The sequence below is a fragment of the Terrabacter sp. Ter38 genome, assembly GCF_024519435.1.
Lineage (GTDB): Bacteria > Actinomycetota > Actinomycetes > Actinomycetales > Dermatophilaceae > Terrabacter.
On sequence record NZ_JALJRZ010000001.1, the window covers coordinates 57,672 to 115,342 of the forward strand.

Consider the following 57,671-nt stretch of genomic DNA (forward strand, 5'->3'; position numbering starts at 1 on the left):
CCGGACAGCGACACCAAGTCCGAGCGCATCGTCAGCAGGCACAGGTCGGCGGCGTACAGCAACGGCTCCGGAAACCCCGTCAGGCCCAGCCGGCCGGCGTCCACGATGACGTCCTGACCCGTCCGCTCCAACGACTTGAGGGCGGCCGCGAGAGGTTCCCACAGCGACACCAGGCTGGGCGCCTGAGTGTGCGACCGGGTCCCCGGCAGGAGCGCGGCTGAGGTTCCCTCAATCCGCACCGTCGCCTCAGGGATCGCCTGCTCCAGCTGGCCATGCCGGTGAGCCAGCGCGAGGTCGATCAGTGAGGATGCCGGGGCGGTCTGGCCGCGCAGATAGCCAGCGAGGATCGAAGACCCGCCCGTCGGATCGGCTTCGACTAGCAGCGCCGGCCGCGGCCACGTCAGCGCGAGGCCCACCGCCGATGCAGTCACTCCGGGTGACCCGGAGGCCGAGGTGAGCACGATCAGGGCCATCAGGTCACCGCTCCCGGCTGTCCAGCACGAGCACGACCCTGCCCGTCGCGGCGCGGGCGGCGAGCTCGCCGGCCTCGTCCTTCGGGACTAGGACGGACACGACCGTCCTATCCTGCTCAGCGCCCGGGTGTAGGCCCAGCACGGTGGCGGTGACCTCGACCGGCGGGCCGTCGGTGACCTCACCCTGCGCTCCCGGGGTGGACACGATGCGCACGTTGTCGCCAGCCTGCAGCGACTCGCCAGGCATGAGCGAGGGCGGCAACGCGACACCAACGACAGACTGGCCTGCCGGCGGGATGACCGAACTCGTCACCGATTCTGACGTCACGAGGCTCCCAGCGGCCATGTCCATCGCGGCGCGTTGACCCACCAGATCCGGCAGGCTGTCCCCGGCGACGGTCCGCAAGCCCGGGTCGACACCCACCTGGACGGTCATCAGGTCCGCCTGGTCGATCGTCTCGCCGCGGGCGATGGTCGCGCGGACGGCGACGACCTGATGGGTGTTGCTTGTCGAGGTCCACGCCCACACCCCGAGCAGCGCACCGAGACAGACGGCGGCCACCGACGCGACCACCAGGATCGGGCGACGCCGTAGTTTCGGAGCCGGTGTCACCTGGCTGGGGCTGGGCGGGGCGAGTCTGGCGCGGCCGTTCTGCCGGCCGGCGTCGGTGCTGTCCGTGTGCCCTGTCGTCACGCTCATCCGCGTTCCCCTACCGACCTGTTAACGGTTGATGACTTGGCTCTCGCCCATGGTGATGCTCGTCGTCCGGGACAGGTCCAGCGGGATGACGCCGCTCTCCCCGACGCCGGCCCAGGTCACGCTCCAGTAGCTCGTCGCCGTGACGGCGTACGAGCCCTGGCGGGTGTACGTGTGTCCGCAGTCCGGGCTGGACTGTCTCCCATAGGAGTCCGCGTACGGGGTGCCCTTGCTGAAGCACACGACCTGGGTCCCGTCACCCATGTCCCATACGACCTTCTTGACCTTGGCCGTCGCACGGACCGTGAAGCCGCCAGCTGACGCAGTACGGGTGATCGGTCCCCACGTGTTCTCTGCGGCGCCCTCAACCCACATCCACGTCGGTAGCCCGATGATCCCGATACTTCCTGGCCGCGGCTCGGGGACGACCCCGATGGTCACCGCCTCGAGCTGCATTGCATTCATGGCCTGCCGTGCCAGGACCTTCGGATCGGGTGGTGGGGGTGCGGCCGGCGGTGGTCCGCCAGCCCAGAAGAGCAGCACCCGATCACCGTTGACGTCACTGCCGGGAACCAGGCATTGGTAGATCGCCCCGTCGTCGTGGCCACCCCAGATCGGATTCGTCTTCGCGGGCGGAGAGGTAAGCGGACCCATGAAGAGACAGGTGACGCCGTTGACGTGCACCACGTTTGACCGCTTCCCACCCGAGGCCTCGCCGCCACCTCCGGGGACACTCCCACTTCTGGAGGGGCCACGTCGGGGATCTCCGCCGGCGGATCCGCCAATGCCCGCCCAGATGACGCACAACCCCAGCTTGTTGAACTTCGTACATGTGGGCGCGTCGGCATTGGCCGGATTTGCCGCGGTCACCGCACTGACGGCCAGCACTGCGACGGACAATGCCAGCCTCGTGGCTAGCACTTCTCCGCCTTGGGTTGCTCGTAATCCACCCGCCACCCGTCAGGGCTCGGGTACTGCCGGTTGGCGACGCCCACCAGACTCAGTCCCGTTGGCTTCCTGCTGGCCGGCACGATGGAGTTGCCTTCGCTGTCGACGACGTTTACGCCACTGACGTCGTAACAGACCAGGAATGTCACGATCGGAACGGCCGGAGGCGTGGACTTGAGATCCATGGTCAAGTCGGTCTTGACATGCTTCACCGACTTGAGCTTGGTCAGGCCAGTCACGCGTGCCCGCTGAGCCTTGGCCGCGTTCAGCGCGTTCACGTTGTCGACCAAGGCTGTTCCACTCGAGGACCCCTCGAAGAATGAGGGGTTGGTCTTGGTCGGCTCGTAGAGACCGCGCGCGGCGTCCCTGTAGTACCTCGCCACCATCCCCCGAGCCTCCTCTTGCGCAAGCTGTTCGGGACTCGTCGTCGTTGACGTCGGTGAGCTCGAGGTCGAATCCGAGACGCTCGACGCCGAGGACGATGAAGGCGTAGACCGTGTGGGCGCACTCGTGCACGCCGAGAGCGCGGCCACGCCGATGGCGGCCGCTACGGCTGCCACTGATCGTCTGCTTGCTCGAGTCATGTCTTCTCCCCGGTCTACAGAGATAAAGCCCCTAGACCTGCCCCCAGCGATCAGCCACGGGAAAGTCAGTGGTTTCACGTTATGGCGGGACGCCATCCGCGAGGAGGCTTCTTAGCCGGCTGTGGATAACCACCCCGTCGCCGTCACACTGCTTGTGGATTTTCCCGAGTTGCGCTGCCTGCCCATCCATGGCACCACACCGACCGTCATCGCGCAGGTTGAGAATCGGAGGATCGCGAACGACCGAGAGCGCCTCGCAGTGCGCGAGGCCGACCGCCCCACGGGCCGAGGCGACCGGCGGGTCCCGTCGATGGGTCCTCCCGGCGACAGAGTCTGCCTGATCGCCCGAACGTCCAGCTCAGGCTTTGGAGGCTGGGAGGTCACCATGAACCAGAAGCACCGGCGCGAGTTTGAGTCCCTCGCCGAAGCTGCCGAGCGGACAGGTCTGAGCACGAAGACCCTGCGACGACGCATCGCCAGCGGCGTGCTCGCCGCGTACCGCAGCGGCCCCCGCGTGCTTCGCGTCGATCCAGATGACGTCGACCGCATGATGGTCCGTCTACCCACTGTGTCGTCAGGTTCCGACACCCTGCGCGCGGCTCACTCTCCCCGCTGAAGCGTCCGCGCTCGGGACCATCCCTGAAAGCCGGACGACTGATTCGCTGACCCGCCCAGTGCTGGCGGCCCCGAGTCCTGGCTTTGCATCCGGTCTAATTTGTCTCTGTCGGTCCGGCTGTTCGGGCCATCCATGGACTGGCCCTCGTTCAGGAGCGAATGTTCGGTGCGCCTCGACCTCGGCGCGGCACGCCCGCGGAGTCGAGGGCACGACGGACGGCACCTGTTGACTGCACTCCGTAGCGCGTGTGGTTGAGGGCGTTTGGCCTCTGGAAGTGGGATGGTGCGACGGTGACTCTGGTGCGTGACGTCGCCGGTCTGGTCGTTCCTTCGACGATGCGGGTCGTGTCGGAGCCGACGCTGTGCTGGGTGATCCGTGACGACGGTGGCGGGGTCGTGGAGCCGGTCCGCGAGTTCATGGCGGAGTTGACCGCCAATGGCACGTCTCCGGCTACCAGGCGCTCCTACTGTCACGATCTGCTTCGGTGGCTGCGGTTTTGTGCGGCCATAGGCACGACGTGGGACCAGGCGGGCACTCAGGATGTGCGTGACTTCGTTCGGTGGTTGCGGGCGGCGCCGAATCCGCAGCGGGGCCGGGCAGGGTCCGGGTCGCGTCCTCCTGCGGGGAGCGTCAACGCGGTCACGGGCAAGTCGTACCTGCGCGCGGGGTACGCGCCGCGGACGATCAACCATGCGCTGTCGGTTCTCTCGGCCTTCTACGCCTTCATGTATGAGTCGGGTCGGGGCCCGTGGAGCCCGGTCCCGGCCGCTCGGCCGCCGCGGGAGCAGGTTCCTGCTCGCCGTGCCCGATATCGGCAGAAGGTGCCGGCATTCCAGCCCAGGGCCGTGTCCGAGGAGGGCTTGCTGGATCTGTTCGCTGGGCTGCGCAACGACCGCGATCGGGCGCTGGTGGCGGTCGCGTTGTCCTCGGGGGTCCGCGCCGGCGAGCTGCTGTCGATGACAGCGAAGGGGATCGATGCCGGGCAGGGAGTGGTGGCGATCGAGCCGAAGGGCGGCCTGGGGTCACGCATCTGGGTGCCGGCAGCGCCGGAGTCGTTCGTGTGGATCGCCCGGTACCTGGCCGAGCGGCCCAGCGCCGACGTGGACGGTCCGTTGTGGCTGACCCTGCGTCCACCACACCGGCCAATGGACTACTTCGCGTTGCGGCAGGTCCTCGAGCGGGTCAACGGGCGGTTGGGCACGAACTACACCTGGCACGACTTCCGGCACACGTTCTCGCACCGCATCCTGGCCGATGACCGGATGACGTTGACCGACGCTCAGGCGCTCATGCGCCACCGCAATCTCGACACGTTGAACGCCTACGCCGCTGCTCGGCTCGACGAGCTGGTGGCCGCGCTGCACCGGCACCTCGCGACTCCAGCGCCCTGCCCGCCGTCCTCGAGCATCCGCTACGACGCCGGCGACCTGGCGGTGCTGTTTCCCGGGCTGAGCTCGTGACCCCGGCCAGCCGGGCACGACCGCTTACCGAGGTCGCGAAGGCAATCGCCACCGGCCGGCTACCGACCGCGGCCCGGACCGAGCTCGCACCGGTCCTCGAAGCACTCACCCGGGACATGCTGCCGGTGACAGCCAAGCTCAATCCCGACGTCCGCGCACGGCGCGTGGTCAGCCGGCTGCTGGACTGGCTCGAGGCGCAGCCGGGCGCCACCTGGCAGGACCGCTGGGACAGCTGGATCCGCCAGGGCGAGCAGGACTGGCGGCCCCACCCCGGATCGTCCGGGCAGGGCGTCAAGTGGGAAACCGCGTACGGCATCAACGCCTTGATCATCGTCGGCGCGGTCAGCCCCTCCTACGACTGGATGCTGTCCCAGCGCCGCGTCCGGCTTTGGAAGGACTGGGCCGCCTATCACGACGCGGAGGTGTTCCAGCGGGTCGCCGAGGCCGTCGATGCCCGCGGCGGCTACCGCGACACCACCCGGGTCATCACCCTGCTGTCGATGATGTCGATCAGGCTGCGCAAGCCAGTGGCCGCATTGGCAGCGCAGGACTTCCGCGACCTGCGCGCCGTCCACCACGCCCGGGGCGTGAAGCACCACGGCCTGCCCGGCGCGTGGACTGCCTGCAAGCAGGCCGGCCTGCTCAGCGACGAGCCGTCCAGCTACGCCGAGCTCGTCCACGTCCAGAAGATGACTCCCGAGCAGCTCGTGGACCGGCACGGGGTGGACGACCCCGCGATCCGCGAGGTGTTCATCGCGTACCTGACCGAGGTGTCGGTCTCCTGCGACTACAAGACGCTCTACCAGCTCGAACAGCTGCTCGTGAAGAACTTCTGGGGCGACATCCAAGCCCACCACCCCGGCCACGCCACGCTCCGCCTCACCCCGGAGCAGGCCGCCGCGTGGCGGGGCCGGATCAAGACACTGCCCAACGGCCATCCCCGCAAGGACTGGGCCCAGGTGATGGACCGGGTCCGCACCTTCTACAACGACATCGCCGCCTGGGCGCTGGACGACCCGGGAATCTGGGCGCCTTGGGTTGCCCCGAACCCGATCCCCCGTTCGCTGATGAAGGGCGCGCGGATGAAGAACACCCGCCGCCAGCAGAGCAACTTCAAACGACGCACCCGCACCCTAGCGCCGTGGGTGCCGCAGCTGGTCGCCTCCGTCACCGCGGACAAGGACCACCTCGGTCAGCTGCTGGCTGCTGCCTCGTCGGTCGCTCCAGGCAGCGACTTCACCTTCCAGGGACAGCCCTGGCACCGGCGCGACCACCAACGCAACGAGCACGGTGACCAGAGGTACGCGCTGATGACCACCCTCGTGCTCGACCCCGCCGGCGGCGTGCTGAACCTGACCCACCTCGAGCACAAGGCTTACTGGACGTGGGCCGCCCTTGAGGTGCTGCGCCACACCGGGCTGCGGATCGAGGAGATGCTCGAACTGACCCACCTATCCCTGCGCCCGCTGCGCAAGCAGAACGGCGAGCTCGTCCCGCTGCTGCAGGTCGCCCCGTCCAAGACCGACGAGGAACGAATCCTGCCAATGAGCCCGGCCCTGACGAAAGTCATCAGCGACATCATCACCCGCCACCAGGGCCGCCACGGCACCATCCCGCTTCTGCGCCGCCTGGACCGGGCCGAACGAGAGTTCAGCGCGCCGCTGCCGTTCCTGTTCCAGCACCACTTCCGCTCCGGCGCCTGCTACGTCTTCAGCGACGGCACGATCCGCAAATACCTCGCCCAAGCCGCCTCCAAAGCGGGTCTGCGGGATTCGGACGGCACCCTGCTGCGCCCCACCCCGCACGACTTCCGCCGGCTCTACCTGACCGAGCTGGTCGCGAACAAACTGCCCGTGCACATCGCCGCCCAGCTCGCCGGACACCGCAGCCTCAACACCACCCAGGGCTACGTCGCCATCTACCCCCAGGACGTGTTCGACCACTACGAGCAGTTCCTCGACCGACGGCGCGCCACCCGCCCCAGCGAGGAGTACCGGCAACCCACCGCCGAGGAGCTGCAGGTCTTCGCCGACCACTTCGGACGCCGCCGCGTCGAGCTCGGCGACTGCGTCCGGCCCTACGGCTCCGGCTGCACCCACGAGCACGCCTGCATCCGCTGCCACTTCCTCACCCTCGACCCAGCCAGTGGCCCGCGACTGCAGGTCATCGAGCAGGACCTGCAGCAACGCATCAAGACCGCCCAGGAGCACACGTGGCTCGCCGACGTCGAACAGCTCCGAATCACCCTGCGCCAGCTTGAGCACAAGCGCTCGACCCTCCAAACGTTCGACACCACCGACGACGCCCTGAGTCTGGCCGCCCACGCCACCTGGGAAGTGCCTTCGCCCGACACCACGCCTCCGCCACTTCAACCGGGCGAGGCCAGGACCCCAGCAAGCTGACGCGGCGACCTGAATGAGCGCCTGCAGCCCGGCACAAGGCGCCGTAGCGCCCAAGCCGGTAATCGAATCAAGATTCGCGACACTTACTAGTGTGCGAAGGAACGACGAAGCGGGTGACGTGCAGCTGTTCTCTCGGCTGTACCGGCAGCACTATGCGGCGATCCACGGCTTCGCGTACCGGCGCCTGCACGATCGTGGTGCGGCCGCCGACGTGGCTGCCGAGGTGTTCTTGGTGGCGTGGCGTCGTCTCGACCAGATCCCTGCCGCGCAGCTCGGGTGGCTGTTCGGGGTGGCCCACCGGGTGGTGCTAGCGACCAACCGTGCGGCACTCCCGCTGACGGCCTCCCTCGAGGACGCGGAGCCAAGGGTCGAGGCCGGCGACCTGACGGACCGATACGAACACTTCGAGGAGCTACGCCACGTCGCGGCCGCGGTCGACCGGCTGTCTCTGCCGGACCGGCAGGTCTTGTTGTTGGTGGCCTGGGACGAGCTCACGGGCGCCGAGCTGGCCGCCGCGCTTGGCTGCAGTCGTGGCGCCGCCGCGGTCCGTCTGCATCGAGCCAGGACACGGCTCAAGCGCGAACTTGAGTCGCCTGCCCCAACGAGGGAGTGGGCGAGCGTAACGAGGTTGAAGGGACTAGAAGAATGACGAACGACCTTGACCTGCTAAAGCAGCTGGCGCCGAGGGACGCAACGGTTCTCGACGCCGCCCGACGCGAGGAGGACCTCGAGAAAATCTTGGCGACGCCGCGAACAGGCGCCTCAACAGCGGGCAGCGGAGGAGGGATCCCGCGACGCGCGGTCATCGGGGGCCTCGCCGCCGCCGGCGCGGCATCGATCCTGGTCGTCGGCTCCCCGCTGCTGCCGGGAGGCAAGCCTGCGGCCGCCTTTGCGGCGACCCCGCCGGTCCTCGACGGATGCCTCGCCGAGGGAGGCCCTGCCACGCAGGCCCTGACGTCCGCCGCGGCGAGTGCCGTCAGGTCAACGCTCACGGGTTCGCTCGGCAGCCGCTACTCCACTTGGTCGCTGTTCACCCGGGTCGTGAACGACCAGCCCGTCCGGTCGGCGGTGGTCCCCCAGGACGTGAACTTCTCCCTGGTGGAGGACGGGTCCGGTCAACGCACCGTGCGGATCGGTACCCCCGAAGTCCCCGTCGGCTCCGAGGTCAGCGACTTCGACCTGCCGACGCCCGGCACGGTCATCCGCGACGAGAAGTACGGGCCGGGACAGACCCCCCGTGTCTATGCCGGCGCCCTCAGCGCCGAGGCGTCGACGCTGTGGGACCAGCTGAGCCAGGCCCACCCGATCTCTGAGCTGGGCACCGGTGAGCTGTTTGTGGCCATCACCGACCTCTACAAGGAACAGGTGCCTGATCCCGCCGTCCGTGCCCAGCTGCTGCGGCTGCTCGCCTCCCGCACGGACATCCTCGACCTGGGCACGCTGCGCGACCGCACAGGACGTGCCGGTCTGGCCGTCGGCGTGTCTAGCTCTCAGCCAGGCGGTCTGCCGGCACGGTTCGTCATGGTCTTCGACCCCGCCAGCGGGGCCCTGCTCAGCTACGAGCAGATCTTGACGTCGAGCCCTGGAAAGCTCGACGTCAAGATCCCTTCGGTAATCGACTACGCGCTATTTCGGTGAGCGGTTGGTCAACACCCGTCGCCGTGTTTCGCCCACGAACTCATGCGGTCGTTGTTGGTCGCCCCAACCCACGAGGACTGTGACGCACCGAGCCCGGTGGACCACAGGAACGTGCTCAGGTTCGATCCGTCGTAGGTGTACTCGTAGGCGTTCGGGTTGTTGTTGACCCACGAGGACGTCTGGTTGTCGAAGCCGAAGTCGCTGGCCTTGCCGACACAGGTGTTCTGGAACTGCAGACGGCGACCGCCCCAGTTGACGTCGGTGTAGAAGCAGTACGAGTGAGCCGTGAAGCCGTCAGGGCAGTCCTGCAATCCTGCGGCGATTGCAGGGCTCTCGGCGGCGGCGGTCCGAGCCAGCGAGGTGTTGCGTACGTTCGACCCGATCCCTGCCGGCGCCTTGCGCTGACCCGGGTTCGGAAAGACGACGATGACGTCGCCGTTGTTGTAGGCGACCGCGTTGTCGCTGATCTGCACACCGCCCTTGGTCTTGGCCAGCTGCAGGTCGATCTGATGTTGAAGGGCGCCGGCGCCGCCCGAGGCCGGACCCGCGGTGGCCGCGCTGGGCGACACAGTGAGGACCAGGACGGAGGCGAGGACGACCGCGAAGAGAGGGCCGAGCCGCGTCATTGAGAACTTGCCCATACTTGCTCCCTAGCTAGAAGAGAGTCATGCTTCGGCCATTTGAGTGTGATCCTAAACACGGACGAAAATGGGCGTTTTGCGCGATTCGGGCTCAGCGTGTTCACGGAGATCCCACAGGCCGGCGCTGAGGCCGACCCCTCACGAGGCGGTAGCGCGGGACCCGTTGTCTGGAGCGCAAGCGATGCACTCCGTCCGAGGGTCCGGCAGCGATGGGCCGCCTGAGTAGCAGATGTTGACAGATGCAGAGAACCGTCTGAGACCTTCCCGTGAGCTCTGCCAGCTCGTGTATCGACCGGCCCGCTGCATACTGCTCGGCGCAGAACGCGAGCAATCGTGCGCGCTGCTGAGCTGTCTGCTTGATCGTGGCGGTGCCGACGAACTCCGCTAGAACTGAGAGGGTCGGGCGCCCGGGGTAGGACATGGCGCAACCCTACGGATTGCCGTCGAGCTGGTCGCGCCGAGGACAGCCCTCTGTAGGCGCCACTCACTCTGCCCCTCCGCAGCCGTCCCCCCTCCCAAAGCGCGCCCCGAGGATCGGCTCGCGCGCTGAGGCCGAAGAGTCGCAAGGACAGCCCGTCCGCCATGGCGGCGGTCCACGGGCGCCGGTGGAGGACCCGCGACGCGCGAACAGTCGCTGAAGCGCGGACATCCTTGGCTTCCCGGTGGTCCACGTGTGGTCCACGAGGCCGGAATGCGAACGGCCCCTGACTCGCGTTTCCGCTGGTCAGGGGCCGATTTCCGATGGTGGGCGATACTGGGTTTGAACCAGTGACCTCTTCCGTGTCAAGGAAGCGCGCTACCGCTGCGCCAATCGCCCTAAGGTGTTGCTGGTACTGCGTGGTGTCTCACCGAGGTGGAGACGGGATTTGAACCCGTGTACGCGGCTTTGCAGGCCGCTGCCTCGCCTCTCGGCCACTCCACCGTGGAAGGCAAGTGGATCTTTGCCTCCGAGCGGACGACCGGGCTCGAACCGGCGACCTCAACCTTGGCAAGGTTGCGCTCTACCAACTGAGCTACGTCCGCGGGAACACCAGCGGTGTAACTTCCCCGCTCGGTGCTTGCTAGACATTAGCCGATCGATCCACGAGATACAAAACCGGCTGTCGTCGGCACGACACCGGCACCTCAGCCCCACCTCGGGGCCTGATCAGAACCCCGATCAGAACCCCGATCGGAGGTCCCCTCGGAGGCACCGGTCGACGTGTCCTCGACGTCCCTCGCCCCCTCCCCCACGCCGCGCTGGATGGCCGCCTTGATGGGTCCGTGGTCGCTGCTCACGTACTGCTGGTCACGCCCTCGGCGCGCGTGCGACCCGACGTCGTCGGCCGGTACGTCGACGCCGTCGAACGTCGCGGGCGGGTCGGCATCCGCCGTCGGTCCATCGTCACCCGCCTCCGGGTCCGGGCGCGAGATCAGCCCGCCCGCGCCCTCCATCGCCCAGTTGACCAGCCGGACGTCGGCACCCTCGTGGAGGTCGACGGGCCACAGGACGCGGACCGCAGCATTGAGGCCCGCGCCGATGAGGATGGCCACGGCCAGCGCATACAGCCAGATGAGCAGCACGATGGGCGTGCTCAGCGGCCCGTAGATCGACGAGCCACCCATCGACGCCTCGACCGAGATGCGGACGACGTACGAGGCACCGACCCAGATCGCCATGGCGAGAAGTGCGCCCGGCACGTTGCGCCGCCATCGGCTTCGGCGAGGCGTCGAGACGTGGTACATCGACGCGAGCAGCAGCACGCTGAAGGTGATGAGCGTCGGCCAGTAGAGCGCCTTGGTCACGGACGCCGCAGCATCCGGCAACCAGGAGGCGAGCAGCCCCGGCCCGAGCAGCATGAGGGGCAGCAGGAGGATCGCAGCGAGGATGCTGAGCGTGTAGAGCAGCAAGCTGAAGGCCCGCATGTGCACGATGCCGCGAGCGTCCTTCTGCCCGTACATGATCGAGACGGTGTCGATGAAGACGTTGAGGGCTCGCGACCCCGACCACAGCGACAGGATGAAGCCGACCGAGATGATGTCGACGCGTCCGCCCTTGAGCACGTCGTTGACGGTGGGCAGGAGCAGCTCGTTGATGCTCGACTCGGACAGGAAGCGGGAGGCGTAGACCTCGATGGCCGACACGACGCTGTCGATGGTGTCGGCACCGATCCAGCCGCCGACGAAGCCGAGGCCACCGAAGAGCCCGAGGACGAGTGGCGGCAGGCTGAGCAGCATGAAGAAGGCGCCCTCCGCCGCGAGCCCGGTGACGCGGTAGCGCAGGCACACCCGGGTCGTCTCCAGGGTCAGGCGCGCGAGCGGGACGCCCCATGGCACTCGCTCCAGCACTGCCCGCATCCTCGTCCGCACGCTCATCGTCTCCGAGGCTAACGGCGGAGCCACCACGCGTCGCACGCGTGACCGGCGCGACACGCGCTCGCCGGCTCGCGCCGGCCGGTCGGCGCCTAGTGTCGGCGGGGTGAGCACACACGAGGTGACCAACCAGGCGCCCCCCTTCGTCGGCGGCGACTTCCTCTCCGACGACGCCGCACTGCGCGAGGCGGTGGAGCGCTGGGCCGGCCCCGCGGCCGTCTCGGACCTCGCCACGCTCGGGACCCTCGCCGGCACGTCCGAGGCACAGGAGCACGGGCGGCTCGCCGACACCAACCCGCCGGTCCTGCGGACGCACGACGCGCGCGGCAACCGCATCGACGAGGTCGACTTCCACCCGTCGTGGCACTGGCTCATGACCCAGTCCGTCGGGGCCGGACTCACCGCCGAACCGTGGACCTCGCCCGCCGGTTCCGGCGCCCACGTGCGTCGCGCGGCCGGTTTCGTCCTCTGGTCACGCGTCGAGGCGGGACACGGCTGCCCCGTCTCGATGACGTATGCCGCCGGGTCGGCCCTGCGGCACGACCCCACCCTGGGTGCCCGCTGGCTCCCGTCCCTCGCGAGCCGTGACTACGACTTCGGCATCCGGCCCGTCTCGCAGAAGGCCGGGGCGATCTCGGGCATGGGCATGACGGAGAAGCAGGGCGGCTCGGACGTGCGCGCCAACACGACCCGAGCGGTCGCCACCCCGGGTGGGGCGCTGCCGGGCGAGACCTACCGGCTCACGGGCCACAAGTGGTTCTGCTCGGCCCCGATGAGCGACGTCTTCCTCGTGCTCGCCCAGGCGCCGGGCGGCCTCACCTGTTTCGTCGTGCCGCGTGCTCTCGACGACGGCACGCGCAACCCCTTCGCCCTCCAACGCCTCAAGGACAAGCTCGGCAACCACTCCAACGCCTCGAGCGAGGTCGAGCTCGAGGGCACGTGGGGCAGCCGTTTGGGCGACGAGGGCCGCGGCGTGCGCACCATCATCGACATGGTCGGCGCCACCCGCCTCGACTGCATCCTCGGCTCGACGGCGACGATGCGCGATGCGGTGGCCCGGGCCGTGCACCACGCCCGGCACCGGCGAGCCTTCGGCGCGCTGCTCGTCGACCAACCCCTGATGCGCAACGTGCTGGCCGACCTCGTCCTCGAAGCCGAGGCTGCGACCGTCCTCGGCCTCCGCCTCGCCCACACCGTCGACACCGGTGAGACCGAGCTCGCCCGCCTGGGCGTGGCGCTCGGCAAGTTCTGGGTGTGCAAGCGCACGGCGCCCATGGTGGCCGAGGCGCTCGAGTGCCTCGGCGGCAACGGGTACGTCGAGGAGAACGGCCTCGCGCGCCTGTACCGTGAGGCGCCCCTCAACTCGATCTGGGAGGGCTCCGGCAACGTCAACGCCCTCGACGTCATGCGTGCCGTGACACGTGAACCGACGACGCTCGAGGCCCTGACGAAGGAGCTGCACGAGGTCCGCGGGCAGAGCACCGAGCTCGACGCGCACGTGGATTCGGCTCTCGCGCAGGCTCGCTCACTCGATCCCACGTCGGCAGAGGCGTCGTTCGGTGCACGCGCCGTCGTCGAGCGCCTCGCCCTCGGCCTGCAGGCGAGCCTGCTCGTCCGACACTCCCCCGGCCCCGTCGCCGATGCCTTCGTCGCCAGCCGGATCGCGGGTCGACGCGGGCACACGTTCGGCTCGCTCGACGTCGACCTCGCCGGAGCGGCGTCGGCCGTCATCGAACGAACCGGCTGACGACGCCGCGCGCTCACGCGAAACCCGCTGGGCGGCATACGTCCTCGGCCGGGCGCTCGTCGGTCGCTCGTAGGGAGCAGCGGGCGTCAGCTCGCCGACAGGCGCTTCTTCTCCGCCTCGACGTCGAAGTCCGCCTGCGGCCACTGGAGGTTCATCCCGCGCAGGGCCTCGAGGATCAGCTGCTGCACCGCGAGGCGCGCGTACCACTTGCGGTCCGACGGCACGACGTGCCAGGGCGCCCCGACCGTCGAGGTCTTGTCGAGGACGGCTTGGTACGCCTCCATGTAGTCGCCCCAGCGGCTGCGCTCGTCGACGTCACCCGGGTTGTACTTGTAGTACTTGTCCGGTCGGTCGAGACGCTCCATGAGGCGCGCCTTCTGCTCCTCCTTGGAGAGGTGCGTCATCACCTTGATGACGGTCGTGCCCGCGGCAATCACCTTGCGCTCGAACGCGTTGATCTGCGCGTAGCGCTTGGACCACACGGCCTCGGGCACGATGTCGTGGACCCGCACGACGAGGACGTCCTCGTAGTGTGACCGGTCGAAGACCCCGAGCTGGCCGGCGCCGGGCAGCGCCTTCTCGATGCGCCAGAGGAAGTCGTGAGCGAGCTCCTCCTTCGTCGGCGCCTTGAAGCCGGTCGCCTTGACGCCCTGGGGGTTGACGGAGATGACGTGGCGCATGATGCCGCCCTTGCCCGAGGTGTCCATGCCCTGCACGACGAGCAGGAGTGACCGCTTCGAGCCCGTCGTGGACTCCGCGAAGAGCCGCTCGAGCAGGTCGGACAGCTCGGCCTCGCAGGCCTTGAGCGCCGCCTTGCCCTCGAGCTTCTTCCCGGTGAAGCCGGGAGTCCCCGACGTGTCGACGTCGGCGAGGACGAAGCCCTTGCCGACACGCAGCGCGTTGGCGACGTCCTGGATCTCCTCGACGGCCGCCTCCTCGTGCGCCGCGATGACCTCGTCCTCGGCGGCCTGGGCCTCGAGCTTGGCCGCCTTCTTGCTCGAGACCTTGCCGCCCCCCTTGCCCGACGACTTCACGGATTTCTTGCTCTTGCCCTTCGCGCCCTTGCCCATGCCGTCATCCTGCCCGACCGGAGACCGGCGCGACGGGATGTGAGGTCACCGATCCGCGCGACGTCACCGACCGTCGCCGATACTGACCCCATGCGCCTGCTCGTGCCCGGTCACTCCGGACGTCCCGCCCTCTCCGATCTTGATGCGGCGGGGCTCTTCGGCGCCTATGCCGCACCGCAGGACCGCTGGGTGCGCTGCAACATGGTGACGAGCCTCGACGGGGCTGCGACGGGCGCGGACGGACGTTCGGGCTCGATCAACAACGACGCCGACCACGTCGTCTTCGAGGTGCTCCGTGCCCTGAGCCACGTCGTCGTGGTCGGGGCCGGGACGATCCGCGCCGAAGGCTATCCGCCACTGTCCGTGGACGACTCACTGGTCGAGCTGCGCCGTCAACAGCGGCTACCCGACGCGCTGCCCCTCGTCGCCGTGAGCAACCGCGGGCACGTGCCCCCGACGCTGAACGGCTGTCGGGACGGGCGGGCGCTCATGGCCGTTCCGGCTTCGGCGCCCGGGCTCGACTCGGCGCGCCGTGATCTCGGCGAGGACAACGTCCTCGTCTGTGGAGACGAGGCGGTCGACGTCGCCATCCTCGTGGAGGCGTTGCACCGCCGGGGCTGGGACCACGTGCTCACCGAGGGCGGGCCGAGCCTCCTAGCCTCCTTCCTCGCGGCCGGCCGCCTCGACGAGCTGTGCTTCACCATCGCCCCGCACGTCGTCGGCGGCGAGCACCCGCGGCCGGTCGGCCCAGAGGGCATTCCGGCTCAGCTCGACCTCGAGGTGCTCGTCGAGCAGGACGCGACGCTGATGGGCCGCTGGTACGTCCGACGCTGACGACGGGGACGACGGGGGCTCAGCGACGCTCGTCGAACCCATGGACGAAGTCGCGCAGCACGCGCTCCCAGCGGTCCGGGTCGTAGTTCCACTCCCGGCAGTGCCGAGCCCTGTCCCACCGCTCGAGGCGCACGAGGTCGGGGCGGCGACCCGCGAGGGCCACCGCGGGACCGATCGGCACGAAGTCGTCGCCGCCCGAGGCGATGATGAGCATCGGGGACCGGAGCTCGCCCGCGCGAGCGACCCAGTCGGTGCGGGCCACGTCGATCGGCTCGTGGACCCCGACGAGGCGCCGCGTGCGGCGTGAGCCCATGAGGTCGGTCGCGACCCGCACGAGCGGGCCCGGCACCCGGTGCAGCCGGCCGTGGTGCCGCAGCACGACGCCCCAGTCGATGACCGGAGAGTCGAGCGCCACGCCGACGACGTAGTCGGACAGCGGTGACCGGTCGAGCGCCTGGAGCACGATGGCGCCGCCCATGGACCACCCGAGAAGGAGGATGCGTCGGGCACCGTGCGACACGGCATACCCCATGGCCGCCTCGACATCGCGCCACTCGGACAGGCCGAGGTTGTAGCGCCCGTCAGGGCCTCGCGGCGCGTCGCGGTCGTTGCGGTACGCGGTGACGAGGCTCGTCCACCCGGCCTCCCGCAGCACCGGCACGGCCCGGAGCGTCTCCTCCTTGCGTGCGCCGCGTCCGTGCACGAGCACGGCCCAGTCGGACCCGCTCGTACCGTCCACCCGGCGCACCACCCAGCCCGGCAGCGGACCGACGTCGGACAGGATGGCGACGTCCTCGTCGGGCACGCCCAGGCTCACCGACGGCCGGTCCCAGAAGTAGTACTGGTTCCAGCGGGCGGGCCCGGTGTCGATCGCGCCCCGGTCGACGGCGACGAGTCGGCGCGTCACCGACGCCGGGTCCGCGTCGACGATCTCGCCGACCCGCGCGTGCCCCGCTCCCCCGTCGAGCCAGACGCCGTAGCGGCCGGGCACGACCGTCTCGGGCGTGACGGAGAAGGTGACGGTCTCGGCGTCGTGGCGCAGGATCTCCACGTCGTCCGGCTGCAGCTCGTCGGGCGTGATGACCCGGCGGGCGAAGTAGGCCGCGGCGGCGACCGAGCCTCCGACGGCGCCCAGCACCGAACCCGTGCCGGCGGCGGCCGCCACGAGCACCGGACGCGAGACGAGACGGCGCACCTGCACGGGCCCATCGTCGCAAACGACTCGCGCACGTCGTGGGAGGGCGTGCCGTCGCACGGACGGCATGCGGACGGTATTCGGACCAGACGTATCAAACCGGACGTTCGGGGCACCGTCCTTCGGGAGCCTCGGGGACCACGGGCGGCGAGCCGCACACCCCCGATCGTTCCCCGGTCCGCCCGTCGGGCCGGTCGCGGTCGAGCGGTGCCGTTCGGGGTCACGGTCACCACCTGTCCGCCTCGGGGTGCGAGGACCAGCTCCGCGCGCCGCCTCTCACCGTCTCGTCCCACGAAAGGGGACATCCGTGTTCAGCACCATGCGCCGCGGCGCACTCAGCATCGCGGCGGCCGGGGCGCTCGTCGCCACGCCGGCCCTCGCGATGGGGGCCGGCGTCAGCCCGGCCACCTACGACGCGTCCGTCGACCCGGGCGACACCGTCCATGTCACCAAGACCGTCAGCACGCCGGAGATCCCGCCGAAGCCCGACATCGTCCTCGTCGTCGACGAGACCGGCAGCATGGGCCCGGCGATCGCCAACGTGAAGTCCGAGATGGGCTCGATCGTCTCCACGGTCCAGGGAGCCCAGCCGCAGGCCCAGTTCGCCATCGCGTCGTACAAGGACGTGGGCGACGGGGCGCAGTTCTTCCAGGTCGAGACCGGCCTGACGGGCAGCCAGGCCACGGCCCAGACCGCGATCGACAGCCTTTCGGCGTCCGGCGGCGGCGACACGCCCGAGGGCCAGCTCAACGCCCTCTGGCAGGTCGGTTCCGGCGGCAACGCCATCGCGTTCCGTCCCGACTCCTCACGCATCGTCGTCTGGTTCGGCGACGCGAGCGGGCACGACCCCAGCGGCGGGCACAGCGAGGCCGACGCCACGGCGTCCCTCACGGGCGTCGGCGCCCAGGTCATCGCCATCAACGTCGCGTCCGGAGGGGCCGACGGCCTCAACGCCACCGGTCAGGCGCAGCGCATCGCGGCTGCCACCTCGGGGACGTTCTTCCCGAGCGTGACGCCTGGCAATGTCGCGAGCTCGATCCTGGCCGGGCTGGGCAACCTGCCGGCCGAGGTCACGGCGAACGTCTCGTGCGCCACCGGCCTGTCGATCGCGTTCGCGCCGTCGTTGCCCCGGACCGTCACGAGCGGCAGCGACGTCGTCCTCGACGAGGCGATCACCGTCGCCTCTGACGCACCCCAGGGCTCGACACTGACGTGCACGACGACCTTCCTCGTCAACGGCGCCGAGGCCGGGCCGGAGTTCGTCCAGACCGTCACGATCAAGGTCAACGACGTCACCCCGCCGACCGTGTCGTGCGGCCCGGGCGTCAACCCCGCTGGCCACACGCCCGGTGGGTGGCGCAACGCCGGCTTCTTCCAGATGGTCGCTGCAGACAACCTCCCCGGTGTCTCCGTCACGATCTCCGACACCGGGACGGGCACGACCTTCGGGCCGTACACCCCCGGCACGTACGTCAAGCTGACCCAGGCACCGGGCACCTCGGCCTCCACCGTCGCCCCGTTCCAGGGAGCCGTCGACTGGCACTTCACCTTCAAGGGTGACGCGACGCTGACGGCTACGGATGCGGCCGGCAACACGGCGAGCGCGTCGTGCAGCGTCCCACCCAAGCAGAAGTGACGTCGCTCCGACGATGAGGACCCTGCCCGGCCCGGACCACCCCCGGCCGAGCAGCACGAGGGCCCCGGCCATCCACCGGGGCCCTCGTGGCACGCGCTCGCCCGGCCCGTAAGACCTCGTAAGGACCACGTGGTCGCCGGGCGGGCACAAACCCGGGTGACGTGGCGTTGGTCTGGACATGAGCCACCACAACACCTCCGACAAGCCGTATGCCGTCCAGCGCACCGACGAGGAGTGGCGCGCAGCCCTGACGCCCGCGGAGTACAAGGTCCTGCGACAGGCCGGTACCGAGCCGGCCTTCCGCGGTGAGTACACCGACACGAAGACGCAGGGCGTCTACTCGTGCCGAGCCTGCGGCAGCGAGCTCTTCCGCAGCGACACGAAGTTCGAGTCGCACTGCGGCTGGCCGTCCTTCTACTCCCCGCTCGCCGGCGACACGGTCGAGTACATCGAGGACCGTGCCTTCGGCATGAAGCGCGTCGAGGTCCGGTGCGCCAACTGCGGCTCGCACCTCGGGCACGTCTTCGAGGGCGAGGGTTACGACACCCCGACCGACCAGCGCTACTGCATCAACTCCATCTCGCTGCGCCTCCAGCCGGACGAGGGACCGTCGCAGTCCTGAGCGCCTAGATTCGTCCCATGGTCGACGACGGCGACATCCGCATCGGCAGCGCCGAACGCGACGAGGCGCTGGCGGCGCTCGCCGAGCACCACGCCGCGGGACGGCTCGACGCGAACGAGTACGAGGACCGTCGGGGCCGGGCCACCGACGCCGTCGTGCGCCGGGACCTGACCTCGCTCTTCGTCGACCTGCCCGAGCCGCGTCCGCGGCTCACGCCCGCGCGCCGTGGTGGCGTGTCCCGTCCGCCGGCCCACTACCAGGGGCCTCGCGGCACGGTGGCGCGCATCCTCCTCAGCCTCGCCCCCTTCATCGCGCTCGCCGCCTTCCTGCGCACCGAGTCGTGGCTGGTGTTCCTGCTCATCCCGGTCATCGCAGCGATCGCCAAGGCGATCGACGACTGAGCCCCCGTCTGCACGTGCAGGCGGGGGCTCGGTGGTGGGTGCGGGCGTCGCGCAGGTCAGCGCAGGTTGGCGACGAGCTGGGCCGGCTCGACCTTGGGCCCGGTGAAGAACGGGATCTCCTCGCGCACGTGCATCCGGGCGCGCGACGCGCGCAGCTCGCGCATGAGGTCGACGATGCGGTGCAGCTCGTCGGCCTCGAAGGCGAGCAGCCACTCGTAGTCGCCGAGGGCGAACGAGGCGATGGTGTTGGCCCGCACGTCCGGGAAGTCGCGTGCCATCTGACCGTGCTCGCGCAGCAGGTCGCGACGCTCGGCGTCCTCCAGGAGGTACCACTCGTAGGAGCGGACGAACGGGTAGACGCAGACGTACTTGCGGGCGACCTCGTCGGCCATGAAGGCGGGGACGTGGCTCTTGTTGAACTCGGCGGGGCGGTGCAGCGCGGCGTTGCTCCACACCGGCTCGAGGTGCGAGCCGAGCTCGGTCCGCAGCAGGCGGTGGTAGGCCGACTGGAGCTGCTCGATCGTCTCGGCGTGCCACCACACCATGAAGTCGGCGTCGCCACGCAGCCCCGCGACGTCGTAGAGGCCCCGGACGACGACCCCCTCGCCGGCGACCTCGTCGAGGAAGGCCTCGAGGTCCGCCGTGACCGCGTCGCGGTCGTCGCCGACCGGAGTGACGGTGCTGAACACCGACCACATGCAGTAGCGGATGGTGTCGTTGATCTCCCGCATCTCGGCCGGGGTCAGGCGCTCGCTCATGGCCCCATCATCCCAAGCGGCTCGGACCCCGACGTCAGCGGGTCAGGACCGACCGGATCGACCGTGCGGCCGCGCGGCCGGACGCGATGCAGGCGGGGATGCCGACGCCGTCGTATGCCGCCCCGCACAGCGCGAGGCCTGGAGGCAGCCCGCGCGTGGGCGCGAGGCGCGACCGGTGCCCGACGGCGTACTGCGGCAGCCCCCCACCCCAGCGCTGCACGTGAGCGTCGGCGGGGTCGGGCACGCCGGGGCCGAGCACCGTCCGGAGGTCGGCGAGCGCCACGGCCACGAGCTCGTCGTCGGAGCGTTGGAGCGCAGCCTCCTCGCGGTGGCGGCCGACGGACGCGCGCAGGAACGTGCGCTCGGGCTGTGCGGCCGCGAGCCAGGGCCATTTGACCGAGCTGAAGGTCGACGCCTTGATCGTCAGCGGCTCCGTGGGCGGGACGAGGAAGCCGCTGCCCTCGAGGACAGCCGGTGCGCCACCCTCGAGGGCGAACGTCACGATGGCCATGGACGCGTACTCGACGGTCGCGAGCGCCGCTGCGGCCTCGGGCGCGACCTCACGCAGCAGACGCGAGGCGGGAGCTGCGGGCGCGGCGAGCACGACCACGTCGAAGCGCTCCTCGAGGACGTCGGTCGTCGGACCGGTCGAGACGACCCACCCGTCGCCGTCGCGGCGCAGCCCACGGGCCACCGCACCACGTCGTACGCGGACACCCGCGGCGACGAGCTCGCGCTCGAGCACCTCGGGCAGCGTCCCGAGGCCGCCGACGAGAGAGGCGAAGACGGGGCGACCGGCCACCGGTCCGGTCGCCGCCGCCTCCGCCGCGGCACGGGCCACGTCGAGCAGCGGGCGACCCTCGTGGGCGGCGGCGGCGAGGACCGGGACGGCCTGCTCGGCGGAGATCTCGCGGGCGTGCCCGGCGTAGACGCCCGCCAGGAGGGGCTCGACGAGGCGGTCCGTCACGGCGCGGCCCAGGCGGGCGTCCACGAGGTCGCCCACCGAGACGTCACCGGCGACGTGGCCGCCGACCTGCTCGTGCGCCAGTCGCTCGACCTCGTCGTCGGTGAGCAGTCCACGCACCGACTCCGGGTCGGCGGGCACGCCCATCACCGTGCCGCGTGGCATCGGCCAGCGCCGACCCCTCGAGACGATCGACGCGCCCGCGGGTCCGGGATGCGTCATGAGGTCTGCGACGCCGAGCTCCTCGATGAGGGCGAGGGCCTCGGGGCGACGCGCCAGCACCGACTCGGCGCCGACGTCGATGCGCGCCCCGCCGACGTCCTCGAGCCGCAGCTTCCCACCCAGCCGGTCGGTGCCCTCGAGGACCGTGACGGAGACGTCCGCGCCCGGGCGACTGAGCTCCCAGGCCGCCGCCAGTCCGCTGATCCCACCGCCGATGACCGCGACCGTCCTACCCATGGCGCCACTCTCCCATCCCGGCTCCGGCGGTGTGGCTTGGGCCCGACCGATCAAGGGGCTGGGCGCACGAGCGCGCGTGCGCTGCAGGCCGCCCGGACAGGTGATGCGCAACGATCGGGGGCGCCTGCGTGTCTCTGGTGACAAGGGACGTCGCCACGCACACCGTGCGCACCACAGCACCACCACCGGGTACGGCACGGGAGGCGACCCGTCGAAAGGCTCGCCATGACCGCCACGCCACACCTGCCGCGTCTCGCTCAGCTCCCACCTGCCCGGCGACGGCTCCTCGCCACGGTCCTGGTGGCCGTTGCCGTGCTCGCGTTGTCGATTCCTCTGGGCCTCAAGGCTCTTCACGGCGCCTCGCCCTCCTCGTCCTCCACGTCCTCCTCCTCCACTGCGTCAGGCGGAGAGGCGAGTCGCGGTGCCGTGACGGGCAACGGCGTGGCCGGACCGGACCTCGCGCCGCAGCCCGACGCCTCATCCGGAGCCAAGGCGCCCGCCACCGACACGGGCGCGCTCGGCACCGGCGTCGCCGGGTCGATAGCGGTCATCGAGCCGAAGATCGCGCGCTCCGCCTGGCTCGGGATCAAGGTCACCGACCTCACGGGATCGGCGGCTCGGGCCCGCGTCATCGCCACGGACGCCGGGGGCCAGGTGACCTCCGAGAACGTCGTGACCTCGGTCGACCCGACGGGTGGTCCGACCGGACCGGGTGGAATCGACCCCCGCCTCGAGTCGGGCTCGTCCCCGCCGACCGTCGGCGTCGACGAGGCGCGGATGGTGCTCAGTGTCCCGGCCAAGACCCTCGACGACGTGCTGACGCAGCTGTCGAAGATCGGATCGGTGTCCTACCGCTCGTCGCAGTCCCAGGACGTCACCGACACGTACGTCGACACCAAGGCGCGCCTCGCACCGATGCAGGACGGGATCGACCGCGTGCGCGCCCTGCTCACCAAGACGACGGACCTCCAGCAGGTCATCACCCTCGAGAGCGAGCTGAGCCGTCGTCAGGCCGACCTCGACTCGCTGACCCAACGGCTGGCCCAGCTCGACGCGATGACGACGACGAGCGACGTCACCGTGACCCTGTGGACCGACGCGACGGCGCCCGTGCAGACCGAGAGCGGGCTCGGCGGTGGGCTGCGCACCGCGTGGGAGAGCTTCCTCGGCTCGCTCACCGTCATCCTCACCGGGCTCGCCGCGCTGCTGCCCTGGCTCGTCCTGCTCGTGCCGCTGTCGTTGCTCGGCCTGCGGCTGTGGCGTCGGCGCACCGCGGGCACGCCGTCCGCCGCCTCCACGGCAACCGGTGGCCCCGCCACCGCCGCCGGTCCGGCCCCGCAGCCCGCGGGAGCACCGGTCTCGGCGTCGGCCTCCACGACGGACGACTGACGCACGGCGCGGGGACGCGTGAAGGGCCGTCGGCGGCTCGGTCAGCGACCGAGCCGCCGACGGACCATGTCGCCGACCTGCCGCACCTCGCGCACGTGCATGGCGTGGGCGATGCCGAGGTAGACGACGAAGAAGACGAGACCGACGAGGCCGATCTCCAGCGCGCTGGCGAACATCCGCTTGACGGCCGAGGTCGACCCCTCGACCACGGACCCGGTGATGGGGTCGAGCACCTGGGTGACACCCCAGGCGACGACGCCGGCGACCGTGGCGGCGAGGCCGACGCGCGAGGCCGTGACGAGCCCCGACCCGAGGCCGAGGCTCCCGATGCGCCGGCGCAGCAGGAAGAGGCCGACCATGGAGCTGACGACATTGCCCACGGTCTGCCCCATCGCCATGACACCGATGGCCCAGACCGGGTTGACGAAGAGCGTCACGACGCCGGCCAGCGCGCTGATCCCGGTCAGGAGCACCTGCATGATGACGGTGGGCTTGCCGTCCTCGAGCGCGAAGAACATCCGGTAGCAGAGCAGGTCGAGCCCGAAGGGCACGAGCCCGAGGATCATGATGATGAGGACGCTGGCGGAGACCTCGACCGAGCGAGGGTCGATGCCGGGGTTGAGCAGGGCCACGATGGGGTTTGCGAGCACGATGACCGCCACCATGATCGGCACGTTGGCCACGAGCGGCATCGTCAGGCCGGTGCGGAAGTCCCGGCGCAGGCTCGCCTTGTCGTCGGAGGCTGCAGCCGCCGAGAACCGCGGGAAGAGGGCCGTGATGATCGAGACGGTGATGAACGCGTGCGGCAGCATGAAGAGCGTGAACGCGATGGCGTATGCCGCCGGGCCGCGGGCCGCGTCCTCGAGACCGAGCGCCTTGGCGGAGGCGGTCGCGTTGTTGAGCACACCCTGGCTGATGAAGAAGCCGACCTGTGACACCGCCAGGCCCCCGAAGGCCCAGAGGGCGAGCCTGCTGACGCCGCCGAGGCCCACGCCGCGCAGTCCCCAGCGCGGGCGGTAGCGGAACCCCGTGCGGCGCAGTGCGGGCACGAGGGACAGCGCCTGGACCACGACGGACAGCGTCGCCGACCCCGCGAAGAGCCAGATCATCGGGCCCGTCCACTCGGACGGGTCCCGCGGTCGGTCGCGCCCGGGTGCCCCGAGGGGTGCGTCCTTGGGGAAGACCACGAGGAAGAGCACGAGCCCGGTGACGGCCACGACGTTGGCGATGAAGGGCGCCCACGCGAAGGCAGCGAACTGCCCACGTGCGTTGAGGATCTGACCGAGCAGGGCGAAGAGCCCGTAGAAGAAGATCTGCGGCAGGCAGATGAGCGAGAACGCGACCGCGAGGTCCTTGAAGTCCGGAGACGAGTTGCGGGCCAGCAGCCAGACGAACCCCCCGGCGGCGGCCATGACGACGACCGTGATGACCGCCATCGCCGCGAGCGCCACCGTGATGACGCGGTCGGTGAACTCCTGGCCGCCGTCCTCGAGCTTCATCGCCCGCGCGAGCGACGGGATGAGCACCGCGTTGAGGATGCCGCCGGCCGCGAGGACGTAGAGCACGTTGGGCAGCGTGTTGGCCAGGGAGAAGGCGTCACCGGCCAGCTGGGCACCGATGATCGCCGTGATGAGGCCGTTGCGCACGACCCCGAGCACGCGCGATGCCACCGAGCCACCGAGCATGGTGAGGCTGGAGCGAGCGACTGACGGTGCCGCCGTCGTCATCGGCGGCTCGAGCACTCGTGGACGAGCGCGGTGACCCGGGTCAGCACGTCGGGGTCCACGGTGGGCAGGACGCCGTGGCCGAGGTTGAAGATGTGGCCCGGCGTGTGGCGTCCCTCCTCGACGATCTCCCGGACGCGACGCTCGAGCGCCTCCCACGGCGCGAAGAGCAGGGCGGGGTCGAGGTTGCCCTGGACGGCATACGTCGGCCCGAGGCGCGACGTGGCGTCGGTGAGCGACACGCGGTAGTCGACCCCGACCACCTCGGCGCCGGCCTCTCCCATGAGGCCGAGCAGCTCGCCCGTGCCGACGCCGAAGTGGATGCGGGGCACGTCGAGGTCCGCGACGGCTGCGAGCGCGACCGACGAGTGCGGCATGGCGCGCGCGGCGTAGTCGGCCTTCGACAGGGCGCCGGCCCACGAGTCGAAGAGCTGGACGGCGCTCGCGCCGGCCTGCGCCTGCACGCGGAGGAACTCTCCCGAGATCTGGGCGAGCCTGGCGCACAGGGCGTCCCACAGCCCGGGGTCGCCGTGCATGAGCGCCTTGGTCTTCTCGTGGTTCTTGGAGGGCCCACCCTCGACGAGGTAGGACGCGAGGGTGAAGGGCGCTCCGGCGAAACCGATGAGCGGGACGTCACCGAGCTCACGGACGAGCTGGACCACGGCCTCGGTGATGAAGGGCACGTGCTCGGGCGTCAGCGGGACGAGCTGGTCGAGGTCGGCCGCGGTGCGGATCGGGTGGGCCACGACAGGCCCCACACCGGGGACGATGTCGAGGTCGACCCCGATCGCCTTGAGCGGCACGACGATGTCGCTGAAGAAGATGGCCGCGTCGACGCCGTGCCGGCGGACGGGCTGGAGCGTGATCTCGGTGACGAGCTCGGGGCGCATGCACGACTCGAGCATCGGGATGCCCTCGCGGACGGCGCGGTACTCCGGCAGCGAACGACCGGCCTGACGCATGAACCACACCGGCGTCCGGGTCACCGACTCGCGGCGCGCAGCGCGGACGAGATCGCTCTGGCGGGTGGCGGGCGGGGCTGTGGTCGGCACCGGTCAATCCTGCCACGGCGGGCGTGCGCCCCCGCGCCACGCGCGTCCGGCGCGCCCTGAGGACAGATCGCCCGACTCCGGCATACCCTCATCTGGTGCACACGCGAACGTTGCCGGGCAACCACGGCGCGGTCTTCGCCAGGACGCTCAGCGCCCTGCGAGACGTCCGTCTGCGCTCCGAGGTGCGGTTGACCGAGGTGCCGGCGCCGACGCGCATCGCCCCGTACGCCGCAGCCCTGACCGCCGACGTCATCGACGTCGCCGACCCCGACGACGACCTCGCGACCGGACGCTTCGTCCTCCTGCACGACCCGGCTGCTCCCGACACGTGGGACGGCCAGTGGCGCATCGTGACCTTCGCGCGGGCCGAGCTCGAGGCCGAGCTCGCCGGCGATCCCATGCTCGGGGCGGTCGGGTGGTCGTGGCTGACCGACTCGCTGGCCAACCGCAACCTCGGGTGGACTGCCGAGGCCGGCACGGTGACCCGTGTGGTCAGCGAGAGCTTCGCGGGTCTCGCCGACCGCGAGGCGAGCGTCGAGATGGAGATCCGCGCCTCGTGGACGCCGGTCGGCGGCGACGCCACGGACCACCTGCGCGCCTGGGCCGACATGCTCTGCACCATCGCCGGCATCCCGCCCCTTCCCGACGGCGTCGTCCCCCTCCCGGGGCAGCGCCGGTGACGGCGGAGCCGAACGAGCCCGCCGTCGACCTCGACCACGACCAGGCCGCCGACGTCCCCTCCGCCGTCGTTCCCGAGCTCGTCCCTCTGACCCACCCACGCGACGGGGTGCCCGACGTCGTCGTCGACGAGCGCGCACTCATGCGTGCCGCCGAGGCCATCGCGAGTGGGACCGGCCCGGTCGGCATCGACGCCGAGCGGGCGTCGGGCTACCGCTACGGACAGCGCGCCTACCTGGTCCAGATCCGGCGGGAGGGGTCCGGGTCCTGGCTCATCGACCCCGTCGCCTGCCCCGACCTCTCCCCCGTCGGCGAGGCCATCGGTGACGCCGAGTGGATCCTGCACGCGGCCACCCAGGACCTCCCGTGCCTCGCCGAGGTCGGGCTGCATCCGCAGACGCTCTTCGACACCGAGCTCGGCGGTCGGCTGGCCGGCCTGCCCCGGGTCGGGCTCGGCGCCATGGTCGAGCACTACCTCGGACTCCAGCTCGCCAAGGAGCACTCGGCCGTCGACTGGTCGGTGCGCCCCCTCCCCGAGCCGTGGCTGCGGTATGCCGCCCTCGACGTCGAGGTGCTCGTCGACCTCCGCGACGCGGTGGCAGCCGAGCTGGCGTCGCAGGGCAAGGCGGCCTGGGCCGCCGAGGAGTTCGATCACCTCCTCGACTTCACCGGCCCCGAGCCGCGCGTCGACCCGTGGCGGCGCACGTCGGGCATGCACAAGGTGCGCGGGCGTCGTGGCCTGGCCATCGTGCGCGAGCTCTGGCTCTGGCGGGACGCCGTTGCCCAGCAGCGCGACACCTCCCCCGGACGGGTCCTGCCCGATGCCGCGATCAGCGAGATCGCGATCGCCAACCAGCGGGCGACGAAGCCGCCCCGCACCGTGGGCTCCGCGGAGCCCCGCCTGGCGCGCTCGGTACGCCGCCACCAGGAGGCGATCATCGAGGTCGTCGCCCGCGCTCTCGCGCTGCCCGACGACGACCTCCCGGTCCTGGCCCTCCCGCCGAGTGGGCCGCCGCCGCCCAAGGCGTGGGCCGACCGCGACCCCGTCGCCGCGGCCCGCCTGGCCCGTGCCCGGGAGCTGCTCGGGGCGATCTCCGAGGAGCTCGCCGTGCCGGTCGAGAACCTCCTGACCCCCGACCTGCTGCGCCGCTTCCTGTGGGAGGGTCCGGCCGCGCCGTCGACCGCCGAGGTCGCCGAGGCGCTCACGACGATGGGGGCACGTCGCTGGCAGACGACGATCACCGCCCCGCTCATCTCCCTCGCCTGCACCGAGAACCCACCCGCCTGACGCGTACGCCGTCGCTCGCGGGAGCGTCGTGAGGATGGTCACCCGAAGGGCCGTTGGCCGGGAAGTTACCGAGAAGTAGTATCGAGGAGGTCGCGCGCTGTCGCGGCCCGACGCCGGCGTCCGAGCCGGCCCGTCGACCCCTGATCCATCGCGATCACCCTCGATCCACTGGGAGGCACCGTGCCCCGCGCACTCAATGAGGTCGTCTTCGTCGACGGCGTCCGGACGCCGTTCGGCAAGGCCGGCGACCAGGGCATGTACGCCCAGACCCGCGCCGACGACCTCGTCATCCGGTGCATCCGCGAGCTGCTGCACCGCAACCCCACCCTGCCCAAGGACAAGGTCGAGGAGGTCGCCATCGCCGCGACCACCCAGATCGGCGACCAGGGCCTCACCCTCGGCCGCACGGCGGCGCTGCTCTCGGGCCTGCCGAACACGACGCCCGGCTACTCCGTCGACCGGATGTGCGCCGGCGCCATGACGGCCGTCACGAACACCGCGAGCTCGATCGCCTTCGGGGCCTACGACATCGCCATCGCCGGCGGCGTCGAGCACATGGGCCGCCACCCCATGGGCGAGGGCGTCGACCCCAACCCACGCATCGTGTCCGAGAAGATCGTCGACCCCGACGCCCTCGTCATGGGCAAGACCGCGGAGAACCTCCACGACCGCTTCCCGCAGCTGACGAAGCAGCGCTCCGACGCCTTCGCCGTGGGCAGCCAGGACAAGCTCGCCCGGGCGTACGCCGACGGCAAGATCCAGCGCGACCTCGTCACCGTCGCGACGCGCCACGCCGAGCAGGGCTGGGGCCTGGCCACCGCCGACGAGCCACCCCGTCCCGGCACGACCGTCGAGGACCTCGGCCAGCTCAAGACGCCGTTCCGTGCGCACGGCAACGTCACGGCGGGCAACGCGGCCGGGCTCAACGACGGTGCCACCGCCTGCCTGCTCGCCTCCGAGGCGGCCGCCACCGAGCTCGGGCTGCCGGTCCGGATGCGCCTCGTGTCCTTCTCGTTCGTCGGCGTCGAGCCCGAGGTCATGGGCGTCGGTCCGGTCCCGGCCACGGAGAAGGCCCTCGCCAAGGCGGGCCTCACCATCGGCGACATCGGCCTCTTCGAGCTCAATGAGGCGTTCGCCGTCCAGGTGCTGGCCTTCCTCGACCACTTCGGCATCGCCGACGACGACCCGCGCGTCAACGAGTACGGCGGCGCCATCGCCACGGGTCACCCGCTGGCCAGCTCGGGTGTGCGCCTCATGACCCAGCTCGCCCGCCAGTTCGAGGAGCACCCCGAGGTCCGGTACGGCCTGACCGCGATGTGCATCGGCATCGGCATGGGCGGCGCGGTCATCTGGGAGAACCCACATCACGAGGACTACGAGTCCTCGACGACGAACACGACGAGCACGACGAGCACGACCGACGAGGAGATCGCCCAGTGAGCGCCACCACCACCGAGCAGCACACGGCCGCAACCGATTTCGCCTCTGAGGTCGTCACCCGCACTCCCGTGCGCGATGTCGCCCTCCCGGGTGGCGTCGGGACCCTGGCGCTCGTCACCCTCGACAACGGCTTGGACCACACCAAGCCCAACACCTTCGGCCCGCAGTCGATCGCCGGGCTCGCGGCCATGGTCGAGCGCCTGCGCGAGCGCGCCGCCGCCGGTGAGATCGTCGCGGTCGCCGTCACCGGCAAGCCGTTCATCTTCGCCGTCGGCGCCGACCTCACCGGCGTGCCGTTCATCGGGTCGCGCGACCAGGCGCTCGAGATCGCCCGGGCCGGCCACGCGGCATACGCCGCCTTCTCCGACCTGCCGGTCCCGACGTTCGCCTTCGTCAACGGCGCGGCCATGGGCGGTGGTGTCGAGCTGGCGCTGTCGGCGACGTACCGGACGATGAGCGCCGGAGTGCCCGCGGTCGCGCTGCCCGAGGTCTTCCTCGGTCTCGTCCCCGGGTGGGGCGGCTGCTGGATGCTGCCCAACCTCATCGGTGTCGAGAAGGCCATCACCGTCGTCATCGACAACCCGCTGAGTCAGAACCGCATGCTCAAGGGGGTCGACGCGTACCGGCTCGGCATGGCTGACGTCCTCTTCGAGCCGGCCGACTTCCTCGAGGAGTCGATCGCCTGGGCCGCCCGGGTCCTCTCCGGTGACGTCACCGTCGAGCGCCCCGAGGTCGACCGCGACGAGACGTCGTGGAACGCCGCCATCGCCAAGGCCAGGGGGCTCGCCGACGTCAAGACCGGCCGACAGGCCAAGAGCCCGTATGCCGCCCTCGACCTTCTCGCCGCCGCTCGCACCGCGACCCGCGCGGAGGGCTTCGCCGCCGAGGACGAGGTGCTCGCCGACCTGCTCATGAGCGACGAGCTCCGCGCGGGGCTCTACGCCTTCGACCTCGTGCAGAAGCGGGCCAAGCGTCCTGCAGGGGCTCCCGACCAAGCGCTCGCCCGGAAGGTCACGAAGGTGGGCATCGTCGGCGCCGGCCTCATGGCGAGCCAGCTCGCGCTGCTGTTCATCCAGCGCCTCCAGGTGCCGGTCGTGCTCACCGACATCGACGACGAGCGCGTCGCCAAGGGCGTCGGCTACGTCCACGCCGAGCTGGACAGGCTCGCGGGCAAGGGACGCCTCAATGCCGACAGGCTGAACCGCTACAAGGCCCTCGTGACCGGGTCGACGACCAAGGACGGCTTCGCTGACGCCGACTTCGTCATCGAGGCGGTCTTCGAGGAGATGTCGGTCAAGCAGCAGGTCTTCGCCGAGGTCGAGGCCGTCGTGTCGGCAGAGTGCGTGCTCGCGACGAACACCTCGAGCCTGTCGATCGCCGAGATGGCCGGGGCGCTCTCGCACCCGGAGCGCGTCGTCGGCTTCCACTTCTTCAACCCCGTGGCCGTCATGCCGCTGCTCGAGATCATCCCGGGCGAGCGCACCGACGATTCCACTCTCGCAACGGCGTTCGCCGTCGGGAAGGCACTGAAGAAGACGTGCGTCCGCGCCGCTGACCGACCGTCGTTCATCGTCAACCGACTCCTCGGCCGCTTCATGGGCGAGGCCGCGAAGATCCTCGACGACGGCACGCCGATCGAGGTCGTCGACCGCGCCTTCGCCGGTCTCGCGCCCATGCCTCCCTTCGTCCTCATCGGGCTCGTCGGGCCGGCCATCGCGCTGCACAACGGCGAGACGCTCGTGACGGCGTTCCCGGACCGCTTCTACGCCTCTCCGACGCTCCAGCGGATCGTCGCCGCCGGCAAGCGCGGCTTCTACGACCTCAGCTCGGGCCGTCCGGTGCTCGACCCCGAGGTCGCGGAGCTCATCGAGAAGCCGGCCGACCCGGTGGTGCTCGACCTCGCCCAGGTGAGGGAGCGCGTCCTGACCGTGCTCGCCGACGAGGCGCGACGGATGCTCGACGAGGGCGTCGCACAGGCGCCCATGGACATCGACCTCGCGATGATCACCGGCGCCGGCTTCCAGTTCTGGAACGGCGGCATCACCCCACTCCTCGACCGGACCGGCGTCGCCGAGGCGGTCACGGGTGCGCGCTTCCTGCCCGTCGGCGTCGCCAACGCCGACGGATGACCGCCTCCCGAGGATGCACGTGGCTCAGGGAAGCAGGTGGGCCACCAGGCCCCGCTCGATGAAGGCGCTGTACTGGCTCGGCGTCCACCCGGCATCACGCACGAGCCGGTCGTAGAACGTGGTGTAGAGCAGGAGCACGTCGCGCGCACGCTCCCGGGTGACGTCGTCGCGCAGGTAGCCCCCGTCGACGAGGTAGCCAGCGTTGTGGTCCATCCGGGCCACGCGTTCGCGCTCGATCTCCGCGTGCACCTCGGCGATCTCCGCGTCGACCCCAGCCGCAGTCTCGATGAGGCGGTGGATGGGGTCGGCGACGGAGCCCACCTCGGCAGCGAGCCGGGACCAGTTGCGGATGATCGCGGCGCCATCAGAGGCACGGCGCGACCCCACATCGCTGCGCCGCTCGGCATGGGCGGGTTCGGAACCCGTCAGCGAGCGCTCCCAGACGCCCTTGAGCAGACCTGCCTTCGAGCCGAACCACTTGTACACGCTCTCCGCGGACACCCCGGCCTCGGCGGCGACGCCGGCCACGGTCGTCGCGGCATACCCCTCGGCCAGGAAGCGGTTCCGCGCCACGACGAGCACCCTGGCGCGACGCTCGGCCGCGCGGGCCCGGCGGCCCGACGCGTCGTAATGCCGGCGCGGGCCGCGACCATTGACGGACGGACTCATCCGGAGCATCCTTTCAATCAGATACACATCACTGTATCGAAATGATTTGAGGTGAGCCATGGTCCAGCCACGCACTCCCGCGGACGTCCTCGACGAGCTCGTCGCGTCCACGAACTCGCACGACCTCGACGCCCTCGTCGACTGTTTCGCGGACGACTACGAGCTGACCGACCCAGGGCACCCCGCTCGGTCCTTCACCGGCGCGAGACAGGTGCGCAAGAACTGGACGACGATGTTCGCGGCCGTGCCGGACATCCACATCGACGTGCAGCAGCACGTCGTCACCACCGATGGCTTCTGGCTCGAGGCCGCGCAGGTGGGCACCCGGCGGGACGGGGTGAAGCTGACCGGCCAGATGGTCTTCATCGCCTCCGTCTCCGGCGGCCGCATCGCCAGCGCGCACATCTACGTGTCCCCGGTCGAGACGGGTGGCCCGGACATCGACACGGTGTTCGGGGCGATGGCCGGCACGCTGACAGCGCGCAGCGGTGGGACCCGTGCCGGAGCCGACTCGTGATCACCATCGTGGGCGGCACCGGGCGCCTCGGCCGGATCGTCACGGCACGCCTCGTCGGAGCGGGCGAACGCGTCCGGGTCGTCGGCAGGTCTGCTCCGACGACACCGGTGCCGGGCGCCGAGTTCGTGGCCGCGGACGTGCGTGAGCCATCGACGCTGCCGGTGGCCGTGGACGGCTCGACCGTCGTGGTCTCGGCGATGCACGGGATGGACCCCCGCGCCGGCGAGTCACCGGCCGAGGTGGACCGCGACGGCAACCGCGCCCTGATCGCGGCCGCCCGGTCGTCCGGCGCCGCCATCGTCCTCCTGTCGGTCGTCGGAGTCGGCGCTGACCACCCGATCGAGTTGTTCCGCATGAAGGCCGCCGCCGAAGCCGCGCTCCGCGAAGGTCTCGCGCAGGGGGCGCCGGACTGGACGATCGTGCGGGCTTCCGCGTTCGCGGAGCTGTGGCTCGACCTCTTCAGGGCCACGAGCGGCCGCTCTGGGGTTCCCACGGTCATGGGTCCGGGTCGCAACCCAGTCAACTTCGTGTCGGTCGAGGACGTCGCGGTGGCTGTCGCCCGCGCGGCCGTGGACCCGTCACTGCGGGGCCGCATCATCGAGGTCGGGGGCGAGGACCTCAGCCCGACCGCGCTTGCGGCGTTGGCCACGGGCCCGGGCGCGCAACCGCGCCACATCCCCACCGGCGTCGTCTGGGCCATCGGCACCCTGCTTCGGCCGGTCCGCCCTGCCTTGGCCAGGGTCGCGCGCCAGACTCTCGTCATGGAACGCGTCTCCCAGTCCTACGACGCAAAGCCGGGCCACGACCGGTATCCGTGGCTCCCCCGGACTCCCCTCGTCGAGACCGCCTCGTCGCGCGTGGCCGATTTGCCGTAACTCATATATGAGTTAGCCTCGTCGTCGTGCCTCAGACCTACCTGACCCGGATCGGCGGACTCATCCGCGACGCGCGACGCCACAAGGGGATGACCCAGTCGGACCTCGCGGAGCTCCTCGGGAGCTCCCAGGGCGCCGTGACGCGCATCGAGCAGGGTAAGCAGAACCTCAGCCTCGACATGCTCGCCAAGATCGGTGACGCGCTCGACTCCGAGTTCGTCTCGCTCGGCCACTCCGGCCCCCAGCACCTGCGCATCGTCGGCGGCCAGAAGCTCACCGGCTCCATCGACGTCAAGACCTCGAAGAACGCCGCGGTGGCGCTGCTGTGCGCCGCCCTGCTCAACCGGGGTCGCACCACGCTGCGCAACCTGGCCCGCATCGAGGAGGTCAACCGCATCCTCGAGGTGCTCGCCTCGATCGGCGTGCGCACGCGGTGGCTGCCCGACAGCAGCGACCTCGAGATCATCCCGCCGGCCGTGCTCAACCTCGACGACATCGACGTCGCGGCCGCCCGTCGGACCCGCACCGTCATCATGTTCCTCGGGCCGCTGCTCCACGAGCACGAGGCCTTCCAGCTGCCGTATGCCGGTGGCTGCGACCTCGGCACGCGCACCGTCGAGCCCCACATGGCGGCGCTGCGGTCGTTCGGGCTCGAGGTCACCGCGACCCACGGCTTCTACGAGGCGAGGTCCGACCGCTCCGTCGCGCCTGACCGGGCCATCGTGCTCACCGAGCGTGGGGACACCGTCACCGAGAACGTCCTCATGGCCGCGGCCCGCCACGCCGGCACCACCATCATCCGCAACGCAAGCCCCAACTACATGGTCCAGGACCTGTGCTTCTTCCTCGAGAAGCTGGGGGTCCGCATCGACGGGATCGGCACGACGACCCTGACGGTCCACGGCGTCGCCGAGATCGACGTCGACGTCGAGTACTCCCCCAGCGAGGACCCCATCGAGGCCATGAGCCTCATCGCCGCCGCCGTCGTCACCGACAGCGCCATCACGATCCGACGCGTGCCGATCGAGTTCATCGAGATCGAGCTGGCGACGCTCGACGGCATGGGGATGAAGTACGACCTGACGCCGGAGTACACGTCGGCCAACGGCAAGACCCGCCTCGTCGACCTCACGACGATCCCCGGTCCGCTCCACGCCCCGATCGACAAGATCCACCCGATGCCGTTCCCGGGCCTCAACATCGACAACCTGCCGTTCTTCGCCCTCATCGGCGCCGTCGCCGAGGGCAGCACGATGATCCACGACTGGGTCTACGAGAACCGCGCGATCTACCTCACCGAGCTGACGAAGGTCGGGGCCAAGGTGCAGCTGCTCGACCCGCACCGCGTCATCGTCGAAGGACCGACCCGCTGGCGTGCGGCCGAGGTCGTGTGTCCGCCGGCGCTGCGTCCCGGGGTCGTCGTGCTGCTGGCCATGCTTGCCGCACCCGGCACGTCGGTGCTGCGCAACGTGTACGTCATCAACCGCGGCTACGAAGACCTCGCCGAGCGCCTCAACGCCCTGGGCGCGACGATCGAGGTCTTCCGCGACATCTGACCGCCCCCGGTCGCCGGCGTTGGCGTGCCCCAATGGTGCTGCGTCCGGTGGTGTCATCCCACCACCGGACGCAGCACCACACGCGGCACCACACGCAGCACGACCAGGCAGACGGTCTGCACATGGGATCGCGAGTTTTGTGTTCGGCGACCACACAGGTGGCCCAGACCCGCGTCCCTAGTCTTCCCGCATGGCCGACGCCCGCAACGACGCACGCGACGACGCCCCGGACCGCCAGCCGCGCGGCTCCCTGGCGGTCAACGACCCCATCGACCTGACCGGGCGCACGGCCCTCGTCACCGGCGCTGCGAGCGGCATCGGGGCCAGCGTCGCGCTGGCACTCGCGTCCGCCGGCGCCAAGGTGCACGCCGTCGACCGGGACGAGGAGGGCCTCGCAGCCCTGGCCGAGGGTTCGGGCGTCGCGACGATCACGGCCGACCTCAGCGACCTCGATGCCCTGGCCGACCTGCCCACCGAGGTCGACATCCTCGTCAACAACGCAGGCATCCAGCACGTGAGCCCCATCGAGGACTTTCCCCTCGAGCGCTTCGACTTCATCATCGACCTCATGCTCACCTCGCCCTTCCGGCTGATCCGGCAGAGCCTCCCGCACATGTACGACCGCGGGTGGGGCCGCGTCGTCAACATCTCGAGCGTCCACGGCCTCCGTGCGAGCGCTTTCAAGTCGGCCTACGTCACGGCCAAGCACGGGCTCGAGGGACTCTCGAAGGTCGTTGCTCTCGAGGGGGCCCCGCACGGCGTCACGTCGACGTGCATCAACCCCGCCTACGTGCGGACGCCGCTGGTGGAGAAGCAGATCGCCGACCAGGCCAGGACCCACGGCATCCCCGAGTCCGAGGTCGTCGAGAAGGTCATGCTGGCGCCCGTCGCCGTCAAGCGCCTCGTCGAGCCCGACGAGGTCGCCGCGCTCACGCTCTTCCTGTGCGGACCCGCATCCGGCTCGATGAGCGGCACGTCGTTCTCGATGGACGGCGGCTGGACGGCCCACTGAGCAGGCCGGTCCGCCGCCGCCCCTTCACCCGACGCACCCGAGACCCGACCCGCCTAGGATCTGCCCGTGGCCACCCGTAGCGAGACGCAGCAGCCCGCCGAGCAGGCGGGCGCCGAGCAGACCGACCAGGTCGTCGCCCTGCTCGAGCTGCTCGCCGCCGACGCCACCGTCGCCGAGATCGCAGCCGCTGACGCCCCGGCGGAGGCCCGGGACCTGGCCCTGCGGATCACGAGCGCCCGCGAGGTGCACCAGCACCGCGAGGCCGGTCTCGCGGCCCTGCTCGACACGGCCCGTGAGCTCGCGACCGAGAGCGACCCGGGCTCGGTGCTCGACGCGATCGTCCGCCGGGCCCGCCGCCTCGTCGGGACCGACCTCGCCTACCTCACGCTCTACGACCCCGAGGCGGGCGACACGTTCATGCGGGCCACCGACGGCTCCGTGTCGGCGGCGTTCCAGTCCGTGCGTCTGGCGCTCGGCGCCGGCCTCGGCGGTCTCGTCGCCTCGACGCACAAGCCCTACTGGACCGCCGACTACTGGGCCGACGAGCGCTTCCGCCACACCAACGCCATCGACGGAGCCGTGGGCGAGGAGGGCATCATCGCGATCTGCGGGACGCCCCTGATCGTCGAGAAGCACTTCGTCGGCGTGCTCTTCGCAGCCAACCGGTCGTCGCGCCCGTTCACCCGCGAGGAGGTCGGGCTCCTCGGCAACCTCGCCACCCTGGCCGCGGTGACCCTCGTGCAGACACGCGCCCTCGCCGACGCCGAGAACGCGCTGGCCGCCCTCTCGGACGCCCACGAGACGGTGCGGCAGTATGCCGAGGGCGTCGAGAAGGCCGCCGCAGCCCACGACCGCTTCGCCTCCCTCGTGCTCGGCGGCGGTGGCGTCGACGACATCACGCACGCCCTCGCCGAGCTGCTCGGGGGGTGGGCCGTGCTCGTCGACGAGAACGGTCATCGCCACAGCTCGTCGGGCCCGGCGCCCGGACAGGACCCTGCCGGTGGCGACCCGTTCGCGGCACTCAACGCGCTCCCCGGCCTGGGCGCCGGTCGCCTCGTCGAGCAGGACGGCGTCTATGCCGTCGCCGTCACCGCGGCCCGCGAGCGGCTCGGCACGATCTACGTCGGAGGCCCGACCCTCAGCGACTCGGACCAGCGCACGGTCGAGCGCGCCGGTGTCGTCACCGCCCTCGTCCTCCTCTTCGAGCGTCAGGCCGCCGACGCCCGGCAGTCCGCTCGCAACCGTCTCGTCAGCGACCTCGTCAGCGCGCGCGGCTCGCGCGAGGAACGCCTCGCGCTCTCCCGGGCCGTCGGCTTCGACCCCCAGCGGCCCTTCTGCCTGCTCGTGCTCCGTGGCGACGAGCCGACCGGACACCGGGCCCTGCTCATCTCCGCCAGCGCTGCCACCGGCGAGGCCTCGCTCGTCGGCTCCCACGACGGCGACGTCATCGCCCTCGTGCCGGGTACCGAGCCGGACGGCCTGGCCCGTGCCGTGGCCGCCCGCATCGGCAAGCGCACGTGCGTCACCGTGGCCGGCGTCGGTCCGGTGACCGACGTCGACGGGATCAGCGAGGCCCACGAGGAGGGTCACCGCACCGTGGGAGCCCTCATCGCCCTCGGCCACCGGGGCAAGGGCGCCGCGGCGACCCAGCTCGGCTTCGCCGGACTCATCGTGGGCTCGTCGCCCGACGTCGACGAGTACGTCCGCAAGCTGCTCGGTCCCGTCCTCGACTACGACGAGCGTCGCGGCACCGACCTCGTGGGCACGCTCGCGGCCTACTTCGCCGCGGGCGGCAGTCCGCGCCACGCGGCGGGCACGCTCCACGTGCACGTCAACACCGTCTCGCAGCGGCTCGAGCGCATCGGCGCACTGCTCGGGGAGTCCTGGCAGCACCCCGACCACGCGCTCGAGCTGCAGATCGCGCTGCGCCTGCGGTCGTTGCAGGCACCAGCCTGACCGCCGACCGACCAGCCGGCGCACGGGTCAGCGGACGGCGGACACCGTCGTCGACGTGGCCGTCCGCGTCGTAGAGCGAGATCGACCAGAGGCCGTCGACGGGGACGTCCTGGACGGTCAGCCGGTACTCCCCACCGGCAGGCCCGGATCTCCGTTGACGTCGGTCGTCTCTGTCGACGGGAGCCCGCACCACCCGGCTGCGGTGCCGATGAGGTGGCGCTCGGGGTCGACATCGGTCCGCGCGCCGAAGGCTCCGTCGAAGCCCGGATAGCCCTTCGCGAGCTCGAGCAGGGCGGCGCGCGGCCGGTCCAGCGACGGCGCGCGAGTGGTTCAGGCGGTTGACCCCGCCGGAGTCCGCGAGCACCGCAGCGAACATCCGGTCGGTCTCAGCACGGGCGAACGTGGAGGCGTTGACGTGGGGACCGGCCAGGCCGACAGGCTCTGACGTCGCCCCCAGCCCTCACATCACCCTCAGGTGGTGAACCGTGCCCTCGTTGGAGTCGGGCGGCGTCAGGTGAGGACGCGGTCGATCGCGTCGGCGACTGCTGCGACCCCCACGTCCCCGAGGATGACGTCGTAGTGGTTCGCGTCGACCCGGGTCGTCCGCACGCCCTCCGGCAGGTGCAGGGCCGCGAGCCGTGACTCGTCATAGAGCCCCTGCGGCTCGTCGAGCAGGCCCCGCTCGGCCCACACGAGCTCGGCCCGGACCCCCTCCCCGACCGCGGTCGCGAGGCCGGCGTGGGTCTCCCGGTCTGCCATGACGTCGGCGCCGTCGGCACGGACGGCCTCGAGCACGCACGTGCTGCGCCACCGACTGTCGGAGGCGTCCTGGACGAGGTCGTGCTCGATGTAGGCCCGGGCCGCGTCGCCACCGGGCCCTCGGAGCACGGGCCCGAGGGCGGGGTGCGCCGACCAGAAGCCGAGGTATGCCGCCGGGTCGGCGAAGCGCATCGACAGCCGGTCCATGGCCGGCCCGATCACCGACTGGAGGGCGGCGTCGACGTCGAGGTCATCGGGCACGGGGAAGGCGAGGCCACCGTCGACGAGCACGGCATCCGGGAACCGCTCGGGATGCCGGGCCGCGGCGAGGGCCGCGATGAAGGCGCCCATGGAGTGGCCGACGAGCACCGGGGCCGAGCCGAACACGGTGGCGATGGAGGTCAGGTCGTCCACGTGTGCACCGAGGCCGTAGGGTCTCGGCGCCGAGCGGCTGTCGCCACGTCCGCGCAGGTCCGGGGCGAGGAAGCGCACACCGCCGGGTCCGTGCCGCCGCCCCACCTCGTCGGCGACCCGGCGCCACGACAGGCCGTTGGCCGTGATGCCGTGCACCGCGAGCACGACGGGCGCGTCGGGCGCCGGCGTGCCCAGGCTGAGGTCGTGGATGGCGAGGCTTCCCTCGGGCAGCTCGATGACGAAGGCGGACGGCGTGGTGCTCATCTGGACCCTGACCTCCTGATCAGTCTGCCGCCGAGCCCGGTGAGGCCCGACGGAGCGAAGTAGACCACGACGACGAAGAAGACGCCGAGGATGAAGAGGGGCTGCGACAGGACCTGGCGCACGACCACGGGCAGGTCCTGCAGGAACGGAGCATTGCTGACCTCGACGAGCCGGGCATCGGCATACGTGTAGAGCACGCCGCCGACGAGGGCGCCCCAGCGGCTGCCTGCACCTCCGAGCACGACCATGACGAGGAGCGAGAGGGTGAACTCCGACGTCGTCAGGTGGGGGTTCGAGCCGCCGAGCACGAGGGCGTGGACGACCCCGCCGAGGGCGCCGAGGAACGAACCCACGACGATGGCGAGCAGCTTGACGCGGTAGGTCCCGAAGCCGAGGACCGACGCGCGCTGCTCGTTCTCGCGGACGGCGGCCATCGCGTGCCCTGCTCGTGACCGCACGAGGAGCGTGACGGCGACCCAGGCGACGACGACGAAGCCCAGCGCCAGCCAGTAGCGGTAGGGGGCGTTGGCGACGCCGACGAGCAGGTCCGGCACGGCGACACGGTCAAGCGGGCGTCCCTCCTCACCGCCGGTCACGCCTCCGGGGTTGCGCATGACGATGATCGAGGCTGCCTGGGCGAAGGCCAGGGTCACCATCGCGAAGGCGATGCCGCCGACGCGCAGCGCGATCGCGCCGACGACGAGGGCGAGCACCGTGGACAGGGCCAGCGCGACGAGCACCGCGAGCGAAAGGGGCAGGGACCACGTCGAGAGCGAGATCGTCAGCAGGTAGCTGCCGGCCGCGACGAAGAGGGCGTGCCCGAAGCTGAGCAGCCCGGTCCGGCCGAAGAGGACGTCGTAGCTCAGGGCGATGCCACCGATGACGAGGCACGTCGCGAGGAGCTGCATCGAGCCGGGCCCGTTGACCCGCCCCGGAAGGACACCCGGCACCTCGACCGGCAGGTAGGGAAGGTAGGCGAGCACGGCCAGCACGACCACGGCGGGCAGCACCCGGAGGAGCCGGCGCCAGCCGGGGCGCGCCTCCCCCGACGCCACCGGCGTCATCGTCGACTCCTCCTTGCCGCCCGGTGTCACTGACGACGGATGCGTGTGAGTCAGGTGGTCCGTGGGCGACGTCATGCCGTCGCTCCCTTCAGGGAGGTCGGTCGGAGCAGGAGCACGAGCGCGAGGAGCAGCACGACCGACAGGTCGCCGACCCCGCTCGCCGCGTAGTAGTTGGCGAGCTGCTGGACGAGCCCGACGACGACGGCCGCGACCGCGGTCCCCGCGAGCGAGCCCGTGCCGCCGATGACGACGACGATGAAGGCGAAGATGAGCAGGGAGCTGCCCTGCGCCGGTGAGACGGACCCGGCGTACTGCGAGTAGAGCACCCCGGCGAGACCGGCCGCGGCGCCCCCGAGGGCGAAGACGATGGTGAAGGTCCGGTGCACGTTGATGCCGAGCGCCTCGACCATGGTCCGGTTCTCGACGCCCGCCCGGATCACGAGGCCGAGGCGGGTCAGGTGCAGGAGCGCGAGCAGGCCCGCGAAGAGCGCGACGGCGACGAGGACGTAGACGAAGCGGTCGTTGGGCAGCCGCGCGCCGAGGACGACCGTCGTCCCGCTCATCCACCCGGGCTTCTCGACAGGTCGTGGGTCCGCGCCCCAGATCCCTTGCGCGGCAGCAACACCCGCCAAGGACAGCCCTACCGTGACGAGGACCTGCTGTATGTGGTGGCGGTAGAGCGGCCGGATGAGGACGACCTCGACGACGAGGCCGACCACCGCCCCCACCGCCACGGCCACGAGGACGCCGACGACGAGGCGGACGGCCACGGGCCACTCGACGGGCAGGGCACCCATCGTCAGCCAGGAGGCATATGCCCCGGCCGTCATGAAGACGCCGTGGGCGAAGTTGAGCACGCCCATGAGGCCGTAGATGAGGCTGAGCCCGCTCGCGGCGATGAAGTAGAGGGCGCCCAGGCCGAGGCCCGTGACGAGGAGCAGGACGAGGTCGCTCATGCCGCCCCCTCCCGACGCATCGAGACCCCGAGCAGCTCGCGGGTCAGGTCCGCGTCCGCGACGAGGTCGGCGGCGGCACCCCGGTGCACGACGGCTCCGGCGTCCAGCACGACGACCCGGTCCGCGATGCGCCGCACGAGCGGGAGGTTCTGCTCGACGAGCAGGATCGGGGTGCTGCGGGCCACCTCGGCGAGCACGTCGGCCACCTCGGTCACGAGCTTGGGGGCGAGGCCCTTGGTGGGCTCGTCGACGAGCAGGAGGACGTTGTCGCGCAGCAGGACCCGGGCCAGGGCGACCATCTGCTGCTCACCGCCCGACAGCGTGCCGGCGCGTTGGCCGCGCCGGGACACGAGGTCCGGGAAGAGCCGGGCCACGACGGGGGCGTCGACCCCACGGTCAGGGTCGACGAGGCGCAGGTTCTCGTCGACCGTGAGGCCGCCGAAGACCTCCCGGTCCTCGGGGACGTAGCCGATCCCTCCGCGAACGATGCGTGCGGTCGTCCGGTCCTGGATCTCGTTGCCCTCGAGCAGGATCCGACCGCTGCGGGGTGCCAGCCCGATGATGGACCTGAGCGTCGTCGTCTTGCCGACGCCGTTGCGGCCGAGCAGCGCCGTGACCCCGGTGGCGGGCACGTCGAACGACACGTCCTGGAGGATGTGGGACCCGCCGTAGCGGACGTGGACGTCCTCGAGCGTCAGCACGGGAGCTGCCGGCGACGTCTCGGCTGCGGACGGGATGGGTTCGGTCACAGCGCTTCTCCCAGGTAGGCCTGCTGGACGCGCTCGTCGGCGGTCACCTCGGTCGGGGCGCCGACGGCGAGCAGCTGACCGTGGTGCAGGACGGCGACGCGGTCGGCGAGTCCGAGCACGACGTGCATGTGGTGCTCGACCATGGCCACGGCGACTCCCGAGTCGCGGACCTCGCCGATGATCTCGCTCAGACCGTCGACGTCCTCCGCGGACACCCCCGCCATGGGCTCATCGAGGAGGAGCACGGCGGGCTCGGAGGCGAGAGCCATCGCGAGCTCGAGCTTGCGACGGTCGCCGTGCGAGAGGTCACCGGCGAGCGTCTGCGCGCGACCCGGCATACGCACCCGGGTGAGGAGGGACTCGATGGCTCCCGACGACGCCGAGCCGGCGGCGCGGAAGGGCGAGAACACCGCCGATCCGGCGGCCTGGATCGCCAGACGGACGTTCTCGCCCGCACTCAGACCGTCGAAGAGCGCGGACGTCTGGAAGGATCTCGCCAGCCCCAGGCGCGCGCGCCGGGTGGCGCTCGCACCGGTGACATCCTTGCCCTGCAAGGCGATCCGGCCGGTGGACGGCTTGGTCACCCCACTCAGGATGTTGACGAAGGACGACTTGCCCGCGCCGTTGGGGCCGATGATGCCGAGCAGCTCACCGGCCCCCACGGTGAGGGACACGTCATCGAGGATCTGGGCGCCACCGACCTTCCAGCCGACGCCCTCTGCGCTGATCACGACGGACGGCGCCCGATCACTTGAAGGGAGTGACGGGTGGGGCGACCGTGGCTGCGTCGAGGGTGTCGACGAGCTGGGGCACGACGTTGCTGCCGTCCTTCTTCAGGGTGGCCGTGAACATCGGCTGGAGCAGCGCGTGGTCCTCGGCGCGGATCTCGAGCGAGCCCTTGGGGCCCTCGAACGTCCAGCCCTCGAGGGCGGTCACCATCTTGTCGACGTCGCCGCCGCTCGACTCGAGGGCGTGGACGATCATCTGACCTGCCACGAAGCCGTCGTTGGTGAAGAGGTCGACGGTCGCACTCTGCTTCTTGAGGCCCGCGTCGAGCGCCTGGTAGGCGGCATTGTCCGCTGCGCCCTCGAAGAAGTGCGAGAGGAAGTTGATCTTCGTCGCGACCTCGCCGAAGAGGGCGTGCGTCGCCTTGATGTCGAGCCCGGTCACGACCTTCGTGGAGTCGAAGACACCCTGCTGCCCGAGGGTGGTCCACATCGCCGTGGCGTTGGCACCGGCCCAGGCGACGAAGAGCAGGTCGGGAGCGGAGCCCTTGACCTTCGTCGCGAACGGGGTCAGGTCGGTCGCGGCCGAGGGGACCTCGACGGCGCTCACCGTGGCTCCCTTGGCGCCGAGGACGGCCGTCACCGCGGAGACGTTGGCCTTGCCGAAGGCGCTGTCCTGCGCGAGCACCGTGACCTTCTTGCCCTTGACGTCACCGAGCATGCTGCCGGCGGTTGCGACGTCCTGGTAGGTTTGGCGACCCGAGCGGAAGGTGTAGCGGTTGGCACCGGTCACGGCGTCGGCGGCTGCCGGCCCCGAGATGAAGAGCACCTTGTTGTCCTTGGCCAGTGGAGCGACCTGCAGGGCCACGCCGCTCGACGTCGAGCCCGCGATGATCGTGTTGCCCTGCCCGATGAGGTCGGTCGCCGAGGCGACGGCCTTGGCCGGGTCGCCCGCGTCGTCCTGCTCGGTGATCTGGATGGGGCGGCCGGCGACCGCGCCGGTCCCCTGGGTGGCGTAGGCGATGCCGGCCGTGAGGCCTTGGCGGTACTGCTGGCCGTAGCTGGCCAGCGGGCCCGACTTCGAGTAGACGAGGCCGACCTTGTACGAGGCGCCGGCGGCTCCGGAGGCAGCCCCCGTGCCGTTGCCGGCGGCCGGTGCGCCCGGCTGGCCAGGAGAGCCGCAGGCCGCGACCGACAGCGTGATCATGGCGCTCGCGAGCGCGAGACTCCACCGCTTGGACACCGATGTCCTCCACCTCTGGCGGGCGCTCGCGCCTTTGCTGCAACGAGATCCGTTGACGCCCAACCGTTTCGGCGAAAGTAGTTCAGCCTCGAACGGCCCGCGGTGGGACCGGAGACCACAAAGCAGATGTCGGCATGTGTCTCGCCGCCACCCCGGTGCCGCACGGACCGCCGGATGAGGTTGACGTGTCCCTGGCAAGACACGCGCCCGTTCGCCCACGGAGCGACACACGCGGGCCGCGCGTCGCAGGCCGCAACGGGCCCGCCTGCCGCCGCGACTTGTGGATTCCTTACGGCCCGCCGACAGGGCCCTTACCGCCGGTCGAGGAGCCTGTGCGACGCGGCGCCGGAGGGGTTTGCTGAGGGGATCGACTCGGTCTACCCCTCGAAAGGCACACCTCATGAACCGCACATCCCCCAGCCGCGCACTCGTCGGCGCCGCCGCTGCAGCAGCCGGCGCTCTCGTTCTCACCGGCGTCCCTCTCAGCGCCTCAGCCCACGGGCCTTCGGTCTCCGGCCACGTCTACGAGGCGACGAACGACGCCTCGGGCAACGCGATCACCGTCTTCGACCGCTACGCCGACGGGTCACTCCGCCGGACTGGCGTCGTGGCGACCCGAGGCGCCGGGGCCGGCGCGTCGCTGCACTCGCAGGGTGGCGTGGCACGCGACGGACGTGTCGTCTTCGTCGTCAATGCCGGCGACGACTCGGTCTCGGCCCTGGCCGTGACGGGTCACGGTCTGGAACTGCGGGGCCGCATCAGCACGCACGGCGACTTCCCGGTCAGCGTCACGGTGAAGGGGGGCGTGGGCTACGTACTGAACCAGCGCAGCGACACGATCCGAGGCTTCCGATACGACGCCTCCGGCCGACTGCGCGACCTGCCGGGCTCCACCCGTCCGCTCACGCCCAATCCGGCAGGCGGCACCACCGACGCGGCGGAGATCTCCTTCGCCCCGAACGGACGTTCCCTCGTCGTCACCGAAAAGGCGTCGAACTCGATCGACACCTTCGCGGTCTCCGGCGGATACGCCGGCAGCGCCAGTCCCCACGCGTCGGCCGGCGCCGTCCCGTACGGCTTCGACTTCGACCGCCGGGGTCACCTCATCGTGTCCGAAGCGGGCACCGGATCGGCCTCGTCCTACCGGCTGAGCCACTTCGCCACGATCACCGGCGCCCTGGCGGACGGTGAGCAGGCCGCCTGCTGGCTGGTCGTCGGCGGACACCACGCTTTCGTCGTCAACGCGGCCAGCGCGTCGGTATCGACCTACCGGATCGCCGCAGACGGCTCACTGACGCTCGAGGCGGCGCGGGCTGCGTCGACCGGCGCAGGCCCGACCGACGCGGCGGTCTCGCCCGACGGGCGCTTCCTGTCCGTGCGGCTCGGCGACGGCTCGGTGCAGTCCTTCCGCATCGGCTCCCGGGGCACGCTGAGCCCGGCCGGCACGGCAACGGCCACCGCGGCCGGCACGTCAGGCCTCGTGACCGACTGACGGCGCTGCAGGCACGCTGGAGAGCGCTCTCCACGGACACGCAGCTGACCGGACGACGGTGGCCCCGGGGGGTGTCACCGTCACCGGTCAGCGGCGGCCCAGGAGACCGCGTGGTCGTGGTCGGTCTCAGAGCCGCCGCTCGAGGTCGGCGACGACCTGGTCGGCGGTGAGGCCCAGCTCCTCGAGGATCTGACCGCGCGAGGCGTGGTCGAGGAAGCGCTTCGGGATGCCGTAGGTGCGGACGGGCACGTCCACGTCCACCTCCCGCAGCGCGAGGGTCACGGCCGCGCCGACGCCGCCGCTGACGAGGTTGTCCTCGATGACGGCCACCGTCTTGGCGCGGCGTGCGAGCGCGACGACGTCGTCGCCGACGGGCAGCACCCACCGCGGGTCGACGACGCGGACGGTGCGTCCGTGGGCGGCGATCTTCTCGCCTGCCTCGATGGCGAGCCCGGCGAAGGCACCGACGCCGACGACGAGCAGGTCGACGTCGTCACCGGCGTTCTCGAAGAGCACGTCGACGTCGCCGATCGCGCGGACCGCGGTCAGCGGGTCGGCGACGTCGCCCTTCGGGAAGCGGATCACGGTCGGGCCGTCGGTGACGTCGACGGCCTCACGCAGCTGGAGCCTGACCTGCTCGCCGTCGCGGGGGGCGGCGAGGCGCAGCCCGGGCACGATCGAGGTGAGCGTCATGTCCCACATGCCGTTGTGCGAGGCTCCGTCACTGCCCGTGACGCCGGCCCGGTCGAGGATCAGGGTGATGCCCGCTCGGTGGAGCGCGCAGTCCATGAGGAGCTGGTCGAAGGCCCGGTTGAGGAACGTCGCGTAGACAGCCACGACGGGGTGCAGGCCGGCATAGGCGAGCCCGGACGCCATGGTGACGGCGTGCTGCTCGGCGATGCCGACGTCGAAGACACGGTCGGGATACGCGGCGGCGAAGCCGTCGAGGCCCACCGGGATGAGCATGGCGGCGGTGAGGGCGACGACGTCGGGACGCTCTGCCCCGATGGCTACCATCTCCTCGTTGAACTCGTCGGTCCAGATGCGGCCGGACACCTCGAACGGCAGCCCGGTCTCGGGGTTGAACTTGCCGACGCCGTGGAACTGGTCGGCCTCGTCGTCGATGGCCGGCTGGTAGCCACGGCCCTTCTGGGTGATGACGTGCACGATGACAGGGCCGCCGAAGTCCTTGGCCTTGGCCAGCGCCCGCTCGAGCGCCTGCTCGTCGTGGCCGTCGACGGGACCGATGTACTTCAGGCCGAGGTCCTCGAACATGCCCTGGGGGGCGACGATGTCCTTGATGCCCTTCTTGACGCCGTGGAGCGTCTCGAACATCGCGCCGCCGACGACCGGCGTCTTGGCGAGTGACCGCTTGCCCCACTCGAGGAACCGCTCGTAGCCACGGGTCGTCCGCAACGTGGCCAGGTGGTCGGCGAGGCCGCCGATCGTCGGTGCGTAGGAGCGCTCGTTGTCGTTGACGACGATGACGAGCGGCAGGGTCTTGTCGACGGCGATGTTGTTGATCGCCTCCCACGCCATCCCACCGGTCAGGGCGCCGTCACCGATGACGGCGACGGTGTGCCGGTCGCTCTCCCCCGAGAGTCGGCGGCCCTTGGCGATCCCGTCAGCCCACGAGAGCGCGGTCGAGGCGTGCGAGTTCTCGACGACGTCGTGCTCGGACTCTGCGCGGCTCGGGTAGCCCGACAGTCCGCCCTGCTTCTTGAGCTTGCTGAAGTCGTGCCGCCCGGTGAGCAGCTTGTGCACGTAGGCCTGGTGGCCCGTGTCGAAGACGAGGGTGTCACGGGGCGACTCGAAGACCCGGTGCAGCGCGATCGTCAGCTCGACGACGCCGAGGTTCGGGCCGAGGTGTCCACCGGTCTTGGAGACCTCGGTGACGAGAAAGGTGCGGATCTCCTCCGCCAGCGCCAGCAGCTGGGTCGCCGGCAGCGCCTTGAGCGCCGCCGGGCTCGTGATCGTCTCCAGCAGGGCCACGCTGCCTCGTCCTCTCGGTGGTGTCGTCGACCCACTCGGGTGGGTCGACCGAGTCTACGGGTCAACGTCCGGCGGCTCCCAACCGTGCGCACGAGGGCCTGTCGATCTCGTCACACGACCCTCACACGGGCGCCCCGACGCACGACCTCCCCGACGTCCCCGGCCTGAGGCCGTCAGAGACGGGGCGCGAAGACCTTGCCCTGGAGCGCCTCGTGGAGCAGCCGTGCCGAGCGCGAGGCCGCCAGCAGCCGGATCCCCTCGGCCTCGATCTGCCCGAGGATCTCGGTCAGGGCGTCCGCCGGCACGTGCGGCCCGATGGCGACGCGCGCCTCACGCCACGCGTCACGCATCGCCACGACCTGTCCGTCGAGGTGCCGACCGGCCAGCCACGCGAGCGCGATGGGGTGACGCCGCCACCCGTCATACGCGCGGTAGTCGGGAGGGCACTGGTCGAGCAGCCACAGCACGGCGCGGTCCTCCCAGCCCGGCGTGTGGGCCGGCGGGACGCCCGGCGGCCACCCCGGAGGGGTGTGGCCTCGAGACGCAGAGGAGGTCGGAGTCGGCATGCTCCCAGTCTGCCTCGCCTACGCTCGGACCATGACGACGGTCAGCTGGGTCACGGCCTTCCTCGACCTCCCGCCCGACGTCCACGCGGCGGGCACCCACTTCTGGTCGGCCGTGACGGGGTATGCCGTGTCGGCGGCTCGCGGGGACGACGCGGAGTTCACGACGTTGCTCCCCCCGGTCGGTGACCCCTACCTCAAGATCCAGCGCACCGCCGCGGACGACGCAGCCGTACCCGGGACCCACCTCGACCTCCACGTCAGCTCGGCCGCAGAGTCGGCGGCCCGGGCCGAGGGCCTCGGCGCCCGGGTCATCCACCGGTCGAAGCTCGGCTACGTCGTCCTCCGCTCCCCGGGCGGCTTCGTCTTCTGCTTCGTCCACGAGCCGCTCGCCCGACGTCCCTGGCCGACCCGGTGGCCCCAGGAGCACGAGAGCGTCGTCGACCAGGTGTGTCTCGACATCCCGGCCGCTGCGTACGAGACCGAGTGCACCTTCTGGTCCGACGTGACCGGCTGGCCGCTGCGCGGGTCGGTGCGCCGCCCGGAGTTCCGTCACCTCGTGCGTCCGGACGGCATCCCGCTGCGTCTGCTGCTGCAGCGGCTCGTCGAGCCGGCGACCGGGCGGGTCACCGGCCACCTCGACCTGGCCTGCGACGACCGGTCGACGGAGGTCTCTCGACACGTGGGCCTCGGCGCTGCCGTCGTCGCCGACCACGGCAGCGGCTGGACCACACTGCGCGACCCCACCGGCTGCCTCTACTGCATCACCGACCGCGACCCGAGGTCGGGCCTCGGTCGGTGATGCCGCGACCGCTCCGGCGTCGGGCGTCAGGTCACCAGTTGGGCTCGTGCGCCGGCGCCGGGGGCAGCGGTCGGTCGGCCGGCCGGATGACGTAGACGATGCCCCCGCTGTGCGGCACCCAGACGTTCTCGAACTGCTCCCGGTCGTAGACGACGCGCACCTGGTCGTCGCTCGCGACGAGGTGCGAGGCGGGGTCGTTGCACACGACGTCACCGGACTCGGTGAAGCCGACGACGACCATGAGGTGGCCGTTGGTGCCGTAGCCCGCGCCCTTGAGCTCGCCCTTCTTGAACGACACCGACACGACGAGGGGGATGCCTGCGGCGACGAACGCCTCGGCCTCGGTCAGGGTGCGCAGTCGCGTCACGAAACCGCGAAGGTCGCCGCGTGTGGCGGCATACGCGGTGTTGAAGGGCCAGTTGCCGGCGCCGTCGTAGGTGTAGTCGAAGACGTGGCGCGCCGTGAAGTCGACCTGGGCGTCGGCCGGGGGGTCGACCCACGCGGTCTCGGACGCCGTCGGCCCGGCACCCCAGTAGGCGACCACCATCGACGTCGAGGTGGGTGAGCACCAGGCCTCGCCGCCGTTGTCCCACTGCGGGTAGTGCCCGACGTGCACCTCCTGCGAGTAGGTGGGGACGTCGAGGGTCGTGCCGCAGGCGGGTCCGTTGGGGCTGCGCGGCACCTTCTTGGCATCAGGCAGGGCCGAGGCCATCGCCCCGACGACGGAGACCGAGGGCGTGTCGGACGTGCCGCGGGGGCGCAGCAGCCGGACCTCGAGCTGCCAGTCCGTCAGGGAGTAGCCGGTGCGGGTCGCGAGGGTGTCGGTGAAGACGGTCGCCACGGTGTCGCCCTGGCCGGCGACCGAGGTGCGGTGGATGCCGCCTCCGTCCGCAGGGTCCTCGGCCGCCCAGCGGCCCAGCACGTAGTCCTTCGTCGTCGTGCCGCCGCTGGTGCCGCGGACGCGCACCTCGACCCACGAACCGCCGGGCGTCGCCGCGTTCCAGGAGGCCACGAGCTCGGTCAGGCCGAAGCCCGGGGTGACGACGGGCGAGGTCCACGTGGCGACCTCGTAGGTGACCGGGGTGCCCGCCGTGGCGTGCGGGTCGGTGTAGTCGAGAGTGCGGTCGAACGGCCCGAACACGAGGTCAGCGCCGGACCACGAGGTGTAGTGGACGTGCCGGGCGGCCCCGCCCTTCTTGCTCTCGGCCGCGCGGGCCCGCGGCGCGTCGGAGACGCCGACGAGAGCGGCACCGGCGGCAGCGCTGGCGGCCGCACCGGCGAGCAGCGAGCGACGGCTGGGCTGGAACGGGGCGGCTGAGACGGTGGAGCGACTGGGCATGGCACACCTTCCGGAGGGGGATCGCGCGGCCAGTCAACACCCGGTCCTCGCCCCGTGGGGCGTTGGCGTCGCAGATTCTCGCGATGAGGACCTGTCGCGGAGGAAGAGGGACGCGTCAGCCCCAGTTCGGCTCGGAGGGCGGGGACGGCAGCACGACGTCGCGCGGGTGCATGACGTAGGCCAGGCCTCCGTTGGTGCCGAGCCAGACCCGTTCGAACTGGTCGCGGCGGTAGATGGTGCGCACCTGCTCGTTGCTGGCGATGCGATGGGAGTTGGGGTCGTTGGACACGACATCCCCCGCGTCCGTGAAGCCGACGACGGTCAGCAGGTGACCGTTCGTCTCGTAGCCGGCGCCGTCGAGCTCGTCCTCGCGGAAGCCCACGGACACGACGAGCGGGATGCCCGCCGCGACGAATGCCTCGACCTCGGTGAGGTCACGCAGTCGGGTCACGTAGGCCCGCAGACCCCGCGCGCCGGCATACGCGGTGTTGAAGGCCCAGTTGCCCGCGCCCCCGTAGGCCAGGTCGTAGACGCGGCGCACGCCGTGCACCACCTCCGGGTCGGTGTCGTGTCCGACCCACGAGGCCTCGTCCCGAGAGGGCGCTCTCCCCCAGTGCTCGAGGATCATCGTCATCGACGTCGGAGAGCACCACGACTGCCCGCCGTTGTCCCACTGGGGGAACGTCCCGACGTGCAGCCGCTGCGAGTGCGGTGGGACCGCGACCTCGTGACCACGCCCCACACCGGGTCGGCTCGTGGACTCGTCAGGCGTGACGGCGAAACGTGAGGCCGCGCCGGCGACGAGCGTCACCGTGGGCCAGGCGATCTCGGCGCCCGGGAGCGCGAGGGCCGTGACGCGCAGCTGCCACCGGTCGACGCCCCGCCCGGGCGCCGACAGCCACGTGTCCGTCGAGACCCTTCCGGCGTCGAAGGCCTGGTCCGGCACCGTGGTCCGGGTGATCGGTGACTCCCCCGCCGGATCGTCCTCGCCCCACCGGGCGAAGGAGAACCAGGGCGTCCAGCCGCCGTCGTCACCCACCCTCCCCTCGATCCGGAGCCACGTGCCGGCCGGCGTGCGCGCGTTCCACGAGGGGATGAGCTCCGTTGCCACGAAAGGGGACTCGACGACCGGCGACTCCCAGACCCGGGCGCGGTACGTCACCGCCTCGGCTCCGTCGACGTGGACGTCGGCGTAGTCGACGTCAGGTGCCGGCGACCAGTCGAAGCCGGTGTCCCACACGGTCAGGATGGCGTGTCGCTCGGTCACGCGACGAGCATGCCATCCGGGCGCGTCTGCCGTCCGGCCGGGTCCCCGAGTGTCCGCACACGCGACGGGCCCGTATGCCGTGGCGCACGGCATACGGGCCCGTCGGGCGTGCTGGCCTGCCGGTCAGCTGTTGACGAGGGACCGCAGGACGTACTGCAGGATGCCACCGTTGCGGTAGTAGTCCGCCTCACCGGGGGTGTCGATGCGCACGACGGCATCGAACTCGACCGTCTCGCCCGACTCCTTGGTGGCGACGACCTTGACGGTCTTGGGCGTCGTGCCCTCGTTGAGGGCCGTGATGCCGGTGACCGAGAACGTCTCGGTGCCGTCGAGGCCGAGCGAGTCGGCGTTCTGGCCTGCCGGGTACTGCAGCGGGATGACGCCCATGCCGATGAGGTTGGAGCGGTGGATGCGCTCGTAGCTCTCGGCGATGACGGCCTTGACGCCGAGCAGGCTCGTGCCCTTGGCGGCCCAGTCGCGCGAGGAGCCGGAGCCGTACTCCTTGCCCGACAGGATGACGAGCGGCGTGCCGGCAGCGGCGTAGCTCTGCGCGGCGTCGTAGATCGTCGACTGCTCGCCGCCGTTGGTGAAGTCCCGCGTGAAGCCGCCCTCGACGCCGTCGAGGAGGAGGTTCTTCAGGCGGATGTTGGCGAACGTGCCCCGGATCATGACCTCGTGGTTGCCGCGGCGCGAGCCGTAGGAGTTGAAGTCCTTGCGCTCGATGCCGTGGTCGGCGAGGTACCTGCCCGCGGGGCTGTCGTTCTTGATCGCGCCGGCCGGGCTGATGTGGTCGGTCGTCACGGAGTCGCCGAGCTTGGCGAGCACGCGCGCACCTTCGATGTCGGCGACCGGGGTCGTGTCCATCGACATGCCGTCGAAGTACGGGGGCTTGCGGACATAGGTCGACTCGCCGTCCCACGCGAAGGTGTCACCCTCGGGCGTCGGCAGCGACTTCCAGCGCTCGTCGCCGGCGAAGACGTCGGCGTAGTCCTCGGTGAACATCTCCTGGCTGATCGAGGCCGCGATGGTGCGCTCGACGTCGGCCGGAGCCGGCCAGATGTCCTCGAGGAAGACGTCCTTGCCGTCCGTGTCCTGACCGAGTGGCTGCGACGCGAAGTCGAAGTCCATCGTGCCGGCGAGGGCGTAGGCGATGACGAGCGGCGGGCTCGCGAGGTAGTTCATCTTGACGTCGGGGTTGATGCGCCCCTCGAAGTTGCGGTTGCCCGAGAGGACCGACGTGACGGCGAGGTCGTTGTCGTTGATCGCGGTGGAGATCTCCTCGTTGAGCGGGCCCGAGTTGCCGATGCAGGTCGTGCAGCCGTAGCCGACGAGGTGGAAGCCGAGCTTCTCGAGGTAGGGCCACATGCCGGCCTTGTCGTAGTAACCCGTCACGACCTTGGAGCCCGGTGCCATCGACGTCTTGACCCACGGGGCGACCGAGAGGCCCTTCTCGACGGCGTTCTTGGCGAGCATCGCGGCTGCCATCATCACCGACGGGTTGGACGTGTTGGTGCAGCTCGTGATCGAGGCGATCGAGACGATGCCGTGGTCGATCTCGAACTCGCGACCCTCGGCGTCGGTGACCGACACCTTCTTCGACGGGCGGCCGCTGACACCACCGGAGTCGGCTGGGCGGTCGCCGCCGTTCGTGCCCTCGACGGTGCCCTGCGGCGTCGGGTCGCTGGCCGGGAAGGACGAGGCGGCACCCGCGTCACCCTCCTCGTGCGCGACGTAGGTCGGGAGCACCTTGCGGAAGGCGTCCTTGGCGTCGGTGAGCGCGATGCGGTCCTGGGGACGCTTCGGGCCGGCGATCGACGGGACGACCGTCGAGAGGTCGAGCTCGAGGTACTCGCTGTAACGGGCCTCCGGCTGGTCGGGACCGGCCTTGAGCCACATGCCCTGCTCCTTGGCGTACGCCTCGACGAGGGCGACGCTCTCGTCGGACCGTCCGGTGAGGCGCAGGTAGTCGAGGGTGACCTCGTCGATCGGGAAGATCGCGCACGTCGAGCCGAACTCGGGGCTCATGTTGCCGATGGTGGCGCGGTTGGCGAGCGGCACCTGCGAGACGCCCTCGCCGTAGAACTCGACGAACTTGCCGACGACGCCGTGATTGCGCAGCATCTCGGTGATCGTGAGGACGACGTCGGTGGCCGTGGCGGCGACCGGGATCGAGCCGCTCAGCTTGAAGCCGACGACGCGCGGGATGAGCATCGAGACGGGCTGGCCGAGCATGGCCGCCTCGGCCTCGATGCCGCCGACGCCCCAGCCGAGCACGCCGAGGCCGTTGACCATCGTGGTGTGCGAGTCGGTGCCGACGCAGGTGTCGGGGTAGGCGACGCGCTCGCCGTCGATCTCGCGGACCATCACGGTGCGGGCGAGGTGCTCGATGTTGACCTGGTGGACGATGCCGGTGCCCGGCGGGACGACCTTGAAGTCGTCGAACGCGGTCTGGCCCCAGCGCAGGAACTGGTAGCGCTCGCGGTTGCGCTGGTACTCGATCTCGACGTTGCGCTCGAAGGCGTCGGCGCGGCCGAAGACGTCGATGATGACGGAGTGGTCGATGACGAGCTCGGCCGGGGCGAGCGGGTTGATCTTGGCCGGGTCGCCGCCGAGGTCGGCGACGGCCTCACGCATCGTGGCGAGGTCGACGACGCAGGGCACACCGGTGAAGTCCTGCATGATCACACGCGCGGGCGTGAACTGGATCTCGGTGTCGGGCTCGGCGTTCTCGTCCCACGAGCCGACCGCGTTGATGTGGTCGGCGGTGATGTTCGCGCCGTCCTCGGTGCGCAGGAGGTTCTCGAGGAGGACCTTGAGGCTGTACGGCAGGGTCTCCTGCCCCTTCACCCCTGCGAGGCGGTAGATCTCGTAGGACTGGCCACCGACCTCGAGGGTCCCCTTGGCCTTGAAGCTGTCAACACTGCCCACGACGGGCTCCTTCCAGCAACTCTGATGTCACGGTGCTCGATTTATCTTGACGTCAAGATATATCTAACCACACGCGTTCGTCCTTGTCAGTCCACCCCTACCCGCCCATCCTTCCCTCCGCTCGCGCCGTTGTCGCCCCCCCCGGACGTCTCACCCGGCCCTTCTCCCGCAGTGATGGGACCGCTCCCCGTGACGGGTCGACGCGCCGACCACAGCAGTCCCTCGACCGGGACACCCGCTTCGAGGCGGAGGTGCACACGGGTCACCTCGACGTGCTCCAGGCCCGCGGCGAGGCAGACCGACCGCAGGTACTCCTCCCCATGCGCGTAGCGCCCCGACGACGTGAGCCGCCAGTCCCCCACCGTGTCGACCAGCCGCTCGACGGTCGCCACGAGGACGCCCCCGGGCCGCAGCGCCCACCCTGCCGCCGTGGTCGTCGGGCCGAGGTCCCCGAGATAGCAGAGCGTGTCCGCACCGACGACGACGTCGTATGCCGTGGGCTCGGCCCGGAGGAATGCGCTGAGCTCCGCGCGATGCAGGACGTCGTAGCAGCCGCGCACCTGCGCGAGCCGGAGCATGTTGACCGAGAGGTCGCAGCCGACGAGGGTGCGCGCCCACGGTCGGACGAGTGCCCCGACGAGGCCCGTGCCGCAGCCGAGGTCTGCCACGTCGAGCTCGGCCGCGGGCCGGCCCAGCACCGCGGCGACCCGGTCCGCGACGAGCTCGGGGGCGCGGTAGCCGAGGCCGGCGAGGTGGGGGTCGAAGGCCTCGGCAGTGGCGTCGAAGAGTGTCTCGACGTAGTCGTCCGGCGCCCGGTCCGGCGGGGGCAGGCCGCCCAGCGCTGCAAGGCGGTGTCGGGCGCCAGGATGGTCGGGGTCGACACGCACCCACCGACGCACGAGCTCGAGTGCCCGGACTTCGTCACCGTCAGCGGTCAGGGCCAGCACGGCCGCGGTCACGGCAGCGCGCCCGAGCGAACTCTCCCCCTCGAGCTCGAGGGTCCTGAGCCCGGCCTCCCCGGCACGAACCGGATCCCCGGCCAGCCGCAGCGCGGTGGCGAGGTTGGCCCACGTCGGGGCGTCGGCCGGGTGGACCGCAAGGCTGGACTCGTAGGCCGCGACGGCGGCCGCCGGGTCCCCGGCCTCCAGACGCATGTTGCCGAGGTCGTTGTGCAGGCTCGCGAGCACCATCGGGTCGGTGGCCACCGAGATGGCCTCGGTGACGAGCCGCTCTGCGGCGGCGTCGTCACGACGCAGGTGCGCTGCGACCGCCCGAAGGTGCAACACGCGTGGGTCCTCTGGAGTCCGTGTCGCCGCGGCGAGCGCCGCCTCGGCACCCGCACCATCGCCCGCGCGCACGCACGCGAACGCCCGCTCGAGCACCTCGTCCAGCGGGACGTGATGCAGGTTCGCACTGTCGGGGCCGGAGGTCAGCCCATCTTGTTGGATCGGATGTCCCACGTGACGCTGGACGTTCGTCCGGTCGCACCCCCGCCGGGGCCGGGCTCCGCGTAGTCGAAGCGAATCCACGCGGGCTGGAGGGCGACCTCCTCGTCGACGTCGTCCTCCTCACCGGAGACCAGGACCTCGGTGACGACGAGGTCCTTCATCGTCACCGTGAGGAAGTCCTTGCGAGCGCCGGGATGGGCGACGTTGAGCGTCGCGTCCTTGAGATGCTTACCGGTCGCGGCGAACGACGCAAGGCGGGGCGAGGCGAGGTCGTAGCGGTGCACGATCCTGAACTCATGGGCCCGCGCACGTCCGGACCCTCCGCCGCCGCCGGAGCCGTTCGTCTGGGTCGTCACACCCCAGTTCCACGAGACCACGTCGATCGCGCCCTTGTGGTCCTTGCTCTGGCTGCTGCCGTCGATCCCGTCGAACTTCATGAACGCATCCATGTCGCCTCCACCCGATGCCGAGCACGTCCGTCGACGCTAGCACCGCGACGCTGTGCGCCAGAAGACCTTCAGACGAGTCGGTCGACAGGTCCTTCACCCGTCAGGGCGTCCCGGAAGTGGGGATCGAGGTCGGCCTTCGCGCCGGCCCCGGTGTCGAACCACACGTAGGTGATGACGCACGTGGCCGTGAGGAGCGGGTGCTCGCCCCGGCGCCAGATCTCGTGGCGGAGGGTGAACGACGAGGTGCCGATGCGGTCGACGACCACGCGGATGTCGGCATGGTCGAGCGGCTTGAGACTCGCCGTCCAGTCGATCTCCGCGTGCCGGACGAGGGCGAGCCGGTGCTCGTCAGCGAAGCGGTAGGGCCCGTAGCCGAGATGGTCGAGGAAGGCCATCTTCGCGTCCTCGCACCACGTCAGGTAGTGGGAGTTGAAGACGACGCCGGCGAGATCGATCTCGGAGAACTTCACGGCCACGGGATAGCTGAACGACATGGCCCCATGGTCTCGTGACGGCCACCTGCCCTGGTCGTCAGGTCCCTCCGGTGCCCAGTCCGTCGGTCAGGTCGGACACGGCGAGCGCAGCGTCCTGACCGATCGCGGCGTCCACAGCCCGCGGTGCGCCGACCCATCCGCCGGGTACGCCGGCCGACGCATCGGGCTCGCCGGCGGTTCCCCGTGTCGCAGTCGAGCCGCGCCTCATGCAGCGTCGAGCCTCACGTCCGCGGGGCGGCTCACGTAGGAGCGTCGGGTCGGCGAGGTCCAGGTGCATGTCCCGTCGGCGTCCATCGTCAGCGTCCAGCCGGCGTGGTGCTTGAAGCCGTGGTGCGTGCGACACAGGCAGACCAGGTTGGACTCCGAGGTCGGGCCGTCGGGGAAGCGCACGACGTGGTCGAGGTCGCATCGCCGTGCCGCGACGCCGCACCCGGGGAAGCGGCAGGTGCGATCGCGGTCTCGAATCCGCTGGGAGAGAGTGCCATTGGGTCGATACCTGGCCGGGTCACGCGCGACCGTGACGCCGGTCAACGCGTCGGCTCGAGTCACGCGCAGCACGACATCAGGGTCAGACAGGATCTCTGCCAGCACCGCCGACAGCATCCAGCCGAACCGTGGATGTCTGACGCCCACCTCCGGTGGTCGCCATCTTCCCTCGCGCCCGAAAAGCTCGGACCCGATGGCGTGCTCCGGTGCCAAGGGCGGGCCGACGACGTGTGCCAGGTCGAAGCCAGCGGCGCCGCGTTCGGCGAGCCTGCTCAACTCGTCGCCGCCTCCCGATGGAGGTGCCGGGGCGCCGCGTTCGGCGAGCCTGCTCACCTCGTCGCCGCCTCCCGATGGAGGTGCCTCTGCGCCACATGGCGTGCCCGGCACTCTCCCGGAGTCGCTGGCGACGGGACGCGCTCCCACGCCTCCAAGCACTGCGAACCCCCCTGGACCTG

The 57,671-nt window shown here is 70.9% G+C and carries 51 protein-coding genes and 3 tRNA genes (2 of these 54 cut by a window edge); 22 read left to right on the plus strand and 32 right to left on the minus strand.

Annotated elements, in window-relative coordinates; genetic code table 11:
• The 4 genes from NR112_RS00250 to NR112_RS00265 form a co-directional block, all read right to left on the minus strand.
• A protein-coding gene (locus NR112_RS00250) for a hypothetical protein (protein ID WP_256791990.1) crosses the window boundary here: on the minus strand, nucleotides 1-473 show its 5' portion. Its footprint begins 331 nt before the window's first position; the window shows 473 of its 804 coding nt (coding positions 1-473); the start codon lies at nucleotides 471-473; the stop codon falls past the left edge of the window.
• A gap of 4 nt (nucleotides 474-477) precedes the next feature.
• Nucleotides 478-1,173 (minus strand): SAF domain-containing protein, encoded by a 696-nt coding sequence (locus tag NR112_RS00255; RefSeq protein ID WP_256791991.1) that lies wholly within the window; start codon nucleotides 1,171-1,173, stop codon nucleotides 478-480.
• Nucleotides 1,174-1,194: 21 nt separating this feature from the next.
• Nucleotides 1,195-1,635, minus strand: coding sequence for a PKD domain-containing protein (locus tag NR112_RS00260; protein WP_256791992.1), 441 nt, complete (start codon nucleotides 1,633-1,635; stop codon nucleotides 1,195-1,197).
• 449 nt (nucleotides 1,636-2,084) lie between these two features.
• Complete coding sequence (locus NR112_RS00265; RefSeq protein WP_256791993.1) at nucleotides 2,085-2,504, minus strand: hypothetical protein; 420 nt, start codon at nucleotides 2,502-2,504, stop codon at nucleotides 2,085-2,087.
• 583 nt (nucleotides 2,505-3,087) lie between these two features.
• Between NR112_RS00265 and NR112_RS00270 the strand changes: the two genes are divergently transcribed.
• From NR112_RS00270 to NR112_RS00290, 5 genes are all read left to right on the plus strand, one after another.
• Nucleotides 3,088-3,318 (plus strand): helix-turn-helix domain-containing protein, encoded by a 231-nt coding sequence (locus tag NR112_RS00270; RefSeq protein ID WP_256791994.1) that lies wholly within the window; start codon nucleotides 3,088-3,090, stop codon nucleotides 3,316-3,318.
• Nucleotides 3,319-3,608: 290 nt separating this feature from the next.
• Nucleotides 3,609-4,778 carry a tyrosine-type recombinase/integrase gene (locus NR112_RS00275; protein ID WP_256791995.1) on the plus strand — a complete coding sequence of 390 codons (1,170 nt, stop codon included), beginning with the start codon at nucleotides 3,609-3,611 and terminating at the stop codon, nucleotides 4,776-4,778.
• A complete protein-coding gene (locus tag NR112_RS22815; protein WP_256791996.1) occupies nucleotides 4,775-7,180 on the plus strand; it encodes a site-specific integrase in 2,406 nt (801 codons plus the stop codon). Before NR112_RS00275 ends, NR112_RS22815 begins: the two co-directional genes overlap by 4 nt.
• A gap of 91 nt (nucleotides 7,181-7,271) precedes the next feature.
• Nucleotides 7,272-7,829, plus strand: a complete 558-nt coding sequence (locus tag NR112_RS00285) for an RNA polymerase sigma factor (protein ID WP_256791997.1) — start codon at nucleotides 7,272-7,274, stop codon at nucleotides 7,827-7,829.
• The gene (locus tag NR112_RS00290; RefSeq protein WP_256791998.1) at nucleotides 7,826-8,818 is read left to right on the plus strand and encodes a hypothetical protein; all 993 of its coding nucleotides are present in this window, start codon (nucleotides 7,826-7,828) and stop codon (nucleotides 8,816-8,818) included. The genes NR112_RS00285 and NR112_RS00290 overlap by 4 nt, the downstream gene beginning before the upstream one ends.
• Before the next feature lie 8 nt (nucleotides 8,819-8,826).
• Here NR112_RS00290 and NR112_RS00295 read toward each other — a convergent pair whose 3' ends face one another.
• The 6 genes from NR112_RS00295 to NR112_RS00315 form a co-directional block, all read right to left on the minus strand.
• The gene (locus NR112_RS00295) at nucleotides 8,827-9,459 is read right to left on the minus strand and encodes a peptidase inhibitor family I36 protein (protein WP_256791999.1); all 633 of its coding nucleotides are present in this window, start codon (nucleotides 9,457-9,459) and stop codon (nucleotides 8,827-8,829) included.
• A 100-nt stretch (nucleotides 9,460-9,559) separates the two neighbouring features.
• Entirely contained in the window at nucleotides 9,560-9,880 is a 321-nt protein-coding gene (locus NR112_RS23140; protein ID WP_374510829.1) for a helix-turn-helix domain-containing protein, read from the minus strand.
• A gap of 321 nt (nucleotides 9,881-10,201) precedes the next feature.
• Nucleotides 10,202-10,276, minus strand: a tRNA-Val gene (locus tag NR112_RS00300).
• Between the two features lie 34 nt (nucleotides 10,277-10,310).
• Nucleotides 10,311-10,381 (minus strand) — tRNA-Cys (locus tag NR112_RS00305).
• 28 nt (nucleotides 10,382-10,409) lie between these two features.
• Nucleotides 10,410-10,482: transfer RNA gene (locus tag NR112_RS00310), tRNA-Gly, on the minus strand.
• Between the two features lie 102 nt (nucleotides 10,483-10,584).
• Nucleotides 10,585-11,796, minus strand: coding sequence for a YihY/virulence factor BrkB family protein (locus tag NR112_RS00315; RefSeq protein ID WP_256792829.1), 1,212 nt, complete (start codon nucleotides 11,794-11,796; stop codon nucleotides 10,585-10,587).
• Between the two features lie 121 nt (nucleotides 11,797-11,917).
• Between NR112_RS00315 and NR112_RS00320 the strand changes: the two genes are divergently transcribed.
• Nucleotides 11,918-13,558 (plus strand): acyl-CoA dehydrogenase family protein, encoded by a 1,641-nt coding sequence (locus NR112_RS00320; protein ID WP_256792000.1) that lies wholly within the window; start codon nucleotides 11,918-11,920, stop codon nucleotides 13,556-13,558.
• Between the two features lie 86 nt (nucleotides 13,559-13,644).
• Here the strand turns inward: NR112_RS00320 and NR112_RS00325 are convergent, their stop codons facing one another.
• On the minus strand, nucleotides 13,645-14,628 hold the full coding sequence (locus NR112_RS00325) for a polyphosphate kinase 2 family protein (protein ID WP_256792001.1): 984 nt from the start codon (nucleotides 14,626-14,628) through the stop codon (nucleotides 13,645-13,647).
• A gap of 90 nt (nucleotides 14,629-14,718) precedes the next feature.
• Between NR112_RS00325 and NR112_RS00330 the strand changes: the two genes are divergently transcribed.
• On the plus strand, nucleotides 14,719-15,462 hold the full coding sequence (locus NR112_RS00330) for a dihydrofolate reductase family protein (RefSeq protein ID WP_256792002.1): 744 nt from the start codon (nucleotides 14,719-14,721) through the stop codon (nucleotides 15,460-15,462).
• A gap of 19 nt (nucleotides 15,463-15,481) precedes the next feature.
• Here NR112_RS00330 and NR112_RS00335 read toward each other — a convergent pair whose 3' ends face one another.
• Complete coding sequence (locus NR112_RS00335) at nucleotides 15,482-16,663, minus strand: lysophospholipase (RefSeq protein WP_256792003.1); 1,182 nt, start codon at nucleotides 16,661-16,663, stop codon at nucleotides 15,482-15,484.
• 301 nt (nucleotides 16,664-16,964) lie between these two features.
• On the opposite strand from NR112_RS00335, the gene NR112_RS00340 reads away from it, so the two are divergent.
• The 3 genes from NR112_RS00340 (at nucleotide 16,965) to NR112_RS00350 (ending at nucleotide 19,316) form a co-directional block, all read left to right on the plus strand.
• On the plus strand, nucleotides 16,965-18,293 hold the full coding sequence (locus tag NR112_RS00340) for a vWA domain-containing protein (RefSeq protein ID WP_256792004.1): 1,329 nt from the start codon (nucleotides 16,965-16,967) through the stop codon (nucleotides 18,291-18,293).
• Between the two features lie 178 nt (nucleotides 18,294-18,471).
• Nucleotides 18,472-18,915 carry a peptide-methionine (R)-S-oxide reductase MsrB gene (gene msrB / locus NR112_RS00345; protein ID WP_020145578.1) on the plus strand — a complete coding sequence of 148 codons (444 nt, stop codon included), beginning with the start codon at nucleotides 18,472-18,474 and terminating at the stop codon, nucleotides 18,913-18,915.
• Nucleotides 18,916-18,932: 17 nt separating this feature from the next.
• Nucleotides 18,933-19,316, plus strand: a complete 384-nt coding sequence (locus NR112_RS00350; protein WP_256792005.1) for a DUF1707 domain-containing protein — start codon at nucleotides 18,933-18,935, stop codon at nucleotides 19,314-19,316.
• Between the two features lie 56 nt (nucleotides 19,317-19,372).
• Here NR112_RS00350 and hemQ read toward each other — a convergent pair whose 3' ends face one another.
• Nucleotides 19,373-20,074 (minus strand): hydrogen peroxide-dependent heme synthase, encoded by a 702-nt coding sequence (hemQ, locus tag NR112_RS00355; RefSeq protein ID WP_256792006.1) that lies wholly within the window; start codon nucleotides 20,072-20,074, stop codon nucleotides 19,373-19,375.
• 34 nt (nucleotides 20,075-20,108) lie between these two features.
• Complete coding sequence (hemG, locus tag NR112_RS00360; protein WP_306216577.1) at nucleotides 20,109-21,497, minus strand: protoporphyrinogen oxidase; 1,389 nt, start codon at nucleotides 21,495-21,497, stop codon at nucleotides 20,109-20,111.
• 441 nt (nucleotides 21,498-21,938) lie between these two features.
• On the opposite strand from hemG, the gene NR112_RS00365 reads away from it, so the two are divergent.
• Nucleotides 21,939-22,886, plus strand: a complete 948-nt coding sequence (locus NR112_RS00365; RefSeq protein WP_256792007.1) for a DUF4349 domain-containing protein — start codon at nucleotides 21,939-21,941, stop codon at nucleotides 22,884-22,886.
• A gap of 41 nt (nucleotides 22,887-22,927) precedes the next feature.
• Here the strand turns inward: NR112_RS00365 and murJ are convergent, their stop codons facing one another.
• Both murJ and hemE read right to left on the minus strand, forming a co-directional pair.
• Nucleotides 22,928-24,613, minus strand: a complete 1,686-nt coding sequence (gene murJ / locus NR112_RS00370) for a murein biosynthesis integral membrane protein MurJ (RefSeq protein WP_256792008.1) — start codon at nucleotides 24,611-24,613, stop codon at nucleotides 22,928-22,930.
• Nucleotides 24,610-25,662 (minus strand): uroporphyrinogen decarboxylase, encoded by a 1,053-nt coding sequence (gene hemE, locus NR112_RS00375; RefSeq protein ID WP_256792009.1) that lies wholly within the window; start codon nucleotides 25,660-25,662, stop codon nucleotides 24,610-24,612. Before hemE ends, murJ begins: the two co-directional genes overlap by 4 nt.
• A gap of 95 nt (nucleotides 25,663-25,757) precedes the next feature.
• On the opposite strand from hemE, the gene NR112_RS00380 reads away from it, so the two are divergent.
• The 4 genes from NR112_RS00380 to NR112_RS00395 all read left to right on the plus strand — a co-directional run bounded on the left by NR112_RS00380 (nucleotide 25,758) and on the right by NR112_RS00395 (nucleotide 31,197).
• Nucleotides 25,758-26,342 carry a DUF3000 domain-containing protein gene (locus NR112_RS00380; protein ID WP_256792010.1) on the plus strand — a complete coding sequence of 195 codons (585 nt, stop codon included), beginning with the start codon at nucleotides 25,758-25,760 and terminating at the stop codon, nucleotides 26,340-26,342.
• The gene (locus NR112_RS00385; protein WP_256792011.1) at nucleotides 26,339-27,628 is read left to right on the plus strand and encodes an HRDC domain-containing protein; all 1,290 of its coding nucleotides are present in this window, start codon (nucleotides 26,339-26,341) and stop codon (nucleotides 27,626-27,628) included. The genes NR112_RS00380 and NR112_RS00385 overlap by 4 nt, the downstream gene beginning before the upstream one ends.
• 180 nt (nucleotides 27,629-27,808) lie before the next feature.
• Nucleotides 27,809-29,068, plus strand: a complete 1,260-nt coding sequence (locus NR112_RS00390; protein ID WP_256792012.1) for a thiolase family protein — start codon at nucleotides 27,809-27,811, stop codon at nucleotides 29,066-29,068.
• Complete coding sequence (locus NR112_RS00395; protein WP_256792013.1) at nucleotides 29,065-31,197, plus strand: 3-hydroxyacyl-CoA dehydrogenase NAD-binding domain-containing protein; 2,133 nt, start codon at nucleotides 29,065-29,067, stop codon at nucleotides 31,195-31,197. Before NR112_RS00390 ends, NR112_RS00395 begins: the two co-directional genes overlap by 4 nt.
• A 24-nt stretch (nucleotides 31,198-31,221) precedes the next feature.
• On the opposite strand, the gene NR112_RS00400 is transcribed toward NR112_RS00395, so the two are convergent.
• Nucleotides 31,222-31,866, minus strand: coding sequence for a TetR/AcrR family transcriptional regulator (locus NR112_RS00400; RefSeq protein ID WP_256792014.1), 645 nt, complete (start codon nucleotides 31,864-31,866; stop codon nucleotides 31,222-31,224).
• Nucleotides 31,867-31,924: 58 nt separating this feature from the next.
• On the opposite strand from NR112_RS00400, the gene NR112_RS00405 reads away from it, so the two are divergent.
• From NR112_RS00405 to NR112_RS00425, 5 genes are all read left to right on the plus strand, one after another.
• Nucleotides 31,925-32,383, plus strand: coding sequence for a nuclear transport factor 2 family protein (locus NR112_RS00405; protein WP_256792015.1), 459 nt, complete (start codon nucleotides 31,925-31,927; stop codon nucleotides 32,381-32,383).
• Entirely contained in the window at nucleotides 32,380-33,258 is an 879-nt protein-coding gene (locus NR112_RS00410) for an NAD(P)H-binding protein (RefSeq protein WP_256792016.1), read from the plus strand. Before NR112_RS00405 ends, NR112_RS00410 begins: the two co-directional genes overlap by 4 nt.
• Before the next feature lie 26 nt (nucleotides 33,259-33,284).
• Nucleotides 33,285-34,814, plus strand: coding sequence for a UDP-N-acetylglucosamine 1-carboxyvinyltransferase (locus tag NR112_RS00415; RefSeq protein WP_256792017.1), 1,530 nt, complete (start codon nucleotides 33,285-33,287; stop codon nucleotides 34,812-34,814).
• Nucleotides 34,815-35,004: 190 nt separating this feature from the next.
• Nucleotides 35,005-35,826, plus strand: coding sequence for a 3-hydroxybutyrate dehydrogenase (locus tag NR112_RS00420; RefSeq protein ID WP_256792018.1), 822 nt, complete (start codon nucleotides 35,005-35,007; stop codon nucleotides 35,824-35,826).
• 66 nt (nucleotides 35,827-35,892) lie between these two features.
• The gene (locus NR112_RS00425; RefSeq protein WP_256792019.1) at nucleotides 35,893-37,782 is read left to right on the plus strand and encodes a helix-turn-helix domain-containing protein; all 1,890 of its coding nucleotides are present in this window, start codon (nucleotides 35,893-35,895) and stop codon (nucleotides 37,780-37,782) included.
• A 510-nt stretch (nucleotides 37,783-38,292) separates the two neighbouring features.
• On the opposite strand, the gene NR112_RS00430 is transcribed toward NR112_RS00425, so the two are convergent.
• Genes NR112_RS00430 through NR112_RS00455 form a run of 6 tightly spaced genes read right to left on the minus strand, consistent with a single transcriptional unit; the run spans nucleotide 38,293 to nucleotide 43,956 of the window.
• On the minus strand, nucleotides 38,293-39,219 hold the full coding sequence (locus tag NR112_RS00430; protein WP_256792020.1) for an alpha/beta fold hydrolase: 927 nt from the start codon (nucleotides 39,217-39,219) through the stop codon (nucleotides 38,293-38,295).
• Nucleotides 39,216-40,358: a branched-chain amino acid ABC transporter permease gene (locus tag NR112_RS00435; protein WP_256792021.1), complete on the minus strand. Its 1,143-nt coding sequence runs from the start codon at nucleotides 40,356-40,358 to the stop codon at nucleotides 39,216-39,218. The genes NR112_RS00430 and NR112_RS00435 overlap by 4 nt, the downstream gene beginning before the upstream one ends.
• Entirely contained in the window at nucleotides 40,355-41,239 is an 885-nt protein-coding gene (locus tag NR112_RS00440; RefSeq protein WP_256792022.1) for a branched-chain amino acid ABC transporter permease, read from the minus strand. Before NR112_RS00440 ends, NR112_RS00435 begins: the two co-directional genes overlap by 4 nt.
• Nucleotides 41,236-41,988, minus strand: coding sequence for an ABC transporter ATP-binding protein (locus NR112_RS00445; protein WP_256792023.1), 753 nt, complete (start codon nucleotides 41,986-41,988; stop codon nucleotides 41,236-41,238). The genes NR112_RS00440 and NR112_RS00445 overlap by 4 nt, the downstream gene beginning before the upstream one ends.
• Entirely contained in the window at nucleotides 41,985-42,719 is a 735-nt protein-coding gene (locus NR112_RS00450) for an ABC transporter ATP-binding protein (RefSeq protein WP_256792024.1), read from the minus strand. Before NR112_RS00450 ends, NR112_RS00445 begins: the two co-directional genes overlap by 4 nt.
• A 16-nt stretch (nucleotides 42,720-42,735) precedes the next feature.
• Entirely contained in the window at nucleotides 42,736-43,956 is a 1,221-nt protein-coding gene (locus NR112_RS00455) for a substrate-binding domain-containing protein (protein WP_256792025.1), read from the minus strand.
• A 400-nt stretch (nucleotides 43,957-44,356) separates the two neighbouring features.
• Between NR112_RS00455 and NR112_RS00460 the strand changes: the two genes are divergently transcribed.
• Complete coding sequence (locus NR112_RS00460) at nucleotides 44,357-45,448, plus strand: beta-propeller fold lactonase family protein (RefSeq protein ID WP_256792026.1); 1,092 nt, start codon at nucleotides 44,357-44,359, stop codon at nucleotides 45,446-45,448.
• 126 nt (nucleotides 45,449-45,574) lie between these two features.
• Here NR112_RS00460 and dxs read toward each other — a convergent pair whose 3' ends face one another.
• Nucleotides 45,575-47,440, minus strand: a complete 1,866-nt coding sequence (gene dxs, locus NR112_RS00465) for a 1-deoxy-D-xylulose-5-phosphate synthase (RefSeq protein WP_256792027.1) — start codon at nucleotides 47,438-47,440, stop codon at nucleotides 45,575-45,577.
• A gap of 173 nt (nucleotides 47,441-47,613) precedes the next feature.
• Entirely contained in the window at nucleotides 47,614-48,006 is a 393-nt protein-coding gene (locus NR112_RS00470) for a hypothetical protein (protein ID WP_256792028.1), read from the minus strand.
• Nucleotides 48,007-48,037: 31 nt separating this feature from the next.
• Here NR112_RS00470 and NR112_RS00475 point away from each other — a divergent pair, with 31 nt between their 5' ends.
• A complete protein-coding gene (locus NR112_RS00475; protein WP_256792029.1) occupies nucleotides 48,038-48,805 on the plus strand; it encodes a VOC family protein in 768 nt (255 codons plus the stop codon).
• Nucleotides 48,806-48,836: 31 nt separating this feature from the next.
• Here NR112_RS00475 and NR112_RS00480 read toward each other — a convergent pair whose 3' ends face one another.
• From NR112_RS00480 to NR112_RS00510, 7 genes are all read right to left on the minus strand, one after another.
• Nucleotides 48,837-50,144, minus strand: a complete 1,308-nt coding sequence (locus tag NR112_RS00480; RefSeq protein WP_256792030.1) for a peptidase C39 family protein — start codon at nucleotides 50,142-50,144, stop codon at nucleotides 48,837-48,839.
• A 115-nt stretch (nucleotides 50,145-50,259) separates the two neighbouring features.
• Nucleotides 50,260-51,411, minus strand: a complete 1,152-nt coding sequence (locus NR112_RS00485) for a C39 family peptidase (protein WP_256792031.1) — start codon at nucleotides 51,409-51,411, stop codon at nucleotides 50,260-50,262.
• A 123-nt stretch (nucleotides 51,412-51,534) separates the two neighbouring features.
• A complete protein-coding gene (acnA, locus tag NR112_RS00490; protein ID WP_256792032.1) occupies nucleotides 51,535-54,339 on the minus strand; it encodes an aconitate hydratase AcnA in 2,805 nt (934 codons plus the stop codon).
• Between the two features lie 86 nt (nucleotides 54,340-54,425).
• Nucleotides 54,426-55,625 (minus strand): methyltransferase, encoded by a 1,200-nt coding sequence (locus tag NR112_RS00495; RefSeq protein ID WP_256792033.1) that lies wholly within the window; start codon nucleotides 55,623-55,625, stop codon nucleotides 54,426-54,428.
• A gap of 143 nt (nucleotides 55,626-55,768) precedes the next feature.
• Entirely contained in the window at nucleotides 55,769-56,224 is a 456-nt protein-coding gene (locus NR112_RS00500) for a type VI secretion system tube protein Hcp (protein WP_256792034.1), read from the minus strand.
• 80 nt (nucleotides 56,225-56,304) lie between these two features.
• Nucleotides 56,305-56,730 (minus strand): thioesterase family protein, encoded by a 426-nt coding sequence (locus NR112_RS00505; protein ID WP_256792035.1) that lies wholly within the window; start codon nucleotides 56,728-56,730, stop codon nucleotides 56,305-56,307.
• 204 nt (nucleotides 56,731-56,934) lie between these two features.
• On the minus strand, nucleotides 56,935-57,671 hold the 3' portion of the coding sequence (locus NR112_RS00510; RefSeq protein ID WP_256792036.1) for an HNH endonuclease signature motif containing protein. Its footprint extends 898 nt past the window's final position; 737 of the gene's 1,635 nt are visible here — the last part of the coding sequence; its start codon lies off the right edge, out of view; its stop codon occupies nucleotides 56,935-56,937.

Excerpts from the sequence above, each read along its gene's own strand:
- NR112_RS00255 (WP_256791991.1), bottom strand. The coding sequence starts at position 1,173 with ATGAGCGTGACGACAGGGCACACGGACAGCACCGACGCCGGCCGGCAG.
- NR112_RS00260 (WP_256791992.1), bottom strand. The coding sequence starts at position 1,635 with ATGAATGCAATGCAGCTCGAGGCGGTGACCATCGGGGTCGTCCCCGAG.
- NR112_RS00265 (WP_256791993.1), bottom strand. The coding sequence starts at position 2,504 with ATGGTGGCGAGGTACTACAGGGACGCCGCGCGCGGTCTCTACGAGCCG.
- NR112_RS00270 (WP_256791994.1), top strand. The coding sequence starts at position 3,088 with ATGAACCAGAAGCACCGGCGCGAGTTTGAGTCCCTCGCCGAAGCTGCC.
- NR112_RS00290 (WP_256791998.1), top strand. The coding sequence starts at position 7,826 with ATGACGAACGACCTTGACCTGCTAAAGCAGCTGGCGCCGAGGGACGCA.
- NR112_RS00295 (WP_256791999.1), bottom strand. The coding sequence starts at position 9,459 with ATGGGCAAGTTCTCAATGACGCGGCTCGGCCCTCTCTTCGCGGTCGTC.
- NR112_RS23140 (WP_374510829.1), bottom strand. The coding sequence starts at position 9,880 with ATGTCCTACCCCGGGCGCCCGACCCTCTCAGTTCTAGCGGAGTTCGTC.
- NR112_RS00315 (WP_256792829.1), bottom strand. The coding sequence starts at position 11,796 with ATGCGGGCAGTGCTGGAGCGAGTGCCATGGGGCGTCCCGCTCGCGCGC.
- NR112_RS00325 (WP_256792001.1), bottom strand. The coding sequence starts at position 14,628 with ATGGGCAAGGGCGCGAAGGGCAAGAGCAAGAAATCCGTGAAGTCGTCG.
- NR112_RS00330 (WP_256792002.1), top strand. The coding sequence starts at position 14,719 with ATGCGCCTGCTCGTGCCCGGTCACTCCGGACGTCCCGCCCTCTCCGAT.
- msrB (WP_020145578.1), top strand. The coding sequence starts at position 18,472 with ATGAGCCACCACAACACCTCCGACAAGCCGTATGCCGTCCAGCGCACC.
- NR112_RS00350 (WP_256792005.1), top strand. The coding sequence starts at position 18,933 with ATGGTCGACGACGGCGACATCCGCATCGGCAGCGCCGAACGCGACGAG.
- hemQ (WP_256792006.1), bottom strand. The coding sequence starts at position 20,074 with ATGAGCGAGCGCCTGACCCCGGCCGAGATGCGGGAGATCAACGACACC.
- hemG (WP_306216577.1), bottom strand. The coding sequence starts at position 21,497 with ATGGGTAGGACGGTCGCGGTCATCGGCGGTGGGATCAGCGGACTGGCG.
- murJ (WP_256792008.1), bottom strand. The coding sequence starts at position 24,613 with ATGACGACGGCGGCACCGTCAGTCGCTCGCTCCAGCCTCACCATGCTC.
- NR112_RS00400 (WP_256792014.1), bottom strand. The coding sequence starts at position 31,866 with ATGAGTCCGTCCGTCAATGGTCGCGGCCCGCGCCGGCATTACGACGCG.
- NR112_RS00405 (WP_256792015.1), top strand. The coding sequence starts at position 31,925 with ATGGTCCAGCCACGCACTCCCGCGGACGTCCTCGACGAGCTCGTCGCG.
- NR112_RS00420 (WP_256792018.1), top strand. The coding sequence starts at position 35,005 with ATGGCCGACGCCCGCAACGACGCACGCGACGACGCCCCGGACCGCCAG.
- NR112_RS00430 (WP_256792020.1), bottom strand. The coding sequence starts at position 39,219 with ATGAGCACCACGCCGTCCGCCTTCGTCATCGAGCTGCCCGAGGGAAGC.
- NR112_RS00435 (WP_256792021.1), bottom strand. The coding sequence starts at position 40,358 with ATGACGTCGCCCACGGACCACCTGACTCACACGCATCCGTCGTCAGTG.
- NR112_RS00440 (WP_256792022.1), bottom strand. The coding sequence starts at position 41,239 with ATGAGCGACCTCGTCCTGCTCCTCGTCACGGGCCTCGGCCTGGGCGCC.
- NR112_RS00460 (WP_256792026.1), top strand. The coding sequence starts at position 44,357 with ATGAACCGCACATCCCCCAGCCGCGCACTCGTCGGCGCCGCCGCTGCA.
- NR112_RS00470 (WP_256792028.1), bottom strand. The coding sequence starts at position 48,006 with ATGCCGACTCCGACCTCCTCTGCGTCTCGAGGCCACACCCCTCCGGGG.
- NR112_RS00475 (WP_256792029.1), top strand. The coding sequence starts at position 48,038 with ATGACGACGGTCAGCTGGGTCACGGCCTTCCTCGACCTCCCGCCCGAC.
- NR112_RS00480 (WP_256792030.1), bottom strand. The coding sequence starts at position 50,144 with ATGCCCAGTCGCTCCACCGTCTCAGCCGCCCCGTTCCAGCCCAGCCGT.
- NR112_RS00500 (WP_256792034.1), bottom strand. The coding sequence starts at position 56,224 with ATGAAGTTCGACGGGATCGACGGCAGCAGCCAGAGCAAGGACCACAAG.
- NR112_RS00505 (WP_256792035.1), bottom strand. The coding sequence starts at position 56,730 with ATGTCGTTCAGCTATCCCGTGGCCGTGAAGTTCTCCGAGATCGATCTC.